Source organism: Micromonospora sp. NPDC007220, from assembly GCF_040634035.1.
GTDB classification, from domain to species: Bacteria; Actinomycetota; Actinomycetes; order Mycobacteriales; family Micromonosporaceae; genus Micromonospora; species Micromonospora reichwaldensis.
Genome location: NZ_JBEYEU010000004.1, coordinates 225392 through 280812, shown reverse-complemented (window position 1 = coordinate 280812; position 55421 = coordinate 225392). Strand labels below are relative to the sequence as shown.

Genomic DNA, 55421 nt, shown 5'->3' with positions numbered 1-55421 from the left:
GTGCCGCCCGCCCCCTGCACGTGCCGGAAGTGCGCCAGCTTCTCCAGGTTCTCGGAGCCCTGGAACATGAGGTGCTCGAAGAGGTGGGCGAAGCCGGTACGCCCCTCGGGTTCGGAGCGGATGCCGACGTCGTAGACGACCGCCACCCCGATCACCGGGGCGCTGCGGTCGGGGGTCAGGACCACCCGCAGGCCGTTGTCGAGCGTGAACCGCTCTACCGGGTACTTCGTCGCTGGAATTCTCGATCTCCGCGCCGCCACGGGATCGACCCTAGCGCGTCGGCACCCCCGCCACCGGCGACCTCTCGCCTGCCGCCCCGACCGGCGCCCGGGGCGTCGCACGCAGCCGCCCCGGCGGCCGGCGACGGCGCCGGGAACACCGGCCGCAAAGCACATCCAATCAGTAGAGATTGCCGCTTTTTCTGGGACGCAGATCCCGGCATGTGGTTGGCCCTTGACGCCAGTTCACCGCCTGCCCCAGTCTTCCTACCAACTAAGTAGGAATACTGCGGATTGGATGGACGATGAGACGGCTCCCCATGCGTCGGTGGGTCTCCCTGGCCACCCTCGCCGTCGTCGGCGTGGCGACCCTGGGCACCGCCGCCGCCTGCGGCGACGACAGCGAGGGCGCAGGCGGCGGCTCCGGCCCGACGACGCTGCGGCTCGGCTACTTCCCCAACATCACCCACGCGCCGGCCGTGGTCGGCGTGGAGAAGGGCATCTTCGCCGAGAAGCTCGGCGGCGACGTCAAGCTGGAGACGAAGACCTTCAACGCCGGCCCCGCCGCCATCGAGGCGATCTTCTCCGGCGCGCTCGACGCGACGTACATCGGCCCGAACCCCACCGTGAACGCCTTCTCGAAGTCGAAGGGCGAGGCCGTCCGGGTCGTCTCCGGCGCGGCCTCCGGCGGCGTCGCGCTCGTGGTCAAGCCCGAGATCACCTCGGTGGAGCAGCTCCGGGGCAAGAAGATCTCCACCCCGCAGCTGGGCAACACCCAGGACGTGGCCATCCGCTACTGGCTCAAGGAGAAGGGCCTCACGACGACCAAGGAGGGCGGCGGCGACGTCAAGATCGTCCCGCAGGAGAACGCCCAGACGGTGGAGACCTTCAACAGCGGGGCCATCGACGGCGCCTGGGTGCCCGAGCCGTTCGTGTCCCGGCTGGTCAACGCGGGCGGCAAGGTGCTCGTCGACGAGCGCGACCTCTGGCCGGACCGGAAGTTCGTGATCACCAACCTGATCGTCAGCACCAAGTTCCTCAAGGAACACCCGGACGTGGTCAAGAAGCTGGTCGAGGGTCAGGTGGCGGCCAACGAGTTCGTCAACACCAAGCCCGACGAGACGCACCAGGCCATCTCCGACCACATCGGAAAGATCAGCGGCAAGCCGCTCGACCTCAAGCTGATCAAGCAGGCCTGGCCGACGCTGGAGTTCACCAACGACCCGATCGCCACGTCGCTGAAGACCGGGCTCGACCACGCCGTCGCGGTCGGGCTGACCCAGCCGGTCAGCCTCGACGGCCTCTACGACCTCACCCACCTGAACGAGGTGCTCAAGGGCCAGGGCAAGCCCGAGGTCGTCCAACCATGACGTCGACCACGACGACGCCACGCAGCGCGACCGGCTCGGTCGCGCTGCACGGCGTCACCAAGGTGTACGGGCGCGGGGCGAACGCCGTCGTCGCCCTGGACGGGGTCTCCCTCGACGTCGCGCCCGGCGAGTTCGTCTGCCTGGTCGGGGCCTCCGGTTGCGGCAAGAGCACCCTGCTCAACCTGGTCGCCGGCCTCGACCGGCCCAGCGGCGGGCGGATCACCCTCGACGAGGGCGTCGACCCGGGACTGATGTTCCAGGAGCCCGCCCTCTTCCCCTGGCTCACCGTCGAGGGCAACGTCGAGGTGCCGCTGAAGTTGCGCGGGCTGCCCCGGGCGGCGCGGCGGGAGCGGGTCGCCGAGCTGCTCGGCACGGTCCACCTGGCCGACTTCGGCCGCAAGCGCCCGCACGAACTGTCCGGCGGCATGCGCCAGCGGGTGGCGCTGGCCCGCACCCTCGCCCTGGACACGCCGGTGCTGCTGATGGACGAGCCGTTCGGCGCGCTCGACGCGATGACCCGGGACATCCTGCACGACGAGCTGGAACGGATCTGGACCGAGCGGCGACTCACCGTGCTCTTCGTGACGCACAACGTCCGCGAGGCGGCCCGGCTCGCCGACCGGATCATCCTGCTCTCCAGCCGGCCCGGCCGGATCATCTGGTCCACCCCGGTCGACGTGCCCCGGCCGCGCCGCATCGACTCCCCCGAGGTCGCCGCGATCGCCGCCGAGGTCACCGGCCGCCTGCGTACGGAGGTGGGCCGCCATGGCCGGTGACACCCTCGCCGCCGTCCCGCGTACCGACGCGGAGATCTCCGGGCTGGACGCCCTGGAGCTGGCCGGTCGGGAGAAGAGCCGCACGCGGGCCAGCCGGTTCTGGGCGGCGACCTGGCCGAAGCTGGCCGCGCTCGTCCTCGCCGTCGGCGCCTGGCAGGTCGTGGTCTGGACCGGCTGGAAGCCCGAGTACTCGTTGCCGGGCCCGGTGGCCGTGGGTCAGGAGCTGCTCCGGCAGGTCAGCGGCGTCCAGCTCTGGGAGGGGCTGGTCACCACCCTGCGCCGGGCGGCCCTCGGCTACGTCTTCTCGGTCGCCGTCGGCCTGCTGCTCGGCCTCGCGGTGGCCCGGTCGCGGATCCTGCGGGCCGCGATCGGCTCGATGATCACCGCGTTGCAGACGATGCCGTCGATCGCCTGGTTCCCGCTGGCGATCCTGCTGTTCGAGCTGAGCGAGAAGGCCATCTTCTTCGTGGTGGTGCTCGGCGCCGCGCCGTCCATCGCCAACGGCGTGATCGCCGGTGTGGACTACGTGCCGCCGCTGCTGCTGCGCGCCGGCCGCAACCTCGGCGCCCGAGGGCTCAACCTGTACCGGTACGTCATCGCGCCCGCCGCGCTGCCGGCCATCGTGGCCGGCCTCAAGCAGGGCTGGGCGTTCTCCTGGCGCAGCCTGATGGCCGGCGAGCTGATCGTGGTCGGCATCTCGCAGACCTCGCTGGGCGCGCAGCTGACCTACTCGCGGGAACTCTCCGACTCGCCCTGGCTGATCTCCACGATGATCGTGATCCTGGTGCTGGGCCTGGCGGTGGACGCCGCGTTCGGGGCGGCGGACAAGGCGATCCGGCGTCGGTGGGGCGTGTTGGACCAGGCGGGTCAGTGACGTGTACGTCTCCGCGCGCAGTGACTACGCGCTCCGGGCCATGCTCGCCGTCGCCGCCGCGGCTCCGGTCGGCGGCGGCGAGCTGGTCAAGGCGGGGACGCTGGCCGACAGCCAGGGCATCCCGCTGAGCTTTCTCCAGGGCATCCTGGTCGACCTGCGCCGGGCCGGCCTGCTGGTGAGCCACCGGGGCACCGAGGGCGGGTACGCCCTGGCCCGTCCCGCGGTGGAGATCAGCGTCGGCGACGTGCTCCGCGCGATCGGCGGCTCCCTGACGACCGTCCGCGGCCTGCCGGCCGAGCGGGCCGGCTACGTGGGTGTGGCGACCGGCCTGCGGGACGTCTGGCTGGCCGTGCACGGCGCGATCGCCCTGGTGGTCGACCGGACCACCCTCGCCGACCTACTGGGGGCGGAACATTCTGCGGCCGGCGCCGGGGAGACCCGCGCCCGCTGACCGCGCACCGGCTCCTCCGGCGACGGGCAGGCGGGCCAGCGACGGTCAGCCGACTGTGGGCACCGGCCGCTCCGTCGGGCTGCGAAGCTCGACCGGAGCGGCTGGCGCGGCCCCGTCCGGGGTGGCGTGCCACGGCGTGAACACCGCGACCACGGCGAGCAGCAGCCCGGCCAGCGCCACCGCGAGCACCAGCAACAGTTCCCGCGCCGCGCCCGAGCCGGCGTCGCCCGCCATGGTCACCCCTCCCATGCCGGGCGGTCCCGCCCGGATCTTCCCCCGCCCCCAGCTTTCACCACCCCCGGCGGCGGAAACAGTCGCCGATCGGACGTAACGTTCGCTGATTCCAGACTCAGCCGTCGGCTCCGGGCACGGGTGCCCGGAGCCGACGGAGAGCGGAACGCGGAGGGGTTGGTCAGGAGGCGTGCGGGGTGCGGGGGCGCCGCGAGCGGCGGGGCCGCCCCGAGGCGCGGTGCGGAGCCCGGCCGCCCTCACCGGCGCGGCCGACCGACCGGCCGCCGGCAGACCCGGCGGAGGCGGCCTGCGGCGCGGGCGGCGCGATCGTCACCGGCACGCCGGACGGCTCCCGGGCGCCGGTCACCCGGGCCAGGGCCTCGTCGCCGGAGCGCACCTGGACGGACTCGGGACGGATGCCGGCGGTCGACATCAGCCGGGACACGTCCCGGCGCTGCTCCGGCAGGACCAGGGTGACGACCGTGCCGGACTCCCCCGCCCGGGCGGTACGCCCACCACGGTGCAGGTAGTCCTTCGCCTCGGCTGGCGGGTCCACGTTGACCACCATGTCGAGCCCGTCGACGTGGATGCCCCGGGCCGCCACGTCGGTGGCGACCAGCGCCGTCACCTGCCCGGTGCGGAACTGCTCCAGGATCCGGGTGCGCTGCGGCTGCGACTTGCCGCCGTGCAGCGCGGCCGCGCGTACCCCCTTGGCCAGCAACTGGCGGGCGAGCCGGTCGGCGCGGTGCTTGGTGCCCATGAACAGGATGGTGCGGCCCTCGCGGGCGGCGATCCAGGTCAGCGCGGTGGGCTTGTCCACCGCGTCGACGTGCAGCACGTGGTGGGTCATCGCGGTCACCGTGGCGGTGCCCGGGTCGACCGAGTGCGAGACCGGGTTGCTGAGGAAGCGGCGCACCAGCTTGTCCACGCCGCCGTCCAGGGTGGCCGAGAAGAGCATCCGCTGCCCGTTCGGGGCGACCTGCTCCAGCAGCTTGGTGACCTGCGGCAGGAAGCCCATGTCGGCCATCTGGTCGGCCTCGTCGAGCACGGTGATGCCGACCTGGTCCAGCCGGGCGTCGCCGCGGTTGATCAGGTCGTGCAGCCGGCCGGGGGTGGCCACGACCAGTTCGGCGCCGGCGCGCAGGGCGTCCGCCTGGCGTTGCAGCGAGAGCCCGCCGACGACGGTGGCGCAGCGCAGCCCGACGGCGCGGGCGTACGGGTCGAGCGCGGTGGTGACCTGCTGGGCCAGCTCGCGGGTGGGCACCAGCACCAGGGCCAGCGGTCGGCCCGGGCGGGCCCGGCGGCCGGCGGTGCGGGACAGCAGGGGAAGCCCGAAGGCGAGCGTCTTGCCGGAGCCGGTGCGGCCCCGACCGAGCACGTCCCGGCCGGCGAGCGAGTCCGGCAGGGTCGCCGACTGGATCGGGAACGGCTCGGTGATGCCCTGGGCGGTCAGCTCGGCGAGCAGCGCCGGGGCCAGCCCGGTGAGGGCGAAAGAGGGTACGACAGTGGTCATGCGGAAGCCTTCCTCGACGCGGCACGTGTCGAGGGAGGGCGCCGGAGGCGGCGCTGTCACCGGCGGACCAGGCCGCGGGTGACTCACAAGCACGAACCGAAAGGGGTACGGGCCCCGGCCCGCCGCCGTTCGCCGCCTGCTCACGCAGGTCGACGGTGCGGCGGGCCGGTCCCGTCACCGCACCCGGAGGGCGCGGTGGGTGTTACTGGAAGATCCGAAGATCAGAGCGGGCGGATGTTCTCCGCCTGCGGGCCCTTCTGGCCCTGGGTCACCTCGAACTCGACCCGCTGGTTCTCGTCCAGGCTCCGGTAGCCGGAGGACTGGATCGCCGAGAAGTGGGCGAAGACGTCGGCGCCGCCGCCGTCCGGGGTGATGAAGCCGAAGCCCTTGTCAGCGTTGAACCACTTGACGGTGCCAATAGCCATTTTTGTTTCGTCTCCTTGACGGAACGTCGAACCCGCACTTGTTGCGGGCTCGAAGAGGAGCGCGCCACGCGGAACTGCCTGGCTCGCTTGTCGCTTCTGGTCGCCCCGCCCGGAGAACTCCGGACACAACAAAGAGCGCCTGGGCCACAATCCTCCAGGCGCACACAGAGTCTCTGGGAACCATAACTGCAACGCGACCAACCTATCATGGATTCGTCCCGGCACCACCGTCTGCCGGAATTTCCGGTACGGAGGCGATCAGCGCGGTCAGCCCGTCCGCGTCGAGCAGGTCCGCCGGCCGGACCGTGACCCCGTCCCGCACGTAGTGGAACGCCGCGCCGACCCGCTCCACCGGCACGCTGGCCAGCTCCGCCCAGGCCAGCCGGTAGACCGCGAGCTGCACGGCGGCCACCTCGGCGGCTACGCCGGCGGGCTGCCGGCCGGTCTTCCAGTCGACCACGTCGAACCGCCCGCCCGGCCGGGCGAAGACGGCGTCCATCCGCCCCCGGACCACCACTGCGGCGATCACTGTGGCGAAGGGCACCTCCACCTCGACCGGCACCCGGTCGGCCCACTCGCTGGCCAGAAAGCGCTCCTGGAGCTCGGCCAACGCCTCGTCCGGCGCCGCGTCCGCGTCCGCCGCACCCGGCAGCTCGTCCAGGTCGAGCAGCCGGTCGGCGCCGAACCGCTGCTCCAGCCAGGTGTGGAAGGCGGTGCCCCGGCGGGCGTACGGATTGGGTTCGGTGGGCACCGGGCGGCGCAGCGCGCGGGCCAGCGCCGCCGGATCCCGGCGCAGCGCCACCAACTGGGTCACCGACAGCTGGCCGGGCAGGGCCACCTCGACGGCACCGGACTGCCGGGTCAGCTCAGCCCGCTCGGCGAGCAGCAGGTCGGCCTCCCGCCGCCACCGCGCCACGTCCGCGTCGTCGGCCGACGGGTCCGCGCCCACCCCGGCGGTGTCGTCGCCGCCGGACGGCGTCCGTTCGGCCGTCTCGCCGCCGGGCAGCGGGCGGGCGGCCGCGTCCCCGTCGGACAGTGGGCGGGCCGCCGGGTCGCCGTCGGCGAGGAAGCGGCGGACCAGGGCTGCCGCCTCGGCCAGCGCCGGCCGGCGGGCGCCCAGCGGGTCGGCCGGCCACTCGGCGCGCAGCACCACCTCGGTCGTCGGGTTGACCGCGTCGCCCGGCGGCTCCGGCGCCCACTCGTCCACCAGGTGCCCGGCGCGGGCGTCCAGGCAGGCGTCGTGCACCTCCCGCAGCAGCACCGACGGGCCGCGCGGCCGTTTGGTGCCCTCCCCCCACCAGTAGCCGGAGCAGAGCAGCAGCCGCCGGGGCCGGGTCACCGCCACGTACGCCAGCCGGCGCTCCTCCCGCTCGTCGTGCGCCCGCCAGGCGTCGGTGAAGTCCTCCAGCGCCCGGGCCACCCCCCGCTGGTCCTCAGCCTCGGCCAGGCCCAGCTCCGGCAGCCCGTCGGCGTCGCCGCGCAACGGGAACGGCAGCACGCCCAGCCCGCCGAGCCAGTGGTCGGAGTTGCGCACCGGACCCGGCCAGACGCCCCGGCTCAGGCCGGCCACCGCGACCACGTCCCACTCCAGGCCCTTCGCGGCGTGCGCGGTGAGGATCTGCACCGCGCCCTCGACCACCTCCACCTCGCCCGGCGTGAGGCCGCGTTCCTCGTCCTCGGCGGCGGCCAGGTAGGCCAGGAACCCCGACAGGGTGGCGCCCGGCGTCTCCCCGCTGAAGCGGGCGGCGACGTCGCCGAGCGCGTCCAGGTGGCCCCGCGCCAGGCCGGCGTCCCCGGCCCCGTCCCGGCCGGCCCGCACCGCCACCTCCACGTCCAGGCCGATCGTCCGCTCGATGTCCGCGATCAGCTCCGGCAGGGACTGGTCCAGCCGGTAGCGCAGCAGGCCCAGCTCCCGGGCGTACGCCCGCAGCCGCGCGTAGCCCTCCGCCGAGTACGCCTGCGCCGGGCCCAGGTCGGCCAGCGCCTCCACCAGGGTCGCCTCGTCGAGCAGGTCCGGGCTGATCTCCGGGGTGCCGTCGTCGGCGAGCCTGCGCCGGGCCGCCGCGATGGACTTCGCCCGGCGGTGCAGGGCCACCAGGTCACGGGGCCCGATCCGCCAGCGCGCGCCGGTCAGCAGCCGCAGCAGCGCGGCGCCGTCCGTCGGGTCGGCCAGCACCCGCAGCGTGCACACCACGTCCCGCACCTCGGGGGTGTCCAGCAGGCCACCCAGGCCCACCACCTCGACCGGCAGGCCGCGCTCGCGCAGCGCCGACTCGATCGCCGGAATCTGGCTGCGCAGCCGCACGAGCACGGCGGTCGTGGGCCGCAGCGGCACCGGGATGTGCTCGGGCAGCACGCCGGGCATCCCGGCCGCGCCGCGCCAGGCGTGCAGCACGCTGTCGGCGATCCAGTCGGCCTCGTCGGCGTACGTCCGCAGCAGCGCGCAGTGGACGGTGCCGCCGGCGGCGCCGCGGGCGCTGCGGTGCGGGACCGGCTCCTTGACGCTCATCGCCGCGCGCAGCTCCGGCACCCGGGCGCCGGCGGCCCGCAGCGGGGTGGCCAACGCGTTGGCGACACCGAGGATCTCGGGCCGGTTACGCCAGCTCGTGGTGAGGCTGAGCACCTCGGCCGGCGCACCGCCTGCGCGGGCGAACTCCGTGGGGAAGCGGTCCAGGGTGCCGGCGCTCGCCCCGCGCCAGCCGTAGATCGACTGGCAGGGGTCGCCGACCGCCGTCACCGGGTGCCCACCGCCGAAGAGCGCGTTGAGCAGCACCACCTGGGCATGGCTGGTGTCCTGGTACTCGTCGAGCAGCACCACCCGGAACCGGTCCCGCTCGATCTCGCCGACGCCCGGGTGGTCGCGGGCGACCCGGGCCGCCCGCGCGAGCTGGTCGGCGAAGTCCATCGCCTCGAAGTCCTCCTTGCGCCGGGCGTACGCGCGCACCAGCGGGAGCAGCTTCAGCCGGATCTGCTGGAGTTGCAGCGCCTTGCGCACGTCGGCGTAGACCCGGCCGGGGCGCACCTGCACCTCGGCGAAGAACCGGCCCGTCCACGCGGCCAGCGCGTCCGGGTCGACCAGGTGCTCGTCGAGCTCGCCGGCCAGCGCCAGCACCGCGTCGGTGATCGTGCTCGGCATCCGGTCCACCCCGGACATGTCGCCGTCGTAGTTGCGCACGAGCAGGTCGACCAGCTGCCAGCGGGACGCCTCGGTGAGCAGCCGGGTGGACGGCTCGTAGCCCGCCCGCAGCCCGTGCTCGGTGACGATCCGGCCCGCGTACGAGTGGTAGGTGGAGACGGTCGGCTCCCCGGCCAGCGGGTCGTCGAGCGGGTCGCGCCCCCGCCGCCCGAGCCGCCGTACCAACTGGTCGAGCCGCGTACGCACCCGGTGCGCCAGCTCCCCGGCGGCCTTGCGGGTGAAGGTGAGCCCGAGCACCTGCTCCGGCCGCACGTACGAGTTGGCGACCAGCCAGACCACCCGGGCGGCCATCGTCTCCGTCTTGCCCGACCCGGCGCCCGCGACCACCAGCAGCGGCTCGACGGGGGCGGCGATGATCGCGGCCTGTTCCCGGGTCGGCGCGGGCAGCCGCAGCAGCTTCGCCAGCTCCACCGGCGTGTAGCGGGGACCGGCGTCGGCGACCCGGGGCGCAGGGGTCGCGCTGCTGAAGAGGGCGGGCTGCGTCAAGGCGTCTCCGGACGACGGGTGGTCGGCGGCTCGACCACCTGGCGGCCCTGCCCGGACACCGGGCAGCTCGTACGCACCGGGCAGACCCGGCACTTGGAGTTGGCGACCGCGGCGAAGGTGGCGGCGGCCATCGTATCCGCGGTACGCCGCACCAGCGCGGTCGCCCAGCCGGCCTCCGGGCCCTCCCCCGCCGGCGCCTGGCTCTGCTCCTTCGCGTCCTTCGCGCCGGTGCCGAGCTGCACCAGGGCCGCGCCGCCGGACTCCTCGCCGAAGTCGGCGAAGGCCCCCGCCTCCACCGCCGCCTGGTAGGCGCCGAGCTGTGGGTGCTCGGCGAGGTCGTTGGCCGTGACGGCGGTGGACTTGCCGGTCTTCAGGTCGATGACGACCAGCCGGCCGTCCTCGTCGACCTCCAGCCGGTCGACCCGGCCGACCAGCTCGACCGGCCGGTGCGGGTCGTCGAGGCGCACCGCGAACTCGTGCTCGATGGCGAGCAGCCGGCGCGGATTCGCGGCCAGCCAGCGGAGCAGCTTGTCCACCATCGCCTCGGCGCGGCTGTGCTCCGGACCGACCATCCAGCGGGCGGCCAGCTCGATGACGTCGAACCGGGCGGCGACGTAGTCCAGCAGCGCCCCCCGGTCGGCGCTGGCGTCCTCGGCGAGCATCGCGGCGGCGTGCACCAGGTTGCCGACGCCCTGGGCGGCGCTGGCCGGCGGGCTGCCGCCGTGCCGCTCCAGCAGCCAGCGCAGACTGCACCGCAGCGCGCTCTCCATCGCCGACGGGGTGACCCGGACCGGCTCCCCCTCGTCGACCAGCGGGCGGTCGTCGGAGAGCTGCCGCAGCCCCCACCAGTCGTCCGGGTGCGCGCCAGCCACCCCGGCGGCGGCGAGCCGGGCCAGCTCGGCAGCCGCCGCCTGCCGCCGGGCGTAGGTCACGGCCGGGTCGCTGACGGCGGTACGCAGCTCCGCCACCAGCGCCGGCAGGGTCAGCGCCCGGGGCGGCCGGCTCACCGGCAACGCCCCCGGCCGGTCCGGCTCCTCCTGGTCGGTGGGATCCGTCGGGCCGGTCGGATCCGGCGGATCGGTGGGATCCGTCGGGGCGGACGGGTCGGTCGGGTCGGTCGGGTCGGTGGGGCCCAGCTCGTAGAGGAAGCGGCTCGGCTGCTCCTCGTGGTCGTCGCCGCCCACCGCGGCGGAGGCGACCGCGCTGACCAGCAGCCGTCGCCGGGCCCGGGTGACCGCGACGTGGAACAGCCGGCGCTCCTCGTCGAGCAGCGCCGAGGTCTGCCCGACCAGGGCCGCCACCACGCCCGCGCCGGCCGTCCGGCCGGCGAGCACGTCGACCAGGCGCTCCGAGCCGAGCAGGCTGCCACGCAGGCGCAGGTCGGGCCAGACGCCCTCCTGCACCCCGGCGACCGCCACGAGATCCCACTCCAGCCCCTTCGCGGCGTGGGCGGTGAGCAGCCGCACCGTCTCCCCCCGGTCGGCGGTCGGGGCGAGGGTGTCGGCCGGCAGGTCCTGACCGAGGACGTGGTCGAGGAAGACCTCCGTACGCGCGCCGGGCAGCCGGTCGGTGAACCGGGCCGCCGCGTCGAAGAGGACCATCACGGCGTCGAGGTCGCGGTCGGCCGCCTCGGCGCGGCGGCGCCGCGCGACGTCGCCCTCGCCGGTCACCGTCTGGCCGCGGCCGGTCGCCGCGGACCACAGCTCGGCGAGCCCGGTGGCCCGCCACACCGCCCAGAGCACGTCCTCCGCCGTGGCGCCGGGCCGCGCGGCGGACTCCCGGGCCACGGCCAGCAGACCGGCCACGGTCTGCGCCGGCTCCGCCCAGTGCCGCTCGATCCCGGCCAACCCGGCCGGGTCGCGCAGCGCCTCCACGATCAGTTCGCCCGAGGGCCGGCGGTCGCCGCCGGCCAGCGCCAGGGCGCGCAGCCCCTGCCGCAGCCGCCGCTCGGCCAGCGGATCGGCGCCGCCGAGCGACGAGTGCAGCAGCGCCACGGCGGCCTCCTCGTCGAGCCGCTCGGGCTCCAGGGCGCAGCGCAGCAGGAGCAGCAGCGGCGCGACCGCCGGTTGCAGGTGCAGCGGCAGGTCCTCGCCGTGCACGACGGTGGGCACCCCGGCGGCGTGCAGGGCACGTTGCAGCGAGGGCAACTGCCGCCCGGTGGAGCGCACCAGCACGGCCATCTCCGACCAGGGCACGCCGCCGAGCAGGTGTGCCTCGCGCAGGGCGTGCGCCAGCCAGGCCGCCTCGCTGGTGGCCGAGCGGAAGGTGCGTACCTCGACCGCGCCGGGCGGCGCGTCGGGCAGCGGGTGCAGCCGGCGGTGCGCAGCCGGACCGCGCAGCCGTCGCGCCAGCCGGCCGGACGCGGCGAGCAGCCGGGCACCGGCCCGGTAGGAGGTGGTGAGCACCACCTGTGCCGCGGGCGCTCCCGAGGCGGTGCGGAAGCGGTGCGGAAACGTGGCCACCCCCGCCGGGTCGGCGCCCCGGAACGCGTACGTGGAGGAATCCGGGTCGGCGAACGCGACCAGGGGCTTGCCGCCTCCGGCCACCGTCGCGAGCAGGTCCTGCTGGGCCGGGTCGGTGTCGGCCAGCTCGTCGACGTAGACGTACGCCAGCCGCCGGCGCTCGGCCGCGAGCAGCTCGGGGTCGTCGAGCAGCATTCCGGTGGCGGCCCGGACCAGCTCGGCCGGGTCGTACGCGACGGAGCCGCGGTTGCTGACGTCGCGCAGGGCGAGCACGGCCACGTACTCCCGCAGGAACCGCGCGGCGGCGGGCCAGTCGGCGCGGCCGAGCTTCTCGCCCAGCCGGGCCAGCTCGACGGGACCGACGCCCCGCTCGGCGGCGCGCATCAGCAGGTCGCGCAGCTGCGCCGCGAAGGCCCGGGTGCGCAACGCGGGGCGCAGGTCCTCCGGCCAGCCGACCGGGTCGTCGTCGGGCGCCTCGCCGACCACGTCGAGCAGCTCGCGGATGATCAGATCCTGCTCCGGCCCGGTGAGCAGCCGGGGGGACGGCTCGCCGCGCTCGGCCGCCGCCCGCCGCAGCAGCCCGAAGGCGTACGCCGGAAGGGTGCGCACCAGCGGCTCGCGCAGCACGCGGTGCCCGCCCTCGGCGACGCGGGCCTCGATCCGCTGGCGCAGCGCGGTGGCGCCCCGGCGGCCGAAGGTGAGCACCAGGATCCGCTCCGGGTCGACGCCCTCGGCCACCCGCGCGGCGACGGCCTCGACCAGCGTGGCGGTCTTGCCCGTGCCGGGACCGCCGAGCACCAGCATCGGCCCGTCGGTGTGCGCCACGATCTCGACCTGGCGCGGATCGGCCAGCCGCGCCGCCCCACGGTGCGCGTCCCCGTCGGCCGGCCCTCCGGACCGCCGCTCACCCTCCGTCGGCCCTCCGGACCGGCGCTCACCCTCGGTCGGCCCTCCGGACCGACCGTCCCCCCGGGCCGGCCCGCCGGGCCGGTGGTCCCCCCGGACCGCCTCCGCAGGCCGGCGCACCAGCCGGTACGCCTGCATCCGTCCATCCCACCACGCCGGTACGACACCCCCACCCCGCCACCCCGCCGGGGACCAACCCGCACTCCCCCGTCAGAGGAGTTGGAGTTCCAGGGTGTCCAGGGCGGCGGGGACCGTGTCGGTCACGGTGAGCAGGCCCAGGCCGGCGGGCTTGAGGAAGGTCTGGTCGGCCAGCGCGCCCAGCCAGTCGAGCACCGGGCGGTAGAAGCCGTCGGTGTCGACCAGCACCATCGGCTTGGCGTGCAGGGCCAGGGTGGCGGTCGTCCACACCTCGAACAGCTCGTCGAGGGTGCCGAGCCCGCCCGGCAGGGTGAGGAACGCGTCCGACTTGTCGATCATGAGGGTCTTGCGGCTGGCCATCGAGTCGGTGACGAGCAATTCGTCCGACGCCAGGTCGGCGACCTCCAGGTCGACCAGCGACTGCGGGATCACCCCGACCGTCCGGCCGCCGGCGGCCCGCGCCCCGTCGGCCAGCGCGCCCATCATGCCGACGCACCCGCCGCCGCTGACGAGGGTGTGCCCGCGCCGGGCGATCTCCGCGCCCGTCTCGGCCGCGAGGTCCAGCCAGCGCTGGTCGAGGGTACGGGAGGAGGCGCAGAACACGCAGATCGCCGCCATGTCAGCGCTTCCGGTTCTCGTCGCCCGCCTCGGCGGCGGCCTGCTGGTCGGCGGCGGTGACGGCGACGGCCTCCTCGCGGACCGCCTCCTGCTCGACGTTGAGGGCGACCTCGGCCTCCACGATGTGCCGGACCGCCGCGTCGACGTCGTCGGTCACGCAGATCAGCTCCAGGTCGACGGGGCCGATCTTGCCGTCGGCGGCCATCGTGTCGCGCAGCCAGTCGAGCAGGCCGCTCCAGTAGTCGGCGCCCATCAGCACCACGGGGAACCGGGTCACCTTGCCGGTCTGCACCAGGGTGAGCGCCTCGAAGAGCTCGTCCATGGTGCCGAACCCGCCGGGCAGCACGACGAACGCCTGGGCGTACTTGACGAACATGGTCTTGCGGGCGAAGAAGTAGCGGAAGTCGATGGCCAGGTCGACCCAGTCGTTGAGCCCCTGTTCGAAGGGGAGCTCGATGCCGAGGCCGACCGACAGCCCACCGGCCTCGCTGGCGCCCCGGTTGGCCGCCTCCATCACGCCCGGCCCGCCGCCGGTGATCACCGCGTAGCCGGCCCGGGCCAGGGCAGCGCCCAGCGCCTCGGCCAGCTGGCACTCGGGGCTATCCGGGTGGCTGCGGGCGGAACCGAACACGCTGACCGCCGAGGGCAGGTCGGCGAGGGTGTCGAAGCCCTCGACGAACTCTGAGAGGATGCGCAGCGCCCGCCAGGCGTCCTTGGTCTTCCAGTCCTCACGCCCCCGCGAATCGAGCAGGCGCTGGTCGGCGGTGCTGCCCGTCATCGCCTGCCGCCGCAGCGTCACGGCCCCCCGGTGCCGTTCCTGTCCCGGCTCGCGGCCGGCCTCCCGCCCGTTGCTCTGACCCATGGGAGCAACCGTAGTGGAGCCGCACCCGCCAGGTGCGCGCACCGTGAGCCGGGCCGCCGCAGGTGACGGGCGAGGCGACAAACGACGCCACCCCCGGGCGACGGGCAACGCGGCCTCGGACGTCGACGGCACGGCCCCCGGCGGCGGACGGCACGGCCTCGGCGGCCACCTCGGGCGACGGGCGGAGACGGGCCGGGCGACGATCGGAAATATTTTTCCGGATCTTGGGCAACTAATTCGGTCGCACGGGCGTCTTACTATTCACATACCGGGTATGCCCCGGCGCGCGCCTTCGGGGGAGGAGTCAGCGTGATCAGCAACAGCGAGATGATCCGGATCCGGCGGCAGATGCAGCGCCGCATCCGCGACGTGGTGGCCGAGCGCCGCCGCGCCCGCCTGATGGAACCGTCCACCGACCAGGGCGGCCAGACCGACGCCCGGCCCGCCGCCGACGCGTCCACCACCGTCTGACCGCACCGACGACACCGTGCACGGAAGGTCCGCGTCCTTCGACGCGGACCTTCCGTCCATCCGGGGCACGCCCCGCGCGGGGAGCTTCAGGAAGACGCGAGCCAGCGGCGCAGGGTGACGGCGCCCTCCCGGATCTTGCTGATCTCCACGTGCTCGTCGGGGTGGTGGGCCAGGTTGGGGTCGCCGGGGCCGAAGTTCAGCGCCGGGATGCCCATCGCGGCGAACCGGGCCACGTCCGTCCAGCCCAGCTTGCCGATCGGCGCGGCACCGACCGCGGCGAGGAACTCCTTGGCGGGTGCCGCCTCCAGCCCGGGCGGGGCGCCGGCGGCCGAATCCGTGACCCGCACGTCGAAGCCGGCGAAGACCTCGCGCAGGTGCGCCTCGGCCTCGGCCGGGGTCCGGTCCGGCGCGAACCGGTAGTTGACCTCGACCTCGCACCGGTCGGGCACCACGTTGCCGGCCACGCCGCCGTGGATGCGGACCGCGTTCATGCCCTCCCGGTAGTCGCAACCGTCGATGGTCACCCGCCGCGCCTCGTAGTTGGTCAGCCGGTCGAGCACCTCGCCGGCCGCGTGGATCGCGTTCACCCCGTGCCAGGAACGGGCCGAGTGGGCGCGTACGCCGGTGGTGGTGACGACCGCGCGCATGGTGCCCTGGCACCCCGCCTCGACGATGCCGTGCGTCGGCTCCAGCAGCAGCGCGAAGTCGGCCTCCAGCCACTCCGGGTACGCGTCGGCGACCAGGAAGAGGCCGTTGTACTTCGACTCGATCTCCTCGGCCTCGTAGAAGAAGTACGTCACGTCGTAGCGCGGGTCCGGCAGGCTCACCGCCAGGTCCAGCGCGAACGCCACCCCGGACTTCATGTCCGAGGTGCCGCAGCCGTACATCAGGTCGCCGCGCGTGGTCGACGGGAAGTTGTTGTTCAGCGGCACCGTGTCCAGGTGACCGGCGAGCACCACCCGCTGGTCACGGCCCAGGTCCGTCCGCGCCATCACCGTGTTGCCGTGCCGGTACGTGGTCAGGTGCGGTACGCCCCTCAGCACCTCCTCCACGCAGTCGGCGATCGCCTTCTCGTTGAGGGACACGGACTCCATGTCGACCAGCGCGCGGGTCAGCGCCACCGGATCGGCCAGGACCTCGGGGGTCAGCGGGTTCTCCATGGTTCGCACGGTACCGTCAGATCCGGCGAGCGCGTGGAGCGAGCGTTCCGGGGCGGCCCGCGCGGGAGGCGGGGCGCGGAGGGCTCGCCGGCCCGCAGCACGAACGAGAGGTGAATCAGTGACGTCCGAATCCGCCTGGGGCATCGGCCTGGCCACCGTTACCGCTGACGACCAGGTGCTCGACACCTGGTATCCGACGGGCAAGCTGGGCCTCGGCGAGCTGCCGCTGGTCGCCGGCGAGGACGAGGCGGACGTGCTGGACCTGCCCCCGGGGGCGGTCGGCGACCGGGCGCTGCCCGGGCTGCGTACCGTCCAGGTGGTCACCGTGATCGGCTCGCTGGACGAGCCGATCAAGGACGCCGCCGACGCGTACCTTCGGCTGCACCTGCTCTCCCACCGCCTGGTGCGACCCAACGAGCTCAACCTCGACGGCATCTTCGGCAAGCTGGCGAACGTGGCCTGGACCTCCGCCGGGCCGTGCCCCCCGGAGCGGGTCGACGAGCTGCGGGTCATCGAGCGGGCCGCCGGCCGCCACCTGGCCGTGTACGGGGTGGACAAGTTCCCCCGCATGACCGACTACGTGGTGCCGTCGGGCGTGCGGATCGCCGACGCCGACCGGGTGCGCCTCGGCGCGCACCTGGCGGCCGGCACCACCGTCATGCACGAGGGCTTCGTCAACTTCAACGCCGGCACCCTGGGCACCTCGATGGTCGAGGGCCGGATCGTGCAGGGCGTGGTGGTCGGCGACGGCTCCGACATCGGCGGCGGCGCCTCGATCATGGGCACCCTCTCCGGCGGCGGCACCGACCGGGTCCGCATCGGCGAGCGCAGCCTGGTCGGCGCGAACGCCGGCGTGGGCATCTCGCTCGGCGACGACTGCGTGGTGGAGGCCGGCTGCTACATCACCGCCGCCTCCAAGATCACCCTGCCGGACGGCCGGGTGGTCAAGGCCCGCGAGCTGTCCGGGGTGGACAACCTGCTGTTCTGGCGCAACTCGGTGACCGGTGCGCTGGAGGCGAAGCAGCGCAGCGGCAGGGGCATCGAGCTGAACGCCGCGCTGCACGCCAACGACTGACGGTCGCCCCGCCGGGCCCGCGGTCGGCCGCGGACCCGGCGGGGGTACGCCTCAGCGCAGGCGGTACGCCTGGATGACGCGCTGGGTGACCGTGTTGCCGGCGGTGTCCCGGGCGGTGGCCCGCAGCGAGACGTGTCCGGTGCCGGCCGGGTGCCGCACGGTGGCCGTCCAGCCGTCCCCGCCGCCACGGATCCGGGCCCGCTGCCAGGTCTTCCCGCCGTCGTAGGAGACGTCGACGGTCAACGCGGCGACCCGGGCCGAGGGCGCGCCCGGCTGCCGCTGCACCGTCACCGGGATCACGAAGCTCCGGCCCGCCGGGGCGGCGTTGTCCCGGTCCAGTCGGGGCGTGAACCGGATCGCCGACGCCGGCAGCGCGGCCGGGTCGTCCCCGGCGACGTGCCGGGACCGGAACGTCCAGGTGGCCGACACCTCGGTCGAGAGGTCGGTGAAGCTCCGCTTCGACGACGTCTCCAGCCGGTAGTTGGCCGCGCCCGGCGGCACGTCGAACCCGCCGTACGCCGGCTCCTCGTTCTCCCCTACCAGCGTCCCGTTGCGGTAGAGGGCGGTGCGGGCGGTGTCGGCGACCGAGCCGCCGGCGTGCCCCTCGGCGTCACTGTGCAGCGGCAGGCCCACCTCGATGCGGTCGCCCCGGCGGACGATCCCCGCCTCCGGGAACGACGGCCCGTACGGCGCGCTGTTCCAGCTCTCCCGGTAGTGCCGCCCGGCGCGCAGGCTCCGCTCCTCGGAGAACAGGATCGCCTTGGTGTCGAGCCAGCCGTCGTCGGTCGGCACCCCGAAGTCCAGCTCGGAGGACCAGCGCACGCCCCGGGTGTTGTAGTGCTCGACCCGTTGCCCGGGAGTGGCGGTGGGCAGCCCGACCGCCCAGCCGCCGAGGTCGGGATCCCGGTGCGGGAAGACCAGGCGCATCGCGGCCAGCCCCGGGCTGCCGCCGTTGAACCGGTGGGTGACGGTGGCCAGGTCGCTCGCCCGGTAGTGCCGGACGAAGCCGGTCGGCATCCGGCCCGGCACGGCCTCGTTGAGGGCGTAGAGGTAGGGGCTGCTCGCTGCCTTCAGGTCGGCCCACTGGCCGCTGACCGTGGCGACGAACCGCTCTGCGGGCACCGGCTTCCCGAGCCCTGCGGTGAAGAGACCGTCGAAGTCGGAGTCCAGCAGGCCGAAGGTGTAGCTGCCGTTCTCGGCGAGGAAGCCGGCCTCGGTGACGGCGAGCGCCGGGGTGGCCGAGCGCTGCGGGACGCTCATCCTGACCGGCTTGCCCCGTCGGGCGTCGAGGGTGATCCGCGTGTCCCCGCCGACCACCAGCTCCGGCTGGACGAGCTGGGTGGCCCCGGTGAGCTCGTCGCCGTCCACCTCGAACACGTAACTGACCAGCCCGTACCGGCCCTTGGGGACCCGCAGCTCGACGGTGCCGTCCGGGTCGTACAGGTCGTACGGGTGCAGCTCGTCCAGGGAGACCAGCGTGGTGCTGTGCTCGCCGGAGAGCGCGCCGGCGCGGTTCAGGTGCCGGGCGGTCACCGTGTAGCTCTCCACCTCCCGGTGCACCGCCAGCGGGATGCCCGCCGGGAAGTTGTCGCCGCGGACCACGATCCGGCCGGTGTAGTGGCCGTCCGGGCCGTCGACACGGGTGTTGGCGGTGACGGTGGTGCTCGCCGTGCCGCCGGCCGGCACGCTGAGCCGGGTCGCGCCGAGAGTGAACATGCCGGCCGGGGCCGGCCTGCCGTCCGGGCCGGTCGCCTCGACGGCCAACTCCAGGTCGGTCGCGGTCCCGCTGTCGTTGCGCCAGGTCACCGTGCGGGTGACCGGGGCGTCGTCGCCGTGCGGCCAGAGCGTCCGCCCGAACGACACGCTCGGCGGGTCGTTGGTCAGCGACTGCCAGGTCGCCTTGGCCAGGTCGACCCGCCCGGCTCCCTGCTCGTACGCGGTCAGCTCGGGATTCGGCTTCGCCGAGGACATCAGGAGTGCCTTGATCTCGCCGGCCTTCGAGCCGGGCCGCATCTGGGCCATCAGCGCCGCCGCGCCGCTGACGTGCGGGGCCGCCATCGAGGTGCCCGACATCGCCACGTACCCGGTCCCGGCCGGGTCGCCGATCACTCCGTCCCGGCTGCGCGCCGCCACGATCCCCACCCCCGGAGCGGTGATGTCCGGCTTCAGCGCGTCGTCACCGGTGCGGGGACCACGGCTGGAGAAGTCGGCGAGGCTGTCGTCCCGGTCGACGGCGCCCACCGAGAGGGCGGCGTCGGCCGTGCTGGGGGAACTGACCGGCGCGAACCGGCCGGAGTTGCCGGCGCTGATCACGAACAGGGCGCCGGTCTGCGCGGTGAGCGTGTTGACGGCCGCCTCCAGCGGGTCGACCTCCGGGGTGTCGAAGCCGCCGAGACTGAGGTTGATCACGTGGGCCCGCTGCTCGACCGCCGCCCACTGCATGCCGGCGAGGATCGCCGATTCCGGGCAGCCGTACGTCTCGCAGACCTTGCCGTCGAGAAGTGTCGCGTCCGGGGCCACGCCCTGCATCCGGCCGCCGGAGGCGGCGCCGCTGCCGGCGATGGTCGAGGCGACGTGGGTGCCGTGCCCGACGACGTCGCCCGGCGCGGACTCCTCGGTGAAGTTGCGCGTCTGCGCCACCCGGCCGGCCAGGTCCGGGTGCGTGGCGTCGATCCCGGTGTCCAGCACGGCGACCCGGATGCCCCGGCCGGTCCAGCCGTTCCGGTGCGCCTCCGGTGCGCCGATCTGCGGCACGCTGCGGTCGAGCGTGAGCTGCCGCCGGCCGTCGAGCCAGATCCGGTCGGCACCCCCTGCCGCGCCGACCCTCGCACCGGCGGCGGTGACCGCCGCCCAGACCTCGGCGGCCCGCCGCTTGCTCGCCGTGGCGGCGAGCCCGCCGGCGGCGGGCAGCTCACGGGTGACCGTCACCCCGGCGGGCACGGCGGAGCGCCGGGCCGCGCCGGCACTGCCGGTGATCAGCAGGGGCAGGTCGTCGCGCCGGGCGTCGTCGTAGCCGGCGGCGACCAGTTCGGTGACGTCGAACAGCCGCCGGTCGATCCGCCCGTCCCGGATGGGCGCCACGGCGTCCTCGGGTACGACGGAGACGTGCCCCCGCTCCCGTCGGGTCAGGAAGCGGACGTCCTCGCGCCCGGGTGCGGGTCGCACACTGGCCTTGGTCCCGCTGACGGTGACCCGGTCGCCGGTGAGCAGGGTGACGGTGACCGGGCGGCTGGCGTCACCCACCCGGGACGGCGGGGTCGCGTCGGGACGGACGGTCGGTTGGGCGGGCTTCTGGGCGACGGCCATGCCGGGGGTGCCGAGCACCATGCCGAGCACCAGACCGAGACCGACCAGTTTTCTTCTTCGCTGCAACGGATCCTCCTCGTCGGGCGTTACTACCTGTAGGGAGAGACGCATTGACAGTCATCAGAGTTGCATACCGAGTATGCAAAGTGAAGACACAAAGATGACGGAGCAGCCAACGAACAGGACCGATCCTCGGAGATGATCGACCGGTGACATCCATGAAGGAACGCATGCTGGCCGGCGAGCCGTACATCGCCGACGATCCGGAGATCGGCGCCGACCTGGACCGGGCCACGCGGCTGATGGAAGCCTTCAACACCAGTCCGGCCGCCGACCCCGAGGCCCGGCTCGCGGCCCTGCGCGCCCTGCTCGGCGAGGTCGGCGAGGGGACCTACGTCCGACCGCCGCTCTACGTCGACTACGGCTGGCAGGTCCGGATCGGGCCGCGCAGCTTCGTCAACTTCAACGCGGTCCTCCTCGACGTCGCCCCGATCACCATCGGCGCCGACGTCCAGATCGGACCGAACGTGCAGCTGCTCACCCCCACCCACCCCGTCGAACCCGGGCCCCGCCGCGACAAGTGGGAGGCGGCCAAGCCGATCACCATCGGCGACAACGTCTGGCTCGGCGGTGGGGCCATCGTGCTCGCCGGCGTCACCGTCGGGGAGAACACGGTCGTCGGCGCAGGCGCCGTGGTGACGAAGGACCTGCCGGCGAACGTGGTCGCCGTGGGCAACCCGGCCCGCGTCGTACGCCAGCTCGACTGACAGCGTCAGTCCGCCGGACAGCCTCCCGAGGGCCGACCCGTCAGAGCGGCGGCGGCTCGGCGAGCCGGACGACCAGGTCGGCGCGGTGCGCGGTGCCGGCCACCAGGGCGGCGTTGGCCTCGTCGCTGCCCGTCGCCCACGCCCGGGCCTGCTCCGCCGACCGCCCGTACGACTCGTGCCGGGCGGTCAGCCGGCGCAGCCGCAGCTCGGCGTCCAGGTCGAGGAACCACGCCTCGTGCAGCAGCGGCCGCACCTCGTCCCAGGGCGTCCCGGTCAGCAGCAGGTAGTTGCCCTCGGTGACCACCAGCCGCACGGACGGCGGCACCTCGATCGAGCCGGCCACCGGCTCCTCCAGGTCCCGGCGGAACGCCGGCGCGTAGACCGCCGTCGGCTCCAGCCGGTGCAGGCGACGCAGCAGCGAGACGTAGCCGTTGGCGTCGAAGGTGTCGACGGCGCCCTTGCGCTCCGCGCGGCCCAACCGGCACAGCTCGGCCTGCGCGAGGTGGAAGCCGTCCATCGGCACCAGCCGGGCGGTGGGGCCGACCGCCTCGACGATCTGCTCCGCCAGCGTCGACTTGCCCGCGCCGGGCGCCCCGGCGATGCCGAGCAGCTGCCGCGGGCCGGCCCCGGCGAGGGCCCGCGCCCGCGCCACCAGCTCGTCGGTGCCGACGACCCGGGCGCCGGCCATCAGCCGAGTACCGGCTCGCTGATCGCGAACCGCGCCTGCACCGCGGCGTGCACGGTCTGCGGCTGCGGGTCGAGTTCCAGCTCCGGCGGGCCGCTCTCCGCGCCGTCGCCCATCGCGTACGCCATCCGGCTCATCATCGGCTGCTCCGCCGCGCCCGCGTCGGCCAGCTCGATCAGGGCGGTCACGCGGGCGCCGAGGGCCTCCGCGTACTCGCGGGCACGCAGCAGGGCGTCGGCGAGCGCGGCGTGCCGGGCCTCACGGTGGGCCGGGCTGTCCGGCCGCAGCGACCACCACGGCCCGGCCACCTCGATCTGGTCCTGGTCGGCGAGGCGCAGCATCAGCTCGCCGAGCGCGGTGAAGTCGCTGACCGTCACGGTGGTGGTCACGCTGCCGCTGTACGCCACCACCCGCTCGCCGGAGCGCCGGGTCTCCGGCCTGACCTGGAGCTCGCCGGTCTCCCGCCGGTCGATGCCGGGGCCCTCGCCGTCGAGCAGCACCCGGACGGCGGCGGCCCGTTCGGCCAGCCGTGTCAGGGTGGCCTCGCGGTCCCGGTCGCGCGCCCTGGCCGTCACCGCGAACCGGGCGATCTCCGGAGCCACCTCCCGGTACGCCTCGCCGCGCACCGCCACCACCGGCCCGTCCACCATGCCCTCACCCTAACCGCGCGCCCGCCGGCCCGCCCGCCGTCCGACCGCACGTCGACCGGGGTGCGGTCGGCGGCCCGGTGCGCACGCCCCGGCCGGTCCGGATCAGGCCGAGTGGGCCGTCGCCGGGAGGTGGCCCGTGTAGGCGACCCGGTCGCCGTCGACCCGGCACTCGGTGAGGTAACCGCCGGCGGCCCCCAGCTCCAGCAGGAACTCCACCTCGGCGCGGTGGTCGCCGTCGGCGGGGAACTCCTGCCGGTGGGCGAGCAGGTCACGGTCGAACAGGACGGTACGCAGGTCCCGCGCCCCCTCGAAGTGACCGACCAGGGCGTCGATGTCCTGCTCGCGCAACGCGGTGGCGAGCCCGTCGAGGAACGCGGCGACCTGGCCGAGCTGTCGCACCACCTGCTCGCGGTTGTCGAAGAGCATGTCGGCCGTACGCCGGGCCGGGGTGCCGGCGACCCGGGTGCCGTCCCGGAAGCTGCCCGCGGCGAGGCCCAGCACGGCGTCCCGGAGGTCCGACTTCGCCACCGCGCCGGCGAGGCTGCCGGCGAGCAGGTGGGGGATGTGCGACGAGAGCGCCACCACCGAGTCGTGCACCGCCGGCGACATCGGCACCACCCGGGCGGCGAAGACGTCCACGATGAGGTTGGACAGCATCCGGAACGGCCGGATCCCCTCGGCCGCCGGGCAGAGCACCCACGCGGCCCCCTCGAACAGCGCCGGCACGGCGGCGGCGAGCCCGGAGCGTTCGGTGCCCGCCATCGGATGGCCCGGTACGAACCGGTCGGTCAACCCGTTGGCCGTGGCGAAGGCGGCCACCGCGCCCTTCGTGCTGCCCACGTCGGTGAGGACGCAGCCGTCCCCGGCGTGCTTGGCGACGGTGAGCAGGGTCTCCGGCAGCCTCGGCAGCGGGCCGCAGAGGAACACGACGTCACGGTCGCGGACGGCCCCGCCCAGGTCGTCGGGGAAGGTCATCCCGCGTGCGCGCCCGTCCGCCCGGGTGGCCCGGTCCGGGTCCCAGCCGGCGACCTCCAGCCCCGCCTCGTGCAGCCGCAGCAGGACCGAACCGCCGATGAGGCCGGTGCCCACCACGGCGACCCGGGGTCGCCCTCGCGAACTCTCCACCATCACGCGCCTCGGCGGTCACTCAGGCGCGCAGCCGGCCGGCAACCGCCGCCACGTGCTCGTCGGACTCGGTCAGCGCCACCCGGACGTGCTGCCGGCCGCCCGGGCCGTAGAAGACGCCGGCAGCCGCGAGGATGCCCCGCCGGGCCAGCCAGTCGACCGTCTCCCAGCAGTCCTCGCCCCGGGTCAGCCAGAGGTAGAGCCCGGCCTCGGAGTGCTCGACGGTGAAGCCGGCGTCGGTGAACGCGGCGTGCAGGGTGTCCCGCCGGGCCCGGTAGCGCTCCCGCTGCTCGTCGGCGTGCCGCTCGTCGCGCAGCGCGGCCACCATCGCCGCCTGCACCGGCGCCGGCACGATCATCCCGGCGTGCTTGCGGACCTTGAGCAGCTCCGCCACCAGTGCCGGGTCGCCCGCCACGAATCCCGCCCGGTAGCCGGCCAGGTTGGACCGCTTGGAGAGCGAGTGCACGGCCAGCACCCCGTCGTACGACCCGCCGCAGACCTCGGGCGAGAGCACCGAGACGGGCTCGGCGGCCCAGCCCAGCGGCAGGTAGCACTCGTCGCTGGCGACCACCGCGCCGCGCTCCCGGGCCCAGTCGACCACCTTGCGCAGGTGGGCCGCCGGCAGCACCCGGCCGGTCGGGTTGCCCGGCGAGTTGACCCAGACCAGGCGCACCCGGGAGGTGGGGCCGACGGCGGTCAGCGAGTCGGCGCGCACGACGGTGGCGCCGGCGAGCCGGACCCCGTCCTCGTACGTCGGGTAGGCGATCGAGGGCACCACGACGACGTCGCCGGGACCGATCCCGAGCAGGGTCGGCAGCCAGGCGACGAGTTCCTTGGAGCCGATCGTCGGCAGCACGCCGAGGCCGTCGACGCCGGCGCCGCAGGCCCGTGCCACCCAGGCCGCGATCGTCTCGCGCAGCACAGGCGTGCCAGCGGTCAGCGGGTAGCCCGGCGCGTTGGACGCGTCGGCCAGCGCCCGCCGGATCACCTCGGGCACCGGGTCGACCGGCGTACCCATGGAGAGGTTGATCAGGCCCTCAGGGTGCGCCGCGGCCAGTGCGGCCGCGGCGTCCAGGGTGTCCCAGGTGAACTCCGGCAGCCGTGACGAGACCGGCGCGGGCCGGTTCAGTGGCCCTCGCCGCGCGGCGGCTGCGCGGCGACGAAGGTCGCGTCCTTCTCCACCTTGCCGATCTTCGAGGCGCCGCCGGGCGAACCCAACTCCTCGAAGAACTCGTAGTTGGCGCCGGTGTAGTCCTTCCACTGCTCCGGGACGTCGTCCTCGTAGAAGATCGCCTCGACCGGGCAGACCGGCTCACAGGCCCCACAGTCGACGCACTCGTCGGGGTGGATGTAGAGCATCCGGTTGCCCTCGTAAATGCAGTCGACCGGGCATTCCTCGATGCAAGCCTTGTCGAGCACATCCACGCACGGCTCGGCGATGATGTAGGTCACCGGTCTTCTCCTCCGCAAGACACGCCGCGATCACCCGCGACGGTTAGAGCCTAGTATCTCGCCGGGGAGGGGGTCGATCGTGCTCCGACAGCAGGATGTGGGACACCGGATCGTGGTTCGCCGAATCGTGGGGATTCGCGAGGGTCGGCCGCTCTTCTCGGACGCCCTCGGCGAGCTGGTCGAGCTGAGCGAAACCCATCTCACACTCGCCACCGCGCAGGGCCGGCTCCGGATCCCCGTGGCCGAGGTGCACCGGGCCAAGCGGGTGCCGCCGGCCCGTCGCCCCACCGCGGCGGCCGTGGTCGAGCTGGAACTGGCCGCCGACGAGGCGTGGCCCGCCGCCGTGCGGGGACGGCTCGGCGACTGGCGGCTGCGCGCGGCCGACGGCTGGACCGGTCGGGCCAACTCGGCGCTGCCCGTGGGCGACCCGGACCGGCCCCTGCCCGCCGCGCTCGACGCGGTGGAGCGCTGGTACGCCGACCTCGGTCAACCGCCGATGGTCAACACCCCGCTGCCGCTCGCCGCCCCGGTGGGCGCGGAGCTGGACGCCCGGGGCTGGGTCGGCAGGCCGCCCGTGCTGGTACAGACCGTGCCGCTGGCGGGGCTGCCGCCGGCCGCGCCGGAGCCCGCCGGAGCGCCGCCGGTCGAGCTGACCGCCGAGCCGTCGGACGACTGGCTCGCCGTCGCCGCCGGCCGCAAGGGCGGCCTGCCGGACGCCGCCCGGCACGTGCTCACCGCCGTGGACCAGGTCCGCTTCGCCCACGTGTACGCCGACGGCACGCTGCTCGCCATCGGCCGGGGCACGGTCACCGGGCAGGGCCGCTGGCTCGGGCTCAGCCTCGTCGAGGTGCTGCCCGAGGCCAGGCGACAGGGCCTGGCCGGCCGGATCATCCGCGCGCTGGCCGACTGGGGCGCCGCGACCGGCGCCTCGCGCGCCTTCCTCCAGGTCGAGCAGCGCAACACCCCGGCGGTGACCCTCTACCGCACCCTGGGCTTCACCACCCACCACACCTACCTGACCCGCACCCCACCCCCCTGACCGCCCCGCCCACCACAGCGTTGATCATGAAAATGTTGCCAGCGGAAAGCGCTTACAGCGGCAATAACTTCATGATCAACGAGGTCAGGGGGTGGAGTGGGGGGGTGGGTGGGGTCGGGGTGGGTTAGCGGCGGACTACTCGGCGGGGCTTGGTGGCCCTCAGTTCGGCGTAGCGCTTGAGGGACTGCGAGCGGTGGTCCAGGCCCAGCGCCGTGAGGAGCAGGTAGCCGAGCAGCACACCCACGCCGGCTGCCGCGAGGTAGAGCCAGATCTGGGCGAAGAAGGTGCCCGCACCCCCGCCGAACGGGTCGTTGCCGACCAGCAGCGGCCCGACCAGCACCGTCAGCAGCAGCGCGATGCCGACCGCGGCGGCCAGGTCCGCGCTCCAGGCCGAGACGGGGCGACGCCTGCCCCACACGAAGGCGACCGCCGCCAGGACCAGCCCGATCACCACGAACATCCCCAGCGACACCCGGTCGGCGGCGGCCGTGTCGTCGCCGTCGAAACCGAACCGGGTGACCAGCCGGGCGACCACGTTGACCGCGAACAGCGCGACCGCGAGAACCCCGATCGCGCGCCACCGCTCACTCATCGCACGCCTCCCGCCGTACCGCCCGCCGAAGCGGCGGGCCTCCTGGCAGGAATGTCTACCACCGGAACCTGTGCTCCGTCAGTCCCCCGACCGGACCGGTGGCGGTGCCAGGATCTGCCGGAAACCCATCACCGCGAAGGTCATCGCGCCGGCCACGATCATCGCCAGGCCGACCCAGTTGTCGCCGGTGACGAGCAGGTCCCCCTCCGCGGTGCGGACCGCCGCCACCGACATCAGGACGAACCAGGGCGTCGCGGGCAGCACCACGGCCCACCGGCGACCGACGGCCTCGTGCGCGAACCAGCTCAGCGCGATGTTCGCGGCGATCGCGACGAGCACCGAGACGCCGATCAGGTGCCCGCCGACCCGGAGCGTGGCCAGCAGCAGCTCCAGCACCGCGGTGAGCGTCCCGGCGAGGACGGCGACCAGTCCGCCGGCCACCCGCAGGGCGAGGTCGAGCAGCCGCCGGGACGGCCCGGACGGCGGCGGGACGGTCTCCTGCGGGGCGGTCGACATCGACGCGACGGGCAGGGTCACCGGTTACCGGCCGCCGAGACCGGGGACCGGTCCGGACCGTCGGCGGCGTCCAGCCCGGCGAAGAGGTCGTCCTCCCAGCCGTACGGGCCGCTGCCGGGTCCCCTCCCGCCCACCGCGAGGGTGTAGTACTCCACGCCCATGAACTCGCTGCCGAAGTTGCCGGCGATCGAGTAGAGCCAGGAGGCGTCGGGAATCTGGGTGGCGTGCGCGCGCATCGCCGCCTCCTTGGCGGCGTGCTGGTCCGTGGCGTCGATCCGGGCGGCGATCTGCGCGTCGGGGGTGCCGAAGGGCAGCTCCGAGATGTCCTGGATGCCGGCGAACGGGTTGTCCGCCGACTCGGCGAAGTGGGTCAGGCCGGCCTCCAGCACGCTGAGCGGCATCGCCGTCCAGTAGACCTTCGCCGGGGCGAAGCCCTCCGCGTCGGCCAGCTCGTACGCGCGCATCGCCACCCGGTGCGCCTGGATGTGGTCCGGGTGCCCGTAGAAGCCGTTGTCGTCGTACGTGACCATGACCTGCGGGCGTACCTCCCGCATGATCTCCACCAGGTGCCCGGCGGCCTCGTCGAGGTCGGCCTGCCAGAAGGCGCGGGGGTGCTCGTTGGTGGCGAGGCCCATCATGCCGGAGTCGCGGTAACGGCCGGCGCCGCCGAGGAAGCGGTGGTCGGTGACGCCGAGCGCGGCGCAGGCGGCGGTCAGCTCGGCGATCCGCCAACCGCCGAGCTGGTCGGCCTCGGCCGCGGCGAGCTGGGCGAGCGCCGGCACGTGGATCTCGCCCTCCTCGCCGAGGGTGCAGGTCACCAGGGTGACGTGAGCGCCGGCGGCGGCGTAGTGCGCCATCGTCGAGCCGGTGCCGATGGACTCGTCGTCGGGGTGCGCGTGGACCAGCAGGAGGCGGCGGTCAGGCAGCGTCGTCACGCCGGTCACTCTATCCGGCGGTTCTCCTCCGCCGACCCCGACGCGTCCGCGCAGGTCGGCCACATCACCCCCGGTCCCCGCTCTACGATCTGGACTGTGGACTTTCCGGAGCTGGCCGCCCGCACCCGCCGGTTCAGCCGCGGAGCGCCGCGGGCGGTCACCGTGGCCGACGACGGCTCCCGGGTGGTCTTCCTGCGCTCGGCCGGCCCGGAGGACCCGGCCGACGCGCTCTGGCAGCTCGACGTGGCGACCGGCGAGGAGCGGCTCGTCGCCGACCCGGCGGCGCTGCTCGGGGCCGACGCCGACGCCGGCGCGCTGAGCCCGGGCGAGCGCGCGCTGCGCGAGCGGCTGCGGCTGAGCGCCTCCGGCATCGGCTCCTACACGCTGGACGGCGCCGGCCGGGTGGCGGTCTTCGCGCTGGCCGGGCGGCTGTTCCGGGCCGACCTGGTGCACGGCGACGTGGTCGAGGTGGCCACCGTCGGCCCGGTGCTCGACCCCCGGCCCGATCCCACGGGGCAGCGCCTGGCGTACGTCACCGACGCCGCTGAGGGGGTCCGACGGGGGCAGCTGCGGGTGGTCGAGCACGACGGCACGGACACCCTGCTGGCCGGCGAGGACTCCGGGGTGACCTGGGGGCTGGCCGAGCACATCGCGGCCGAGGAGTTCGACCGCTACCGCGGCTACTGGTGGGCGCCGGACGGTCGTGCGGTGCTGGCCGCCCGGGTGGACGAGTCCCGCGTGGAGCGCTGGCACCTGCACGACCCGGCCGACCCGGCGAGCCCGCCGACCACCGTCGCGTACCCCCGGGCGGGCACCGCGAACGCCGAGGTCAGCCTGCACCTGCTGGATCTCGACGACGGCTGGGTCGACGTGCACTGGGACCGGGAGACCTACCCGTACCTGACGGCCGTGCACTGGGCCGACGGGGGCCCGCTGATCACCGTGCTGCGCCGCTCCCAGCAGCACGGCCTGGTGCTCGCCGTCGACCCGCGCACCGGCGAGACCCAGGTGCACGCCGAGCTGGCCGACCCGCGCTGGGTGGAGCCGATCCCCGGCACCCCGGCGCACCTGCCGGACGGCCGGGTGCTCGTCGGCGGCGAGCTCGCCCACGACGGGTACGACGCCCGCTGCCTCTTCGCCGACGGCACCCTGCTCACCCCGCCCTCGCTCTACGTGCGGCGGGTGGTGGGGCGGCTGCCCGGCGGCAGCGGCCCGGCCGACCTGCTGGTGGAGGCGAGCGACGGCGAGCCGAGCGAACGGCACCTGTTCCGGGTGCGCACCACCATCGGCGGCGGCGTGGACGCCCGCCGGATCACCACCGACCCGGGCTGGCACACCGCCGCCGTGGGCGGGGACGTGCTGGTGGTGGGGTGCGCCTCGCTCGACCACGCGGGCGTCCGCTGGACGGTGCGGCGGGGCGAGCAGGAGGTGGCCGTGCTGCGCTCGCTCGCCGCCACCCCGCCGTACGCGCCGCTGCCGCTGCTGGAGCGGGTCACCGACCGGCGGCTGCCGACGGCCGTGCTCTACCCGGACAACTACGTCACCGGCCGGCGGCTGCCGGTGCTGCTGGACGTCTACGGCGGGCCGGGGCACCAGGAGGTGCTCGCGGCCCGCGCGGCGTGGCTGGAGCGGCAGTGGTGGGCCGACGCCGGCTTCGCGGTCGTCACCATCGACAACCGGGGTACGCCGGGGGTGGCCCCCTCCTTCGAGAAGGCGATCCACCGCCGGGTGGCCGACGTCGTCCTGCTCGACCAGGTGGACGCGCTCACCGCGTTGGCCGGCAAGCACCCCGACCTGGACCTGGAGCGGGTGGCGGTGCGGGGCTGGTCGTTCGGCGGCTGGCTGGCCGGGCTGGCGGTGCTGCGGCACCCGGAGCTGTTCCGGTGCGGCATCGTCGGAGCGCCGGTCACCGACTGGGCGCTGTACGACACGGCCTACACGGAGCGCTACCTGGGCCTGCCGGACGACGGCACGGACATCTACGCGCACCATTCGTTGGTGGAGCTGGCCGGCGAGCCCGTGCCGGCCGGGGAGGCGGCCCGGCCGCTGCTGCTGGTGCACGGCCTGGTCGACGACAACGTGGTGGCCGCGCACACGCTGCGGCTGTCGGCGGCGCTGCTGGCGACCGGCCGGCCGCACTCCGTGCTCCCGCTGACCGGGGCCACCCACATGGCCGCCGGCGGCATCGCCGAGCGCCTGCTCAGGCTGGAACTCGACTTCGTCCGCCGGCACCTCTAGCCGCGCCCCGGCGCGGCCGTCCCCGCCGCCGCGGGCCGCCCGGGTGGCGGGCCCGCCGAGCAGTCGCGGGTCGGCCGGGCGGTGGCGCCGCCGAGCGGTCGCGGGCAGCCCACCGACACGGCGACCCCCGGCCGACGACGTTGTCGACCGGGGGTCGGTCCGTGCGGTGTCACCGCTGGGGTGTCACCGCCTCACGGGCGTTGTCACTGCTTGACGTACGCGTCCACGAAGCTCGGCCAGCCGAAGATGCTGCCGATGAAGACGCCGCCGGCCTTCTCGCCGTGCGCGACGGAGACCACCTCGACGTAGAGCGGCACCGCCGGCGCCGTCTCCTTCATGAGCCGCTCGTCGATCTTGCTCCACTCGTCGGCCTGCTTGGCCGGGTCGAGCGCGAGGATCCGGTCGAACTCCGTGTTGAGCGCCTCGTTGTTGAGCTGCGAGGTGTTGCTGTTGCCCTCGGCCTTGATGCCACGGCCGTCGAAGAGCACCGGCAGGATCGACGCGCCGCTGGGCCAGTCGGCCGCCCACGAGTCGACCCAGATGTCGTACGGGTTGTCCTTCTTCTTCACCGTGTCGAGGTAGCCGTCCTCGGGGATCGTCTTGATCGTGACGGTGAAGCCGGCCTTCTCCAGCGCGTTCTTGATCTGCGTGGCCCGCTCCTGGGAGCTGGTCACGTCGGAGGTGAGCAGCACCAGGTTCTGCGTCTTGCCGGCGAGCAGTTCCTTGGCCTTCTCCGGGTTGCCGCCGTCGCCGGCCGGGTACGCGTCGAACTGCTTGTAGCCGAGCGTGGTGGGCGGCAGCAGCGTGGTCATCGGCACGGCGCCGTAGGGACCGCCGAGGTTCTTGGTGATGCTGGTGCGGTCGATCGCGTGGTTGATCGCCTGCCGCACCGACAGGTCGGTGACCCGGGCGGTGTTGATGCTCAGGCGGTACGCGTTCGGCGTGGCCGCGACGATCATCCGCTCCTTGAGCTTGGGGTCGCCGGTGACCTTGGCGAGCAGCTCCGACGGGACACCGCCGGTGGCGACCGCCGCGGCGTCGTTGCCGGTGCCGGCGAGCACCCGGTTGGTCTGGGCGGCCTGGTCCGCGCCCAGCGACCAGACGAACTTGTCCGGGTACTGGTGGCGCACGGCGTCGGTGGCCGCGTCCCAGTGCTCGTTGCGCTCGAGCACGATCTCGACGCCCGGGGTGTGCTTGGTGAACTTGTACGGGCCCGAGGAGAACGGCTGGTTGTCCAGGTTGACGCCGGTGTCCTTGTCGGCCGGCAGCGGCGCGGTGGCCGGCAGCGAAACGGCGAACGGCAGGTCACAGCGGGGCTTGTTGAACTCGAAGCGCAGGGTCTTCTCGTCGGGCGTGGTCAGCCCCGGCGGCAGCGAGGTCTTGTTGGCCTTGAAGTCCCACTTGGTGTCGTACTGCGGGCTGTCGACCAGCCACTCCTGGAGGTAGGTCGGGCCGCCGGTGAGGTCCGGGTCGAAGGACCGGGCGATGCCGTACGCGATCTCCTTGCTGGTGATCGGCCGGCCGTCCTCGAACTTCACCCCCTGCTTGACCTTGAACTCCCAGACCTTGCAGTCGTTGTTGACGTTGGTGCCGGGGGTCTCGGCCAGGTCGCCGACCAGGGTGACGTTGCCCTTGCCGTCGTCCTTGAAGGTGGTGAGGAAGCGGGCGTAGAGCTGGCTTCCCATCAGGCCGGCGAACGAGTAGATCCGCTGGGGGTCCATGTGGGAGATCTTGTTCTCCCGCAGGATGTAGAACGTGCCGCCCTTGGCCGCGCCGGGCACCTCCGGCGCCGGGCCGAGAGAGTCCTTGGGGTCGGTCGCGATGGCACCGGTGCGCGGCTTGGTGGTGTCCACCCCGCCGGTGTCGTCACCGGTGTTCTCGCTGCACGCACCGAGGGAAACCATCAGTGCGATCGCACCGCCCAGGGCGGTGACGCGTCTTGCTCGCATACTCACTCCTCCGGATCGCCGATGAAGGAAAGCTTCGCCTAGCCTTCAATGACGGTAAATTTCGAGCAGATAACGGGGCTACAACGATCGGCACCCGGCACGCCTCGGGTCAGCCGAGGCGCACCCGGGGGTCGATGAACGCATAGAGCAGGTCGACGAGCATGTTGGCGACGACCACGAACAGCGCGGCGATCAGCACCGTCCCCATGATGGTCGGCAGGTCCCCCTGGCTGACCGCCTCCACCGCCGTACGCCCCAGCCCCTGGATGCCGAAGGTGGTCTCGGTGATCACCGTGCCGCCGAGCGCCGTGCCCACGTCGAGACCGGCGATGGTGACGATCGGCGTGATCGCCGCCCGCAGCGCGTGTTTGCCGTACACCTGCCGCTTCGGCATGCCCTTGGCCCGGGCGGTACGCACGTAGTCCTCGGAGAGCGTCTCCAGCATCTGGGCCCGGGACAGCCGGGCGTAGATCGCGGAGAAGAGCAGCGCCAGGGTGACCCAGGCCAGCACCAGTCCCCGCGCCCACTCCACGGGATTCTCGAACAGCGACGTGTACCGCGGCGTGGGCAGGATCCGCAGGGTGTAGACGAAGATCAGCAACAGGACCGCGCCGACGAAGTAGAGCTGGAGCGAGGCGAAGGTCAGGGTGAGGCCGATCGAGATCCGGTCCAGCAGCGAGCCGCGCCGCAGGGCCGAGACCATGCCGAGCCCGACCCCGATGGCGAGCCACAGCACCGCCGCGGGCAGGACGATGCTCAACGTCACCGGCAGCACCCGGGCGAAGGTGTCGGTGACCGCCTCGCTGTTGACGTACGAGTAGCCGAGGCAGGGCGCCGCGCACTCGCCGCCCTGGGCGCTGCCCAGGTCACGGCCGACGAAGATGCCCTTCATGTAGTCGGCGTACTGCTGCACCTTCGGCTCGTTGAGCCCCAACTCCGTCCGCACCCGCTCCAGACGCTCGGCGTTGCAGTTCTTCGGGCACATGCCGGTCACCGGGTCGGCGGGCAGCGCGAAGAACAGCAGGAAGCTGACCACACTCACCGCGAACAGCACCGAGATCGCCAGCAGCACCCGCTTCACCAGGAAGCGCACCATGCGCAGTACCCCTTACCGTGACGACTTCGGGTCGAGCGCGTCACGCAACGCGTCGCCGAAGAGGTTGAACGCCAGCACGAGCGCGAAGATCGTGATGCCGGGGAAGAAGACGTAGGCCGGGTCGGTCTGCAGGTAGTCGATGCTCCGGTAGATCATCCGGCCGAAGCTGGGCACCGACTCGGGCAGCCCGACGCCGAGGAAGGACAGCGCCGCCTCGCTGGTCACGTACGACGGCACCAGCAGCGAGAACGACACCAGGATCGGGGCCCAGATGTTCGGCAGCAGCTGCCGGAAGAGCATGTGCCCCAGCCCCGCGCCGCTGGCCTTGGCCGCCTCCACGAACTCGCGTTCGCGCAGCGACACCACCTGGCCGCGTACCAGCCGCGCGGTGCTGGTCCAGCCGAACGCGGTGAAGACCACGATCAGCGTGGTGACCGCGAACCAGGTCGGCACCTCGTCGCGCGGGCCGTAGAAGCGCAGCGAGAACGTCGGGACCACGGCCAGCGCGAAGATCAGGAACGGCATCGCCAGCGCCACGTCGGTGATCCAGCTGATCACCGCGTCCACCACCCCGCCGAGGTAGCCGGCGAGGATCCCGAGGACCACGCCGATCGTGGTGGTGATCAGGGCCGCGCCGAGCGCGATCAGCAACGAGGTGCGGATGCCGTAGATCATCCGCATGAAGATGTCCCGGCCCAGGCCGGGCTCCAGACCGAACCAGTGGTCGCCGCTGATCCCGCCGACGTATCCCAGCGGCATCCCCGTGCTGTCCAGCAGCTCGCCGAACTGCTCGTTCGGGGTCACCCCGTAGAGCCGCTGGACCAGGGGCGCGCCCACCGCCAGCAGCACGAAGAAGACCAGCACCACGCCGCTCACCAGGGCCGTACGGTCGCTGCGCAGCCGGCTGCGGACGAGCTGACCCGGCGAGCGGCCGACCAGCGTCTTCCCCTCGCCGGCGTCGCCGCCGGATTCGATCTCGGCCAGCGCCGTGCCCTCGACCGGGGACAAGCTCACTTCGCCACCTCCTCGGCGGTCGTGCCGACCCCGGCCGACCCGGGGTCCACCGGCCGCGCGTCGTCGCCGGCCGGTCCCGTGGTGGCGCCGACCGGCCCCGTCTCGGGGAAGTGGCAGGCGATGGCCTGGGCGCCGCCGTCGCGCGACACCAGCGCCGGCTCCTCGGTGGCGCACCGCTCCTGCGCCTTCCAGCACCGGGTGCGGAAGCGGCAACCCGACGGCGGGTCCAGCGGCGTCGGGACGTCCCCGGAGAGCCGGATCCGGCCCGCCGCGCCGAGCTGGGTGACGTCGGGGATGGCCGAGAGCAGGGCCCGGGTGTACGGGTGCTGCGGCCGTTCGTAGATGTCGTCCCGGTCGCCGATCTCGACGACCTTGCCGAGGTACATGACGGCGACCCGCTGGCAGAAGTGCCGCACCACGGCCAGGTCGTGGGCGATGAAGACGAACGCCAGACCGAGGTCGCGTTGCAGGTCGCGCAGCAGGTTGACCACCTGCGCCTGGATCGACACGTCCAGGGCGGAAACCGGCTCGTCGGCGACGATCAGCTTGGGTTGCAGGGCGAGCGCGCGGGCGATGCCGATGCGCTGCCGCTGGCCGCCGGAGAACTCGTGCGGGTAGCGGTTGTAGTGCTCCGGGTTCAGCCCGACCAGTTCCAGCAGCTCCTGGACCCGCTTCTTCACCCCGCCCGGCGGGGTGATCCCGTTGACCTGCAACGGCATCGCCACGATCCGGCCCACGGTGTGCCGGGGGTTCAGCGACGCGTACGGGTCCTGGAAGATGATCTGGAGGTCCTGCCGCAGCGCCCGCAGCTCGCGGCGGCCCGCGTGGGTGATGTCCCGCCCGGCGAACTCGATGCTGCCCGCCGTGGGCTCCAGCAGGCGCACCAGCATCCGACCGGTGGTCGTCTTGCCGCAGCCGGACTCGCCCACCAGGCCGAGCGTCTCGCCCGGGCGCACGTCGAAGTCCAGCCCGTCCACGGCCCGGACCAGGCCGCTACGCCGAAGCCCGTTGCGCACCGGGAAGTGCTTGGCCAGCCCGCGCACCCGCAGCAGCGGCTCCACCGGCTCCTTGATCTCCACGTTCATCGGAGCCAACCTCCGTTCGCGACTGCGGGACTCCGCTGCGCTGCGTTCCTCGCGCTCACCGGAGCCCACCTTCCGTTCGCGACTGCGGGACTCCGCTGCGCTGCGTTCCTCGCGCTCACCGGGCCACTCCCACCTGGGCGATGTCCTCCGCGTACAGCCGGGTCCGGTCGTCGGCGGAGAGGTGGCAGGCCACCAGGTGGCCGGGCGCGCCCGCCGGGCGCAGCTCCGGGACCTCGGTGCGGGACCGGTCGCCGTTGCGGTCGGCGTAGCGGCAGCGCGGGTGGAAGGCGCAGCCGGACGGCAGGTTGATCAGGCTCGGCGGGTTGCCCTTGATCGGCACCAGGTCCGCGTCCGCGTCGCCGTGCAGCGAGGGCACGCTGGAGAGCAGACCCCAGGTGTACGGGTGCTGCGGCCGGCGGAGCACCTGCTCGACGCTGCCGTGCTCGACGGCCCGCCCGCCGTACATGACCAGCACCTCGTCCGCGACCTGGCTGACCACGCCCAGGTCGTGGGTGATCAGGATGATCGCGGAGTTGAACTCGGCCTGGAGGTCGGCCAGCAGGTCGAGGATCTGCGCCTGCACCGTCACGTCCAGGGCGGTGGTCGGCTCGTCGGCGATCAGCAGGTCCGGGTCGTTGACCAGCGCCATGGCGATCATCGCCCGCTGCCGCATGCCCCCGGAGAACTCGTGCGGGTACTGGTCGAAGCGGCGGGCCGGCTGCGGGATGCCGACCCGGCCCAGCATGTCCACCGCGCGCTGGCGGGCCTCGCGCCTGCCGGCCTTCGGGTGGTGCACCCGGTACGCCTCGGCGATCTGCCGGCCCACTGTGTAGTACGGGTGCAGCGCGGACAGCGGATCCTGGAAGATCATCGCAATGTCCCGGCCGCGCAGCCGGCGTACCTCCTCGTCCGGCAGGCCGACAAGCTGGCGGCCGCCGACGGAGATCTCGCCGGTGATGCTGGTCCGCTTGGCGCTGTGCAGCCCGAGGATGGCCAGCGAGGTGACGCTCTTGCCCGAGCCGGACTCACCGACGATGCCGAGGGTGCGTCCCCGGGCCACCTCGAACGACACCCCGTCGACGGCGCGCACCACGCCGTCCTCGGTGTCGAACCGGACCCGCAGGTCGCTCACCCGCAGGTAGGGGTCCTGGCCGGAGCGCTGCTCCGGCACGTTGGGGCGGTCCGGTTTCCCGGACGGTGCCGACTCCGGCCTGTCCACGACCGCCTCCCTCAGCGACGAAGAGAACTTACAGGAAAGCACTGAGGGTGAAAATAAGCTACATAACCGGAGCTGTCAGCGGGCCACAGCGTAACGACTCTGCAACGGGCGTGAACAGCCCTCACCTCGGCATTCACCGGCGTTGACCTCACGCCCCCGGACAGCGGGTGCGACGATGGGCGCGGCAGTCCCGCAAGGATGTCCCCCGGCACGAGGTGGAGGTGACGATGACCGCGGCGGTGTTCGACCACGACGGCCCGTGGAGTGAAGAGGAGTACCTCGCCCTCGGCGAGACGCAGCAGCGCGTCGAACTCTTCGACGGGAGCCTTCACGTGACCCCAGCCCCCACGCCCCGCCACCAGCGCCTCTCACGCAGGCTGGGCAACATCCTCGAACCCGCTGCCGAAGCCCTCGGGCTGGAGCTGCTGGAAGCGGTGAACGTCCGGCTCCGGCCGGGGCGCATCCCCATCCCGGACCTCGTCGTCACGGGCCCGATCGACCTCGACGACCCCTGGATCGAGGCGGCCGACGTGAGGCTGGTCTGCGAGATCATCTCGCCGGGCAACGCGGCCACCGACAAGGTGCTCAAGATGCACTACTACGCGGCGGCCGGCATCGAGTGGTATCTCCTGGTGGAGCAGGAGACGCTGAGCGTGCACGTCTACCAGCGGCAGGGCGCCCACTACGTCGAGCGGTCGGTGACCAAGGCCGGCGAGACGCTGGAGCTGACCGAGCCGGTCCGGGCCACGATCCGGCCGGCGGACCTGCTCGCCTGACGGGCCACCGCCGCGGGACGCTTTTCGGGTGAGCCGCTCCGGTACGCCGGACAGGCGCCGGGTGAGGTTCTTAACATCCGGACATCGATCATCGTGCGGGGCTTTCCACCGGCCGGGACACACGGGACACTGCCTTGCGCGGACGGCTCGCGAAGATCGGCGTAACGTGTGTCACTTAGCTGCGCCGTATCACCGGCGCGGTCGTTGGTGTGCGCATGACGTGGCAAGCGGGTGCGGGTCTGCCGGTCCGCGTTGCCGACCGGAACTTGATCCGCCCGTGAGGGTCCTGTCAGGGAGACGACTCTAATGACATCAACGGCAACGAGGCCGCGGGGAGCGCGGGCGCGCGCCGCCATCGCGGCGAAGACGTTGCGAACCGACCGCTGGTGGCTCGCCCCGCTGATCACCGTGATCGGGCTCAGCGCGTGGGTGGCGTACGCGACGGTCCGGGTCTTCATGCACAAGTGGTACTGGGTCGAGGACTTCCACTACCTGACCCCGTTCTACTCGCCCTGCGTGACCGAGCGGTGCGTGGAGGGCGCCTCCCACTTCGGACGGTTCCTGCCCGGCTGGTGGATCATCCCGGACGCGGCGCTGACGCTGCCGTTCCTGCTGCTGTTCCGGCTCACCTGCTACTACTACCGCAAGGCCTACTACCGGTCGTTCTGGCTGTCGCCGCCCGCCTGCGCGGTCCCCGACGGGCACAAGTCCTACGGCGGCGAGACCCGGTTCCCGCTGCTGGGCCAGAACCTGCACCGCTACTTCTTCTACGCCGCCGCGATCATCTCGCTGATCAACACCTGGGACGCGGTCCTGGCCTTCCACTCCCCCAAGGGGTTCGGGTTCGGGCTGGGCAACATCGTCCTGCTCCTGAACGTGGTCATGCTGTGGGCGTACACGATCTCCTGCCACTCGTGCCGGCACATCATCGGCGGGCGGCTCAAGCACTTCTCCAAGCACCCGGTGCGCTACCGGGCCTGGAGCTTCGTCTCCGCCCTGAACGTCCGGCACATGCAGCTCGCCTGGATCACCCTCGGCACGCTGGCCCTGACGGACTTCTACGTCATGGCGGTCGCGGCCGGCTGGTTCAACGACCTGCGGTTCATCAACTAGAGGGCCCCTGACATGACCAACACAACGCGAATCGAACGACACCACTACGACGTCGTCGTGATCGGGGCCGGCGGCGCCGGCCTGCGCGCCGCGATCGAGGCCCGTCTCGCCGGCAAGAAGACCGCGATCATCTCCAAGTCGCTCTTCGGCAAGGCACACACGGTGATGGCCGAGGGCGGCGCCGCCGCCGCGATGGGGAACGTGAACAGCCGGGACAACTGGCAGGTGCACTTCCGCGACACGATGCGCGGCGGCAAGTTCCTCAACAACTTCCGGATGGCCGAGCTGCACGCGAAGGAGTCGCCGCAGCGGATCTGGGAGCTGGAGACGTACGGTGCGCTCTTCGACCGCACCAAGGACGGGAAGATCTCGCAGCGCAACTTCGGTGGCCACGAGTACCCCCGCCTGGCGCACGTCGGCGACCGGACCGGCCTGGAGCTGATCCGCACCCTCCAGCAGAAGATCGTGTCGCTCCAGCAGGAGGACAAGCGCGACCACGGCTCGTACGACGCCCGGATCAAGGTCTTCTCCGAGACCACGATCACCGAGCTGCTGCTCGACGGCGACCGGGTCGCCGGCGCGTTCGGCTACTACCGGGAGTCCGGCGAGTTCGTCCTCTTCGAGGCGCCCGCGGTGGTGCTGGCGACCGGCGGCGTCGGCCGCTCCTACAAGGTCACCTCGAACTCCTGGGAGTACACGGGTGACGGGCACGCGCTCGCGCTGCGGGCCGGCGCGACGCTGATCAACATGGAGTTCCTCCAGTTCCACCCGACCGGCATGGTCTGGCCGCCCTCGGTGAAGGGCATCCTGGTCACCGAGTCGGTGCGCGGCGACGGCGGCGTGCTGAAGAACTCCGACGGCAAGCGGTTCATGTTCGACTACGTCCCCGACGTCTTCCGCAAGCAGTACGCGGAGACCGAGGAGGAGGCGGACCGCTGGTACACCGACCCGGACAACAACCGGCGACCGCCGGAGCTGCTGCCGCGCGACGAGGTGGCCCGGGCGATCAACAGCGAGGTCAAGGCCGGGCGGGGCACGCCGGCGGGCGGCGTCTACCTGGACATCGCCTCCCGCAAGCCGGCGGAGGAGATCCGCCGCCGCCTGCCGTCGATGTACCACCAGTTCAAGGAGCTGGCCGACGTCGACATCACCAAGGAGCCGATGGAGGTCGGGCCGACCTGTCACTACGTGATGGGCGGTGTCGAGGTCGACCCGGACAGCGGGGCCGCGTTCGGCCACGTGCGGGGGCTCTTCGCCGCGGGCGAGGTGTCCGGCGGCATGCACGGCTCCAACCGGCTCGGCGGCAACTCCCTGTCCGACCTGCTGGTGTTCGGCAAGCGCGCGGGCGGCCACGCCGCCACGTACGCCGACAGCCTCCCCGCGCGCCCGAAGGTGGGCGTCGCCGCCGTGGAGGCCGCGGTGGAGACGGCCCTGGCCCCGTTGCAGCGGGACACCGGCGAGAGCCCGTACACCCTCCAGCAGGACCTCCAGGCGGTGATGGGCGACCTGGTCGGCATCATCCGGCGCGAGGGCGAGCTGGTCGACGCGCTGGGCAGGCTGGCGGAGCTGCGGGAGCGGGTGGCGAAGGTCAGCGCGAGCGGCGGCCGGCGCTACAACCCGGGCTGGCACCTGGCGCTCGACCTGCGCAACATGCTGGTGGTCTCGGAGTGCACCGCGAAGGCGGCGCTGGAGCGGCGCGAGTCGCGCGGCGGGCACACCCGGGAGGACCACCCGGCGATGGATCCGGCGTGGCGTCGGGTCAACCTGGTCTGCTCCCTCGACGGCGACGCGGTGCGCCTGGAGCGCAAGCCGCTGCCGAGGATGCGCCCGGAGCTGATCGGCCTCTTCGACCGCGCGGAGCTGGCCAAGTACCTCACGGACGAGGAACTCGCCGAGTTCGACGCCCAGGTCGCCGACGTCGAGACCGAGAAGGAGCGCTGACGCATGGGTAACCAGAACCCCCAGGGGCCCGGGAAGCCGGGCGCGAAGCGCCAGTTCCGCATCTGGCGCGGCGACGAGAACGGCGGCGACCTCCAGGACTACATGGTGGAGGTCAACGAGGGCGAGGTGGTCCTCGACGTCATCCACCGGCTCCAGGCGACCGACGCCCCCGACCTGGCCTGCCGCTGGAACTGCAAGGCCGGCAAGTGCGGCTCCTGCTCGATGGAGATCAACGGCAAGCCGCGGCTGAGCTGCATGACCCGGATGTCCACCTTCACGGAGGACGAGACGGTCACGGTCACCCCGCTGCGCACCTTCCCGGTGATCCGGGACCTGGTCACCGACGTCTCGTTCAACTACGAGAAGGCGCGGGAGACGCCGGCGTTCGCGCCGCCGGCCGACCTGGCGCCCGGCGAGTACCGGATGCAGCAGGTCGACGTGGAGCGCTCGCAGGAGTTCCGCAAGTGCATCGAGTGCTTCCTGTGCCAGAACGTCTGCCACGTGATCCGGGACCACGAGGAGAACAAGCAGGCGTTCTCGGGGCCGCGGTACTTCATCCGGGCGGCCGAGCTGGACATGCACCCGCTGGACGCGAAGAGCGACCGCAAGGAGTACGCGCAGGCCGAGCAGGGTCTCGGATTCTGCAACATCACCAAGTGCTGCACCGAGGTCTGCCCCGAGCACATCAAGATCACCGACAACGGGATCATCCCCATGAAGGAACGGGTCGTCGACCGCAGGTACGATCCCCTCGTGTGGCTTGGTAGCAAGATCTTCCGGAGGGGTCAGGTGCCTCAGACCATCGTGACCAGCGAACACGCCAGCGGCGCGGTCCGCGGCAGCGCCGCCCACGGGGGCGTGCACTCGCACGCGGGCGGCTCCCACGACCCGCGGGCCGAGGTGCAGGCGCAGCGCGGCGTCAACTGGGACCGCGAGGTGCCGAGGCCGACCGCGCCCGCCGTCGACGACCACGGCAGGCTGCCGCTGACGGAGCTCACCTTCGACCGGGCGGCGGCGCCGTCGCCGTTCGGCGACGACGTGACCTTCCCGCTGCCGCCGGAGCACCTGAACTTCGCCCACCCGGAGCAGGACAAGCACTGACGTGCGCTGACGACGACGGGGGCCGCGGCTGATGCCGCCGGCCCCCGTCCTCTTTCGGCTCGGATGTCCGCTTCCGCTCAGGCGGCGGCCAGGATGGGCCGGAGGGCCGCGACGATGGGTGCGTCGGCCGGGAGCCAGGTGACGGTGTCCAACTCGTCGGCGGAGAGCCAGCGCAGCGCCGAGTGTTCGAGGGCCTGCGGCTGGTCGTCGTGCAGCAGGCGGGCCGCGTACACCTTGAGCACCGAGCGGCCGTGGGCCATCCGGACGTTGCGGCCCACCCGGTCGCCGATCTCCACGCGTACGGCCAACTCCTCGGCGCACTCGCGGGCGAGCGCGGCGGTCTCGCTCTCGCCCGGCTCCACCTTGCCGCCGGGAAACTCCCACATGCCCGCCACCTCGGGCGGGGCTGAGCGGGCGCAGGCGAGCACCCGGCCGTCCCTGATGATCGCCGCCCCGACGATCACCCTGAGGTCCCGTCGCTCGGCCTGCCCGCCGCCATTCGCCCGTTCGGTCCGCACGGGCGTCCAGCGTGCCAGATCAATCGGCGGTTTGGGTAGCGTGGCCGACCGTCAGGGCAGGAGAACCCGGAAGTGTGGGCGTGGACACACCCAGCATGCGAGGACAGACTAGAAGGCACCGACAAGACACGGGACGGCGACGATTTGGCCACAAGCCGGCAACGGCGCCTGGGAGGTGCGGTGATGCGCGCGCTGTTCAGCAGTCGATCCAAGCACGACTACCTCGACGACGCTCTCACCCTGCTCCCCGGCTGGATCCGCGAGGGTGAGCAGATCCGACGCACCCTCGTCATCGACGACTCGCAGCACGCCGCCCTCACCGAGCGGGTGAAGGTGGTCGCCGACGCGCTGCACCTGCGTCCGGAGATCAGCCGCCTGGCCGACCAGACCCGCATCCGGGTGGGACACGGCAACGCGCCGCTGACCGAGGGGGAGGTCCTGCTGGCCGCCCGCATCGAGGACGCCTACCGCGCGGTCACCCAGCCCTGACCCCGTTCCGCCCGGAGCCCCGGCCCGGGGCGTCGGCCGCTCAGGCGGCGTCCTGGGGATACCAGCGCAGCTCGACGGAGTTGCCGTCCGGATCCCGCACGTAGAGCGAGGTGGCGCTGCCCCGCGCGCCGAACCGGCCCACCGGCCCCTCGATCACCGCGAAGGCACCCGACGCGACGACCTCCGCCCAGTCCAGCGGCTCCACCACCAGACAGAAGTGGTCGACGTTGGATTCGCCCCGGTCCCGGCGCACGAGGTCGATGATGGTCCCCGCGTCGACCCGTACCGAGGGGAACGGGACCGCGCCGGCCCGCCACTGGTCGACCCGCACCGGGGCCAGGCCGAGCAGCCCGCAGTAGAAGTCCAGCGCGCGCTCCACGTCGGTCACGTTGAGCACCAGGTGGTCGAAGCCCGTGACCCGTACCGCGCTCACCTGACCTCCAGAGCGTGGGCCTGGCGCAGCCAGTCGGTGAACAGGGCGGGGTCGACGTCGGCGAGGGTGCGCAGCTTGACGGAGGCCATCTGCCGGGCGCCGGCGACCAGCCGCCCCGAGGGGTCGGTGACCTCGGCGCCGCGCCACAGCCCGAAGGTGACGTACGAGCCGTACGCCTTCACGAGGCAGACGGGGCGCCGCCCCGGCCGGTCGCCGAGACCCCAGACCGGGTGTGCGTGCCACATCGCCCCGGTCGCGCCCGGCAGGGCCGACTCGATGACGGGGCGCAGCTTCTCGCCGATCTCCCGCAGCGGGGCGTCGAGATCGGCCAGGTAGTCGGTGACTGTCGTCGTTTCCATGCCCCTCACGATCCGCCGGCCGGCGACGTCGACCAAGACGCGATCGCACTACCATCGTTGAGCCGGATTCAACGATGGGGCGGGACGTGCTGGAACGACACGAGCTGGAGACCTTCCTGACCCTCGCCGAGGAGTTGCACTTCGGCCGGACGGCGGAGCGCCTGCGGGTGACCACCGGGCGGATCAGCCAGGTGGTCAAGAAGTTGGAACGCCGCGTCGGCGCCCCGCTCTTCACCCGTACCAGCCGGGTCGTCCAGCTCACCCCGATCGGGCGGCAACTCGCCGAGGACCTGGCGCCGCTGGTCGCCGGCATCGACGACGCCGTACGCCGGGCCGTCGACGCGGGACGGGGCGTGACCGGGCGGCTGCGGGTCGCCTTCCTCGGCGAGTGGACCGCCCCGACGCTGCTCAAGGCCGTCGCCCTGTTCTCGCAGCGCCACCCCGACTGCCAGGTCGAGGTGCGGGAGGTGCAGCTCTTCAACTCCCGGCAGAGCCTGCTCGACGGCTCCGTCGACGTCCTGATGGCCGCGTACCCCTTCGACGGGATGGCCTGCGGTCCGGCGCTGCTGGAGGAGCGACGGTTGCTCGCGGTGACCGCCGGGCACCCGTTGACCCAGGAGGCGTCGGTCTCCCTGGAGACGCTCGGCGACCACCCGGTGGTGCAGTACCCGGCCGTGACCTCGGCGGAGTTCAAGCGCGACCGCACCCCCGAGCGGACCCCGTCGGGGCGGCCGGTGCCGAAGGGGCCGGCGGGCAACACGTTCTCGGAGATGCTGACGCTGGTCGCGATGGGGCGGGGGGTGCTGCCGGTGGGCGAGCACACGCGCCGCTACTACCCGCGCCCCGACGTGGCGTACGTACCGATCCGGGACGCGCCACCGATCCGGCGGGGCCTGGTCTGGCGGGAGAGCAACGGCACGGCCCGGGTCCACGAGTTCGTGCGGGCCGCGACCGACGCGAACACGACCTGACGGGGCCCGCCCGGACTGGCATGATCGACGCCGATGAGGCACGGAGAGTTCCGCCATCCACGGCTGGTCGAGGTCTACGACGCCGAGTGCCCCTGGTCGCGCGACGACGACTGGTTCCTCGCCGTCGTCGGCGAGACGCCCGGCGTACGGGTCATCGACCTGGGCTGCGGCACCGGGCGGCTCACCCTCGCCCTGGCCGAGGCCGGCCACACCGTCACCGGCGTCGACCCGGCCGGCGCGTCGCTGGACGCCGCCCGCGCCAAGCCGGGCGCCGAGCGGGTGACCTGGGTCGAGGGCACCTCGGCCGTACTGCCGGACCGGTCGTCCGACGTGGCGGTGCTGACCAGCCATGTCGCGCAGTTCCTCGTGGACGACGACGAGTGGGCGCGTACGCTCGCCGACCTGGCCCGGGTGCTGGTGCCCGGCGGCCGGCTGGCGTTCGACTCGCGCGACCCGGCGGACCGGCGGTGGGAACGCTGGAACCCGGTCGACTCGCGGCGACGGATCACGCTGCCCGGCGGCGAGGTGGTCCGGGCGTGGACGGAGGTCCACACGGTGGCCGGCGGGCGGGTCGACTTCACCCACCACTACCTCTTCGGCGACGGCGAGGAGTTGCTCAGCTCGGCCACCCTGCGTTTCCGCACGGAGGAGGAGCTGCGCGGTTCGCTGCGGACCGCCGGCTTCGCCGTGGACCGGATCCACGGCGGCTGGGGCGGGGAGCCGGTGGGCCGGGGTGACGGCGAGTTCCTCGTCCTCGCCCGCCGGCAGTGATCTTCGGTTGGCGCGCGCGGCCTACCGTGGGGGCATGGCGAACGCGACGTACGACCGCAAGGAGCAGTTCCAGCAGATCCAGAGCGGCCTGCTCCACGGAGAACAGATCATCGCCGTCTACGACGCCGTCGGCACCGGCACCGGCTTCATCGGCCTGACCGACCGGCGCGTCATCATCCAGGACCGCTCCTTCGTCGGTAAGCGGTACGCCATCACCAGCATCCCGTACTCGAAGATCACCAGCGTCAGCGTGGTCAGCAACAAGTCGTGGGGCGGCTCGTTCTTCTCCACCGGGGCCATCGCGATCCACGTCGGCACGCACACCTACGAGGTGGAGTTCCGGGGCGCCGACAAGAGCCACCACGTGCACAACGTGATCCTGCACCACATCAGCTGAGCTGGTCGGCGCGCTCCAGCAGGGCGCGGCGCTCCGCCCCGCGGTGGGCGTCGGCGGCCCGCCGGAACAGCGCGGCGGCCCGCTCGCGGTCGCCCTGCCGGGCGGTCAGTTCGGCCTCGGCGGCGACGGCGAGCGGGTAGCCGTCCAGCGCCCCGCCGGCCCGGGCGGCGGCCAGCAGCGCCAGCCCCGCCGCCGGCCCGTACGCGTAACCGTGCGCGACGGCGCGGTTCAGCTCGACCACCGGCGACGGCTGCCACTCGGCGAGCCGGTCGTACGCCTCGGCGATCGCGCCCCAGTCGGTGGCCTCGGCGGACGCGGCGGTGGCGTGGCAGGCGGCGATCCGGGCCTGGAGGGCGTACGGGCCGTCCGCCGGGACCCGCGCGAGGATGCCGACGCCCTCGGCGATCGCGGCGTGGTCCCAGCGGGCGCGGTCCTGCCGGTCGAGGGTGAGCAGGTTGCCGTCGCGGTCGCGGCGGGCGGCGCGCCGGGAGTGCTGGAGGAGGAAGAGGGCCAGCAGGGCGGCCACCTCGGGCTGGCCCGGCATCAGCCGGTCGAGCAGCCGGGCCAGGCGGATCGCCTCGTCGGCGAAGGCGGGCTCGCCGTCGGCGTCGTAGCCCCGGGTGAAGAGCAGGTACAGCACGGCGAGGACGCCGGGGAGCCGTTCCGCGAGCGTCGGGCCGGTCGGCACCCGGTACGGGATGCCGGCGGCGGCGATCTTCGCCTTGGCCCGGGTGAGCCGCCGGGTCATGGTCGACTCGGTGACCAGGAAGGCCCGCGCGATGTCGGCGGTCGGCACCCCGCAGACCGTACGCAGCGTCAGGGCGACCCGCGCCTCCAGCGCCAGGGCCGGGTGGCAGCAGGTGAAGACGAGCCGCAGCCGGTCGTCCACGATCTCCCCCTCCCCCGCCGTTCCCGGCTCGGGCTCCGCTCCGGTCAGCGTGAGGACTGCCAGCTCACGCAGCTTGCGCCGCTCGACCGAGGAGCGCCGGAGCACGTCGATCGCGCGGTTGCGGGCCACCGTCATCAGCCAGCCGCCCGGGTTGGCGGGCACGCCCTCCACCGGCCATCGGGCCAGCGCGAGCGCCGACGCCTCCTGGGCGCAGTCCTCGGCCAGGGTCCAGTCGCCGGTGACCCGGATCAGCGTCGCGACGATCCGGGCGTACGACCCGGTGCTCGCGGTGGCGACGGCGTCGGCCACCGCGAGCCGGTCGGTGGGGCCGTCAGCCACCCAGGCTGACGATCGGACGTAGTTCGAGCCGGCCCTCGCGCGCCATCGGGTGGGCGCGCGCCACCTCGATCGCCTCGTCCAGGTCGGCGCACTCCAGCAGGTCGAAGCCCACGATGACCTCCTTCGTCTCGGCGAACGGGCCGTCGGAGACCAGCAACTCCCCGTTGCGGACGCGGACCGTGGTGGCCGCCGTCGTCTCCGCGAGGGCGTCGCCCGTCAGCCGCCGGCCCCGGGCGTCGTTCTCCGCCACCCACGCCTCGATGTCCGGCCAGTCGGCCCGGTCGGTGTCCGGCTCGCTGTCGGTGCAGACGAACATCAGGTATTTCATGTCGCTCCTCGATGTCGGGTACTCACCAGGGTGACGAACGGGCGACCCGGTTCCGGACGACGTGCGACCGGCGGTCTCAGAATCTCGCGGGGCGGCGGGTGCACGGACCGTCGTGGTCGGCCCGCAGCAGGCAGCGCCGGCCCTCGGGCAGCAGCGTGTCACAGAAGACCCGGTGCCGCAGGTGCTGCGCGTCCTCGGCGGAGACCGTGGTCTCACCGGGGTCGGTCTGCGCGAGCACGCTCGCCCACCGCGCCACGACCCGCGCCAGGCGTACGGCGGAGAGCAGGTCCCTCGTGACCTCGTTGCTCCGGTCCGAGGGAGTGGTCAGCACGGTGCGGGGCCACGGCACCCACGTGCGGGAGACGCCAGCGCGCCGGCCGGTCGAAGTGCCTCCCGGCGCAACGGTGGTCGCACGGATGCCCACGGGCGAGGAGCGACGGAGCATGCAACTCGACGAGGGCGTGCCGGTGCTGGAGGTTCGCCACCCGGAGGGCACCACGGAGGTGCTGGCCGGCGACCAGGTCAAACTGACCCGCCCCACCGGCTGACCCACCACCCCCCGACGCGCGGCCGCGCGTCCTGCCACGCCGGCCGGGACGTCCCGCAGCGCCGCGACGCCGAGCAGCGAGTGGAACACCACGTGCGTCAAAGCGCCTGTTTGACACCCATGGCGTTCCACTCGTCCCGGCGGCGTTGGGCTATCGGGGCAGTCGGCAACGTCGTGGGCGTTGGCTCGGGCACCGGCCGAACCCCGACCGGCACCTGGCGCCGCGGAGCGGGTCGGTGGCGGCAGCGGTCACTGCTGGTCTAGCAGGAACGGTGTGTCCGGGCAGATCAGGCACACGAAGATGCGCAGCGCGCCGTGCCGGCCGACGACGACTCCGGTCGGCTCGTGCGGGTCGTGGTCGGGCTGGCCGTCCGTCCGCGTCGGCTGCCACCGGCCGGTGCCCCGCTCCGAGGAGGCGACGACGAGGGCCAGCGTGGTGGGGCCGGCGCAGCGGGGGCACGGCGTCGGGCGCAGGTCGGTGAGGCTCCAGTCGGCGTAGCCGCCGACCTTCCAGCCGGGCGCCATGAGGGTGTCGACGTAGTTGTTGTCGTCGTACTCGCCCTCCTCGTCCTGCTCGTCGACCAGTATCCGCAGGGCCTCCGGCAGTTCCTGCGGGTACGGGTACTCGACGACCTGCTCCGGGTGCAGCCGGCACGGCCGGGGCACGTACTCGTCGTTCCCGATCTCGCCGCGCGGCGGCTGGCCGAGGAGATCGGTCAGGTCCGCCTCCCGCCGCCAGCGCAGCTCCACCGTCGGCCCCCACGGGCCCTCGGCGTGCTCGAACGGGCACCACAACACCTGTAACAGGTCCGCCCCGCCGGGGCGCGGCAGGTCGGGGACGTCCTGCGCGCGCAGTTGCGCCAGTGGGACCATCGGGTTCGGCGCGGGGTGCGGTCGTGGCACGTACCGGTAGCCGACGACCGGGCCGCCATCGCGCGAGCCCCAGCCGGTGAAGCCCGGGCCGACCAGGGTGGCGATCTCCCGGTGCAGCTCGACCTCGCCCTCGGCCAGGACGTGCGACTGCGTGCGCCGACGCTCCGCCGCCCGCATCCGCTCCACCAGCTCGGCCGGGACCGGCACCTCCTCGTGCACCATGTGCGGCGCCTCGCAGGTGGGCCAGGGCTCGTCGGCCGGCCAGAGCAGCGGCCCGCCGACGTGGCTCCCGGCGGCCGTGACCGCCCCGGGGGCGCGGGTGCAGGCGGGTCGCCGTGCGCCCCAACTTCTCCAGGCCGGGATAGCGGGCGAGCACGTCGGGCGGGAGGGGCGGGGTGATCATGGCGAGATCGTAGGCGGTCGACGGTCGACCGATCAGCCGCCGCCGACCACGTCGCAGGGGTGGGTGTCGCCCGGGTCGTACGGCGTGTCCGCCAACTCGACGGCCTGGGAGTGCTCCAGGGCGAAGTAGACGTGGGCGCAGCGCGGCTCCACCGTGACCGCGTCGCCCGCCTCGATCGTCAGCTCGGTCCGCTCGCCGGAGTCCAGGTCGCGGAACACCGCCCGGAGCCGCCCGCTGATCACGTACAGCGTCTCCGTCTTGTGGGCGTGGTAGTGGTTGCCGCGCGGCCGGGCGGCGTCCGGCCGGAACTCCAGGTACGCCAGGAAGCGGTAGGTGCCGCCGTTGACGATCTGGGCCAGCTCGCCGGCCGGCGACTGGATCCGACCGCCACCTTCCGGGATCGGCGGTGACGTCACCGGAAGCCGGCGGAGGCGTACCTTCTGCACCGCCCGATCGTAGGTCCGACCCGGCGCCGCCCGGCCCGCGACGCGCGCAACCACCGGCCGCGTCAGCGGTGCCGCCTGCCCAGCCGCCAGCCCGCCGCCGTCCAGCACGCTCCCCAGAGCAGGAAGAACGGCGACCACAGCAGCAGGTCCCACCACGCCAGGTCGCGGGCCAGGGCGGCGTGCCCGACCGGCGGCGGCCGGACGCCGGTCAGCAGCAGCGCGTCACCGATGAGGCCGTGCCCCAGCACGCCGACCGACCGGGCGATCATCAGGATGCCGAGCGTCCAGGCGACCGCCAGCAGCAGCCTGCGCGGGAGGGCCGCCGGCCAGGGGCGCAGGGTGGCCAGCGCGACCACGACACCGACAACCGCGGCGGCGGCCAGGGCCCAGTGGCTCGCCACGAACAGCGGGTCGCGGGCGAGCAGCCGTTCGCGCAGCTCCGGCGGGAGCGGATCCTTGTCGGCCAGCGCGTTGGCCCCCAGCGCCTGCGCGAGCTTCATCGCCCCGTAGGCCGACGCGCATGCCGCCGCGCCGTACGCGCCCACCCGCGCCCGGTCAGTGCGCGACACGTCTCGTCACCACCACGTAGGACCGGATCATCGCCACGAGCAGCCCGATCATGACGAGCCCGAGGACCCCGTGGTGCCACTGCCAGCCCACGCCGATGCCCACGAACCCGTCCACCACCATGATCGTCGCGCCGGCCCCGACGGCCAGCAGCATGCCCGCCAGCGCCAGCAACATCAGGGGCCTCGGCACCCGGCGCCCCGGCGCCGTGACCGTGGCGAGGGCCAGGCAGGCGCCCGCCACCCCCGACGCGGTCGCCGACCACTGCGCGGTCGCCACGCCCATCACGTCGCGGGCGTAGCGTTCGTGCTCGGCGGCCGGGACGACCGGGCCGCCCGGGAAACCGAGCCGGGATTCGAGGGCGAAGGCGGCCTTGCCCACGGCGTACGCGAGGAAGAGCACCGCCACCGCGTAGGCCGGCCATCGCCGCGCACCGGAAGAAGCATCCATGCTCCCGACGCTAGGCCCGACGGACCCCGCGCCGACTCCCGAGCGCGAGGGGACGCCCTCCCCCGTGGGAGGGAGCGCGGGCGGCCGCGCGGCAGCGGCGGCGGTGGTGGCAGGGGCGGCGGTGACGTGCAGGGGCTGGCCGGTGGCACGTGCGGGCGCGCCCCCACCGGTGATCATCGCGGCGTGGAGGCGCGCCCTACCGACAGCGTCGGCCGTGGAGCGGATCCCGTGCGACCCGCTCCAGTTGCCAATATTCCGTAGTTGCCAAGAGTTTGCAATAAGGCATACTGATCGGAAGATCGTCCACTCGCGAAAGGGTCCCCATGGCCGTCTACAAGCTCCCCGACATGCCCTACGACTACGGAGCGCTGGAACCCGCCATGAGCGGTCAGATCCTGGAGCTGCACCACAGCAAGCACCACGCGGCGTACGTCAAGGGCAGCAACGACGCCCTCGACCAGCTCGCCGAGGCCCGCGACAAGGGCGACTACTCGGCGCTGGTCGGCCTGGAGAAGACCCTGGCCTTCAACCTCTCCGGGCACGTCCTGCACTCGATCTTCTGGAACAACCTCTCCCCCGATGGCGGCGACCGCCCCGACGGCGAGCTGGCCGCCGCCATCGGCGAACACTTCGGCTCGTTCGACGGCTTCGCCGGGCAGCTCTCCGCCGCCACGAAGAGCGTGCAGGGCTCCGGGTGGGGCGTCCTGGCGTGGGAGCCGCTGGCGCAGCGCCTCATCGTCGAACAGGTCTACGACCACCACGGCAACGTCGGGCACGGCTCCACGCCGATCCTGGTCTTCGACGCCTGGGAACACGCCTACTACCTCCAGTACAGGAACGTGCGCCCGGACTACGTCGACCGCCTCTGGGACCTGGTCGACTGGGCCGACGTCACCCGACGCTTCGACGCCGCGCGGGCCGCCGGCAACCCGCTCACCGTGACGCCCTGATCCGGCCGACCGCTGACCGGGTCGTGCTCCCGCTACAGTTCCCACCATGACGGTGGTGCGCTCGATCCTGCTGTTCCTGCTCGCCGCGCTCGCCGAGATCGGCGGGGCCTGGCTCGTGTGGCAGGGCTGGCGCGAGCACCGGGGGCTGCTGTGGGTGGCGGCGGGGGTCGTCGCCCTCGGCCTCTACGGCTTCGTCGCCACCTTCCAGCCCGACCCGAACTTCGGCCGGATCCTGGCCGCCTACGGCGGCGTCTTCGTCGCCGGCTCCCTCGCCTGGGGCATGGTCGTCGACAAGTTCCGCCCCGACCGCTACGACGTCGTCGGCGCGGCCATCTGCCTGGTCGGGGTCGCCATCATCATGTACGCCCCACGCAGCGGCTGACCGGCGACCGGTCGCAGGGATGACGGTGACTGCCACCTTCGGCGACGCGCCCGCAACATGGATGACGGCGGTCGCGGGAACGTCGCGCTCGCCCTCAGGCCGGTGACCGGGTCTCCGGAACCCGGGGAGGGCAGTCGACGGTCACCGGGGTGATCTCGCGGGGCCCGCTCCTCTCCCGAGTGACGTCGAAACGGACGCAGATGTTGTAGTGCGTCTCCTCGCCGAGCCAGGTGTCCGAGGCGGCGCCCACCATCGCCACCTCCACCCTGGCCAGTAGGCCCACGCCATGATCGTCAGGATCGTGGACCGACGAGGCGAGCTGCTCGCCCCCGGTCAGGGCGACGAGCCGGTCGAGCACTGACTCGTTGCTCGCCCAGCCGCTCAGGCTGTGCGAGTCGGTCGCCCACGCCTCGGTCTCGTGGGCGATCTGCCCGGCCCTCTCCAGGACGCGGTCCCGGGCCGCGTCGTGGCCCGAGCGGGCGCAGCCGACGCAGGACAGTGCGACGAGGCAGGCCAGCAGACCACCGCGCCCGACGTTGCCTGTCGCCCGCCGCAGGGCCGAACCGAACGCCTGTCGACCACCGCTGTGCCGTGACATGACGTAAGGAGATCAGCGATCCCGTCGTCAGGCATCCGTCCGGGTACTCAGAAGAAGCAGCGTCCCGCCATGCGCGACCCCACGGTCGGCATCCGGCCCGGCGGCAACGGCGTGCGCGCCCTCAGTACGGCTGGCCGCACACCTTCCAGGCCCCGTCCTCCTTCACCAGCCTGAACGTGTGCTGGTTGGTGAAGCCGCTGCCCAGCGTCAGGGCCATGTTCACCGTCGCCGACGTGCGGCCGTTGACGCTCGACACGTTGACGCCGTTGACCTTGTGACTGTGGATCCTCGGCTGCTGGGCGACACCCTGGGCGAACGCCTCCCTCGTGTACCCGCCGCGCGTGTCGCCGCACAACAGCTCGTACGCCGCATCCGGATCGCCGGCCTCCAGGTGGCTCACGAACGACTCGGCGGCCTGCCGCGCCGGGTCCGTCGCGCCCTTGACACCTTTGAACAGGAAGAAGCCGCCGATGCCGGCGCCGCCGCAGCACAGCACGACGACCACGCCGACGACGATCAGGACGGTGCGCAGCGTGCGCCGCTTCGGCGGTTGGGGCACCTGGTACGGGTGGGTCATGGCTCATGACGGTAGGGGATGCGAGCAATGGAGCACTCGTCTTCATGAGGTCTCCCCGGCGGGTCTGGCACGCCCGGATGGTCACCGCGCTGGTGAACCGACTGACGGATCAGGCACCGCCTGGCATCGAGGTCGACAGGGAGATCACGATTCGACTCGACAGATGGAATCGTCCCGAGCCCGATCTCCTGGCCACGAGGGCGCCTTACGATCCGTCCCGCACCTTCTACACGCCTGAGGAGACTCTTCTGGTCGTGGAGGTGGTCTCTCCGGAGTCGGCCCACCGCGATCGGACGGTCAAGCTGCGCAAGTACGCGGAAGCCGGCATCGCCAACTACTGGCGCATCGAGGAGGAGGATGGACCACCGGTGGTCCACGCCTACGAACTCGACGGTCCCACTCGGTCCTATGTGCCGACCGCAATTCATCGACACGAGCTGCGCACCACGACGCCGTTCACGATCGAGCTCGATCTGAATGGGCTGGTGCCCGGCCGCAAGAGCTGAGCCGGGCCCCGACTCCGTCAGAGGGTGAACCGGATCGTCACTACACGTTGAAGCGGAACTCCACCGCGTCACGTCGTGGAACAACGTCTGCGGCGGCCTCCGAATTCGACCGTATTGCGTCGTCGAGCATTGTCAGGAGGCACTCGGCTGGCGCCGCCGTAGCCAGTCCGGGCCAGGGGGCGGTGGGACCCGCAACGGTCCCCGCCGATCACGGATGTACGTCGGGTAGTCCGAGAAATGTCGACGGCGGCTCAGGTAGTGCGGGTAATGGTCGAAGTGCCAACGGCAGGCGTCGATGAACTCCGAGTGGTCATCGAGCCCGAGGCGGGCGCAGACGAGAGCGAACTCGTCCAAGCCGGCCAGCATCTCGGCGCACTGCGCGGGCGTTGCGCCATCGGCACCCCAGAGCACACCGGCCGGAAGCTCGTGAATCGAGTAATCCAACCATCCGCGGTCATCGCGGTAGCGCTCCCGATCGGCCTCAGCCGAGACGACCACCAGGCTACCCCTGCCTTCGGTCGTTTCCATCCCGTCCGGCAGCGCCACAGTGATCTCATCACCGTCGATGCTTTCGGCTTCCACCTCTATCCAGAGCATGATGGGGAAGCGCGAATCGGCCGTCACATGCAGAGACGTCAGGACGGGGACCTTCTCAATGATCCGGTGATCCTGCCCGCGGACGTCGCGGACAGAAATCTCAACCCAGCCAGGAAAGTCGTCCGAGTGCCAACACACCATCACCGCCCTAAGCTTCACCACATGGCGAAGTTTAGGCGGCAGACGTTGGACCGGAATCAGACATTGAAGCGGAACTCCACGACGTCGCCGTCCTGCATGACGTACTCCTTGCCCTCGATCCGGACCTTGCCGGCGGCCTTGGCCGCCGCCATCGAACCGGCCGCGACCAGGTCGCCGAAGGAGACCACCTCGGCCTTGATGAAGCCGCGCTGGAAGTCGGAGTGGATGACGCCCGCGGCCTCCGGCGCGGTCGCGCCGACCGGGATGGTCCAGGCGCGCGCCTCCTTGGGGCCGGCGGTGAGGTACGTCTGGAGCCCGAGCGTGCGGAACCCGACGCGGACGAGCTGGTCCAGGCCCGGCTCGTTCTGCCCGATCGACTCCAGCAGCTCGCGGGCCTCCTCGTCGGGCAGGTCCACCAGCTCGGACTCGATCTTGGCGTCCATGAAGACGGCCTCGGCCGGGGCGACCAGGGCGCGCAGCTCGTCGAGGAACTCGGCGTTGCCCAGCTCGGCCTCGTCGACGTTGAAGACGTAGAGGAAGGGCTTGGTGGTGAGCAGGTGCAGCTCGCGCAGGTGCTCCAGCTCGATGCCCGCGTCCTTGGCGCCCGAGTAGAGGGTGACGCCGGTGTCGAGCAGCTCGACGGCCTGCTTGGCGGCGGTGACGGCGGCGGCCCGGTCCTTGCGGAGCTTGGCCTCCTTCTCCAGCCGAGGCAGGGCCTTCTCCAGGGTCTGGAGGTCGGCGAGGATCAGCTCGGTGTTGATCGTCTCGATGTCGTCGGCCGGGGAGACCTTGCCGTCGACGTGCACCACGTTCGGGTCGGAGAAGGCCCGGACGACCTGGCAGATCGCCGAGGCGTCGCGGATGTTCGCCAGGAACGCGTTGCCCCGGCCCTGCCCCTTGGAGGCGCCGCGCACCAGGCCGGCGATGTCGACGAACGACACGGGGGCGGGCAGCACCTTCTGCGAGCTGAAGATCTCGGCGAGCGTGTGCAGCCGCTCGTCCGGCAGCCCGACGACGCCGACGTTGGGCTCGATGGTGGCGAACGGGTAGTTCGCCGCG

General features: G+C 73.0%; 57 protein-coding genes (2 of these 57 running past the window's edge). 20 read left to right on the top strand and 37 right to left on the bottom strand.

Translation table 11 applies throughout. The features are described 5' to 3' along the window. Nucleotides 1-260, bottom strand: partial view of a pitrilysin family protein gene (locus ABZ573_RS11860; RefSeq protein ID WP_327029515.1) — the 5' end (the start) only. 1051 nt of this gene lie to the left of the window's left edge; the window shows 260 of its 1311 coding nt (coding positions 1-260); it begins with the start codon at nt 258-260; the stop codon falls past the left edge of the window. A 263-nt stretch (nt 261-523) separates the two neighbouring features. On the opposite strand from ABZ573_RS11860, the gene ABZ573_RS11855 reads away from it, so the two are divergent. Genes ABZ573_RS11855 through ABZ573_RS11840 form a run of 4 tightly spaced genes read left to right on the top strand, consistent with a single transcriptional unit; the run spans nt 524 to nt 3689 of the window. Next, nucleotides 524-1588, top strand: a complete 1065-nt coding sequence (locus tag ABZ573_RS11855) for an ABC transporter substrate-binding protein (protein ID WP_358117703.1) — start codon at nt 524-526, stop codon at nt 1586-1588. Further along, nucleotides 1585-2364 carry an ABC transporter ATP-binding protein gene (locus ABZ573_RS11850; protein ID WP_132231064.1) on the top strand — a complete coding sequence of 260 codons (780 nt, stop codon included), beginning with the start codon at nt 1585-1587 and terminating at the stop codon, nt 2362-2364. The genes ABZ573_RS11855 and ABZ573_RS11850 overlap by 4 nt, the downstream gene beginning before the upstream one ends. After that, complete coding sequence (locus ABZ573_RS11845) at nt 2354-3238, top strand: ABC transporter permease (protein ID WP_151456617.1); 885 nt, start codon at nt 2354-2356, stop codon at nt 3236-3238. Before ABZ573_RS11850 ends, ABZ573_RS11845 begins: the two co-directional genes overlap by 11 nt. A 1-nt stretch (nt 3239) precedes the next feature. Next, nucleotides 3240-3689 (top strand): Rrf2 family transcriptional regulator, encoded by a 450-nt coding sequence (locus ABZ573_RS11840; protein ID WP_151456618.1) that lies wholly within the window; start codon nt 3240-3242, stop codon nt 3687-3689. Between the two features lie 45 nt (nt 3690-3734). Here the strand turns inward: ABZ573_RS11840 and ABZ573_RS11835 are convergent, their stop codons facing one another. The 7 genes from ABZ573_RS11835 to ABZ573_RS11805 form a co-directional block, all read right to left on the bottom strand. Then, nucleotides 3735-3923 (bottom strand): hypothetical protein, encoded by a 189-nt coding sequence (locus ABZ573_RS11835; RefSeq protein ID WP_132231061.1) that lies wholly within the window; start codon nt 3921-3923, stop codon nt 3735-3737. 178 nt (nt 3924-4101) lie between these two features. Further along, the gene (locus ABZ573_RS11830) at nt 4102-5433 is read right to left on the bottom strand and encodes a DEAD/DEAH box helicase (RefSeq protein WP_151456874.1); all 1332 of its coding nucleotides are present in this window, start codon (nt 5431-5433) and stop codon (nt 4102-4104) included. Between the two features lie 221 nt (nt 5434-5654). Continuing rightward, nucleotides 5655-5858, bottom strand: coding sequence for a cold-shock protein (locus tag ABZ573_RS11825; RefSeq protein WP_007464836.1), 204 nt, complete (start codon nt 5856-5858; stop codon nt 5655-5657). 205 nt (nt 5859-6063) lie between these two features. After that, nucleotides 6064-9540, bottom strand: coding sequence for an ATP-dependent DNA helicase (locus tag ABZ573_RS11820; RefSeq protein WP_358117696.1), 3477 nt, complete (start codon nt 9538-9540; stop codon nt 6064-6066). Continuing rightward, entirely contained in the window at nt 9537-12806 is a 3270-nt protein-coding gene (locus ABZ573_RS11815) for an ATP-dependent DNA helicase (protein ID WP_358117872.1), read from the bottom strand. The genes ABZ573_RS11820 and ABZ573_RS11815 overlap by 4 nt, the downstream gene beginning before the upstream one ends. A 312-nt stretch (nt 12807-13118) precedes the next feature. After that, on the bottom strand, nt 13119-13664 hold the full coding sequence (locus ABZ573_RS11810; protein WP_132231057.1) for a TIGR00730 family Rossman fold protein: 546 nt from the start codon (nt 13662-13664) through the stop codon (nt 13119-13121). A gap of 1 nt (nt 13665) precedes the next feature. Then, entirely contained in the window at nt 13666-14526 is an 861-nt protein-coding gene (locus ABZ573_RS11805; protein ID WP_358117693.1) for a TIGR00730 family Rossman fold protein, read from the bottom strand. Nucleotides 14527-14835: 309 nt separating this feature from the next. On the opposite strand from ABZ573_RS11805, the gene ABZ573_RS11800 reads away from it, so the two are divergent. After that, nucleotides 14836-14997, top strand: coding sequence for a hypothetical protein (locus ABZ573_RS11800; RefSeq protein WP_165947700.1), 162 nt, complete (start codon nt 14836-14838; stop codon nt 14995-14997). Nucleotides 14998-15083: 86 nt separating this feature from the next. Here the strand turns inward: ABZ573_RS11800 and dapE are convergent, their stop codons facing one another. Further along, nucleotides 15084-16157: a succinyl-diaminopimelate desuccinylase gene (gene dapE, locus ABZ573_RS11795; RefSeq protein ID WP_358117689.1), complete on the bottom strand. Its 1074-nt coding sequence runs from the start codon at nt 16155-16157 to the stop codon at nt 15084-15086. 118 nt (nt 16158-16275) lie between these two features. On the opposite strand from dapE, the gene dapD reads away from it, so the two are divergent. Then, nucleotides 16276-17232 carry a 2,3,4,5-tetrahydropyridine-2,6-dicarboxylate N-succinyltransferase gene (gene dapD / locus ABZ573_RS11790; RefSeq protein WP_151456225.1) on the top strand — a complete coding sequence of 319 codons (957 nt, stop codon included), beginning with the start codon at nt 16276-16278 and terminating at the stop codon, nt 17230-17232. Between the two features lie 51 nt (nt 17233-17283). Here dapD and ABZ573_RS11785 read toward each other — a convergent pair whose 3' ends face one another. After that, nucleotides 17284-20649 (bottom strand): S8 family serine peptidase, encoded by a 3366-nt coding sequence (locus tag ABZ573_RS11785; protein ID WP_358117685.1) that lies wholly within the window; start codon nt 20647-20649, stop codon nt 17284-17286. Between the two features lie 98 nt (nt 20650-20747). Between ABZ573_RS11785 and ABZ573_RS11780 the strand changes: the two genes are divergently transcribed. Then, the gene (locus ABZ573_RS11780; RefSeq protein ID WP_358117682.1) at nt 20748-21305 is read left to right on the top strand and encodes a sugar O-acetyltransferase; all 558 of its coding nucleotides are present in this window, start codon (nt 20748-20750) and stop codon (nt 21303-21305) included. Between the two features lie 40 nt (nt 21306-21345). Here the strand turns inward: ABZ573_RS11780 and ABZ573_RS11775 are convergent, their stop codons facing one another. The 5 genes from ABZ573_RS11775 to fdxA all read right to left on the bottom strand — a co-directional run bounded on the left by ABZ573_RS11775 (nt 21346) and on the right by fdxA (nt 25217). Continuing rightward, nucleotides 21346-21993: a nucleoside/nucleotide kinase family protein gene (locus ABZ573_RS11775; RefSeq protein ID WP_151456223.1), complete on the bottom strand. Its 648-nt coding sequence runs from the start codon at nt 21991-21993 to the stop codon at nt 21346-21348. Continuing rightward, on the bottom strand, nt 21993-22640 hold the full coding sequence (locus ABZ573_RS11770; protein WP_121399738.1) for an SIMPL domain-containing protein: 648 nt from the start codon (nt 22638-22640) through the stop codon (nt 21993-21995). The genes ABZ573_RS11775 and ABZ573_RS11770 overlap by 1 nt, the downstream gene beginning before the upstream one ends. Before the next feature lie 102 nt (nt 22641-22742). Then, nucleotides 22743-23768, bottom strand: coding sequence for a prephenate dehydrogenase/arogenate dehydrogenase family protein (locus ABZ573_RS11765; protein ID WP_358117678.1), 1026 nt, complete (start codon nt 23766-23768; stop codon nt 22743-22745). A 19-nt stretch (nt 23769-23787) separates the two neighbouring features. Then, nucleotides 23788-24894: a succinyldiaminopimelate transaminase gene (gene dapC, locus ABZ573_RS11760; RefSeq protein WP_357577850.1), complete on the bottom strand. Its 1107-nt coding sequence runs from the start codon at nt 24892-24894 to the stop codon at nt 23788-23790. Further along, nucleotides 24891-25217, bottom strand: coding sequence for a ferredoxin (gene fdxA / locus ABZ573_RS11755; RefSeq protein ID WP_091422126.1), 327 nt, complete (start codon nt 25215-25217; stop codon nt 24891-24893). The genes dapC and fdxA overlap by 4 nt, the downstream gene beginning before the upstream one ends. 79 nt (nt 25218-25296) lie before the next feature. Between fdxA and ABZ573_RS11750 the strand changes: the two genes are divergently transcribed. Further along, nucleotides 25297-26256 (top strand): GNAT family N-acetyltransferase, encoded by a 960-nt coding sequence (locus tag ABZ573_RS11750; RefSeq protein WP_327029522.1) that lies wholly within the window; start codon nt 25297-25299, stop codon nt 26254-26256. A 124-nt stretch (nt 26257-26380) separates the two neighbouring features. Here ABZ573_RS11750 and ABZ573_RS11745 read toward each other — a convergent pair whose 3' ends face one another. From ABZ573_RS11745 to mshB, 3 genes are all read right to left on the bottom strand, one after another. Continuing rightward, nucleotides 26381-26848 carry a hypothetical protein gene (locus ABZ573_RS11745; protein WP_151455016.1) on the bottom strand — a complete coding sequence of 156 codons (468 nt, stop codon included), beginning with the start codon at nt 26846-26848 and terminating at the stop codon, nt 26381-26383. 78 nt (nt 26849-26926) lie between these two features. Continuing rightward, complete coding sequence (locus ABZ573_RS11740; RefSeq protein WP_151455035.1) at nt 26927-27364, bottom strand: hypothetical protein; 438 nt, start codon at nt 27362-27364, stop codon at nt 26927-26929. A 17-nt stretch (nt 27365-27381) separates the two neighbouring features. Further along, complete coding sequence (mshB, locus tag ABZ573_RS11735) at nt 27382-28308, bottom strand: N-acetyl-1-D-myo-inositol-2-amino-2-deoxy-alpha-D-glucopyranoside deacetylase (protein WP_358117674.1); 927 nt, start codon at nt 28306-28308, stop codon at nt 27382-27384. Nucleotides 28309-28395: 87 nt separating this feature from the next. Here mshB and ABZ573_RS11730 point away from each other — a divergent pair, with 87 nt between their 5' ends. Continuing rightward, nucleotides 28396-30537 carry a prolyl oligopeptidase family serine peptidase gene (locus tag ABZ573_RS11730; RefSeq protein WP_358117671.1) on the top strand — a complete coding sequence of 714 codons (2142 nt, stop codon included), beginning with the start codon at nt 28396-28398 and terminating at the stop codon, nt 30535-30537. Between the two features lie 203 nt (nt 30538-30740). Here ABZ573_RS11730 and ABZ573_RS11725 read toward each other — a convergent pair whose 3' ends face one another. The 5 genes from ABZ573_RS11725 to ABZ573_RS11705 form a co-directional block, all read right to left on the bottom strand. Beyond that, nucleotides 30741-32486, bottom strand: coding sequence for an ABC transporter substrate-binding protein (locus tag ABZ573_RS11725; RefSeq protein WP_327029524.1), 1746 nt, complete (start codon nt 32484-32486; stop codon nt 30741-30743). Nucleotides 32487-32595: 109 nt separating this feature from the next. Further along, the gene (locus ABZ573_RS11720) at nt 32596-33582 is read right to left on the bottom strand and encodes an ABC transporter permease (RefSeq protein ID WP_151455020.1); all 987 of its coding nucleotides are present in this window, start codon (nt 33580-33582) and stop codon (nt 32596-32598) included. A 12-nt stretch (nt 33583-33594) separates the two neighbouring features. Then, on the bottom strand, nt 33595-34596 hold the full coding sequence (locus ABZ573_RS11715) for an ABC transporter permease (protein WP_151455021.1): 1002 nt from the start codon (nt 34594-34596) through the stop codon (nt 33595-33597). Next, nucleotides 34593-35681, bottom strand: a complete 1089-nt coding sequence (locus tag ABZ573_RS11710) for a dipeptide ABC transporter ATP-binding protein (protein WP_151455022.1) — start codon at nt 35679-35681, stop codon at nt 34593-34595. The genes ABZ573_RS11715 and ABZ573_RS11710 overlap by 4 nt, the downstream gene beginning before the upstream one ends. A gap of 115 nt (nt 35682-35796) precedes the next feature. Continuing rightward, a complete protein-coding gene (locus ABZ573_RS11705; protein ID WP_327031098.1) occupies nt 35797-36852 on the bottom strand; it encodes an ABC transporter ATP-binding protein in 1056 nt (351 codons plus the stop codon). A 275-nt stretch (nt 36853-37127) separates the two neighbouring features. Between ABZ573_RS11705 and ABZ573_RS11700 the strand changes: the two genes are divergently transcribed. From ABZ573_RS11700 to ABZ573_RS11685, 4 genes are all read left to right on the top strand, one after another. Beyond that, a complete protein-coding gene (locus tag ABZ573_RS11700) occupies nt 37128-37676 on the top strand; it encodes a Uma2 family endonuclease (RefSeq protein WP_358117666.1) in 549 nt (182 codons plus the stop codon). Nucleotides 37677-37982: 306 nt separating this feature from the next. Further along, entirely contained in the window at nt 37983-38789 is an 807-nt protein-coding gene (locus ABZ573_RS11695; protein ID WP_151455025.1) for a hypothetical protein, read from the top strand. 12 nt (nt 38790-38801) lie between these two features. Then, nucleotides 38802-40730: a fumarate reductase/succinate dehydrogenase flavoprotein subunit gene (locus ABZ573_RS11690; RefSeq protein ID WP_151455026.1), complete on the top strand. Its 1929-nt coding sequence runs from the start codon at nt 38802-38804 to the stop codon at nt 40728-40730. A gap of 3 nt (nt 40731-40733) precedes the next feature. Next, complete coding sequence (locus ABZ573_RS11685; protein ID WP_151455027.1) at nt 40734-41831, top strand: succinate dehydrogenase/fumarate reductase iron-sulfur subunit; 1098 nt, start codon at nt 40734-40736, stop codon at nt 41829-41831. A gap of 77 nt (nt 41832-41908) precedes the next feature. Here the strand turns inward: ABZ573_RS11685 and ABZ573_RS11680 are convergent, their stop codons facing one another. Then, nucleotides 41909-42349 carry a (deoxy)nucleoside triphosphate pyrophosphohydrolase gene (locus tag ABZ573_RS11680; RefSeq protein WP_327029526.1) on the bottom strand — a complete coding sequence of 147 codons (441 nt, stop codon included), beginning with the start codon at nt 42347-42349 and terminating at the stop codon, nt 41909-41911. A gap of 183 nt (nt 42350-42532) precedes the next feature. Between ABZ573_RS11680 and ABZ573_RS11675 the strand changes: the two genes are divergently transcribed. After that, on the top strand, nt 42533-42838 hold the full coding sequence (locus ABZ573_RS11675) for a 4a-hydroxytetrahydrobiopterin dehydratase (RefSeq protein WP_151455029.1): 306 nt from the start codon (nt 42533-42535) through the stop codon (nt 42836-42838). 40 nt (nt 42839-42878) lie between these two features. On the opposite strand, the gene ABZ573_RS11670 is transcribed toward ABZ573_RS11675, so the two are convergent. After that, on the bottom strand, nt 42879-43271 hold the full coding sequence (locus ABZ573_RS11670; protein ID WP_327029527.1) for a VOC family protein: 393 nt from the start codon (nt 43269-43271) through the stop codon (nt 42879-42881). Next, on the bottom strand, nt 43268-43630 hold the full coding sequence (locus tag ABZ573_RS11665; RefSeq protein WP_358117661.1) for a DUF1801 domain-containing protein: 363 nt from the start codon (nt 43628-43630) through the stop codon (nt 43268-43270). Before ABZ573_RS11665 ends, ABZ573_RS11670 begins: the two co-directional genes overlap by 4 nt. An 86-nt stretch (nt 43631-43716) precedes the next feature. Between ABZ573_RS11665 and ABZ573_RS11660 the strand changes: the two genes are divergently transcribed. Genes ABZ573_RS11660 through ABZ573_RS11650 form a run of 3 tightly spaced genes read left to right on the top strand, consistent with a single transcriptional unit; the run spans nt 43717 to nt 45769 of the window. After that, on the top strand, nt 43717-44601 hold the full coding sequence (locus ABZ573_RS11660; RefSeq protein ID WP_358117867.1) for a LysR family transcriptional regulator: 885 nt from the start codon (nt 43717-43719) through the stop codon (nt 44599-44601). Nucleotides 44602-44634: 33 nt separating this feature from the next. After that, entirely contained in the window at nt 44635-45372 is a 738-nt protein-coding gene (locus ABZ573_RS11655; RefSeq protein ID WP_358117658.1) for a class I SAM-dependent methyltransferase, read from the top strand. 34 nt (nt 45373-45406) lie between these two features. Then, nucleotides 45407-45769, top strand: a complete 363-nt coding sequence (locus ABZ573_RS11650) for a PH domain-containing protein (protein ID WP_088998502.1) — start codon at nt 45407-45409, stop codon at nt 45767-45769. Here the strand turns inward: ABZ573_RS11650 and ABZ573_RS11645 are convergent. From ABZ573_RS11645 to ABZ573_RS11615, 7 genes are all read right to left on the bottom strand, one after another. Further along, nucleotides 45762-46967, bottom strand: a complete 1206-nt coding sequence (locus ABZ573_RS11645) for a DUF6596 domain-containing protein (RefSeq protein ID WP_358117864.1) — start codon at nt 46965-46967, stop codon at nt 45762-45764. The genes ABZ573_RS11650 and ABZ573_RS11645 overlap by 8 nt on opposite strands. 22 nt (nt 46968-46989) lie before the next feature. Continuing rightward, nucleotides 46990-47325, bottom strand: coding sequence for a YciI family protein (locus ABZ573_RS11640; protein WP_132231031.1), 336 nt, complete (start codon nt 47323-47325; stop codon nt 46990-46992). A 76-nt stretch (nt 47326-47401) separates the two neighbouring features. Beyond that, on the bottom strand, nt 47402-47656 hold the full coding sequence (locus ABZ573_RS11635; protein ID WP_151455034.1) for a hypothetical protein: 255 nt from the start codon (nt 47654-47656) through the stop codon (nt 47402-47404). Between the two features lie 465 nt (nt 47657-48121). After that, nucleotides 48122-48967, bottom strand: a complete 846-nt coding sequence (locus ABZ573_RS11630; protein WP_358117653.1) for a hypothetical protein — start codon at nt 48965-48967, stop codon at nt 48122-48124. Nucleotides 48968-49180: 213 nt separating this feature from the next. After that, nucleotides 49181-49594 (bottom strand): cupin domain-containing protein, encoded by a 414-nt coding sequence (locus ABZ573_RS11625; protein WP_192581540.1) that lies wholly within the window; start codon nt 49592-49594, stop codon nt 49181-49183. Nucleotides 49595-49656: 62 nt separating this feature from the next. Then, nucleotides 49657-50163: a DUF3995 domain-containing protein gene (locus ABZ573_RS11620; protein ID WP_358117649.1), complete on the bottom strand. Its 507-nt coding sequence runs from the start codon at nt 50161-50163 to the stop codon at nt 49657-49659. Beyond that, nucleotides 50150-50611, bottom strand: a complete 462-nt coding sequence (locus ABZ573_RS11615; protein WP_358117646.1) for a hypothetical protein — start codon at nt 50609-50611, stop codon at nt 50150-50152. The genes ABZ573_RS11620 and ABZ573_RS11615 overlap by 14 nt, the downstream gene beginning before the upstream one ends. A gap of 323 nt (nt 50612-50934) precedes the next feature. Between ABZ573_RS11615 and ABZ573_RS11610 the strand changes: the two genes are divergently transcribed. Together ABZ573_RS11610 and ABZ573_RS11605 are read left to right on the top strand one after the other, a co-directional pair. Then, nucleotides 50935-51561, top strand: coding sequence for a superoxide dismutase (locus ABZ573_RS11610; protein ID WP_151456643.1), 627 nt, complete (start codon nt 50935-50937; stop codon nt 51559-51561). Nucleotides 51562-51607: 46 nt separating this feature from the next. Next, nucleotides 51608-51943, top strand: a complete 336-nt coding sequence (locus ABZ573_RS11605; RefSeq protein WP_151456642.1) for a YnfA family protein — start codon at nt 51608-51610, stop codon at nt 51941-51943. A 94-nt stretch (nt 51944-52037) separates the two neighbouring features. Here ABZ573_RS11605 and ABZ573_RS11600 read toward each other — a convergent pair whose 3' ends face one another. Next, the gene (locus tag ABZ573_RS11600) at nt 52038-52541 is read right to left on the bottom strand and encodes a hypothetical protein (protein WP_358117643.1); all 504 of its coding nucleotides are present in this window, start codon (nt 52539-52541) and stop codon (nt 52038-52040) included. Between the two features lie 121 nt (nt 52542-52662). Next, nucleotides 52663-53118 (bottom strand): hypothetical protein, encoded by a 456-nt coding sequence (locus tag ABZ573_RS11595; protein ID WP_358117640.1) that lies wholly within the window; start codon nt 53116-53118, stop codon nt 52663-52665. A gap of 5 nt (nt 53119-53123) precedes the next feature. Here ABZ573_RS11595 and ABZ573_RS11590 point away from each other — a divergent pair, with 5 nt between their 5' ends. Then, entirely contained in the window at nt 53124-53624 is a 501-nt protein-coding gene (locus ABZ573_RS11590; protein WP_358117637.1) for a Uma2 family endonuclease, read from the top strand. 132 nt (nt 53625-53756) lie between these two features. Here ABZ573_RS11590 and ABZ573_RS11585 read toward each other — a convergent pair whose 3' ends face one another. Next, a complete protein-coding gene (locus ABZ573_RS11585) occupies nt 53757-54383 on the bottom strand; it encodes a hypothetical protein (RefSeq protein WP_151456639.1) in 627 nt (208 codons plus the stop codon). 35 nt (nt 54384-54418) lie between these two features. Beyond that, a protein-coding gene (gene ychF / locus ABZ573_RS11580; protein WP_132231020.1) for a redox-regulated ATPase YchF crosses the window boundary here: on the bottom strand, nt 54419-55421 show its 3' portion. 83 nt of this gene lie beyond the right edge of the window; 1003 of the gene's 1086 nt are visible here — the last part of the coding sequence; its start codon lies off the right edge, out of view; the stop codon is at nt 54419-54421.

Bases quoted from the DNA above. Each gene is read 5' to 3' on its own strand.
- ABZ573_RS11720 (WP_151455020.1), bottom strand. From the start codon at position 33,582: ATGGTGCGCTTCCTGGTGAAGCGGGTGCTGCTGGCGATCTCGGTGCTG.
- ABZ573_RS11855 (WP_358117703.1), top strand. From the start codon at position 524: ATGAGACGGCTCCCCATGCGTCGGTGGGTCTCCCTGGCCACCCTCGCC.
- ABZ573_RS11710 (WP_151455022.1), bottom strand. From the start codon at position 35,681: ATGAACGTGGAGATCAAGGAGCCGGTGGAGCCGCTGCTGCGGGTGCGC.
- ABZ573_RS11665 (WP_358117661.1), bottom strand. From the start codon at position 43,630: ATGGAAACGACGACAGTCACCGACTACCTGGCCGATCTCGACGCCCCG.
- ABZ573_RS11725 (WP_327029524.1), bottom strand. From the start codon at position 32,486: ATGCGAGCAAGACGCGTCACCGCCCTGGGCGGTGCGATCGCACTGATG.
- ABZ573_RS11745 (WP_151455016.1), bottom strand. From the start codon at position 26,848: ATGAGTGAGCGGTGGCGCGCGATCGGGGTTCTCGCGGTCGCGCTGTTC.
- ABZ573_RS11590 (WP_358117637.1), top strand. From the start codon at position 53,124: ATGACGGTAGGGGATGCGAGCAATGGAGCACTCGTCTTCATGAGGTCT.
- ABZ573_RS11835 (WP_132231061.1), bottom strand. From the start codon at position 3,923: ATGGCGGGCGACGCCGGCTCGGGCGCGGCGCGGGAACTGTTGCTGGTG.
- ABZ573_RS11845 (WP_151456617.1), top strand. From the start codon at position 2,354: ATGGCCGGTGACACCCTCGCCGCCGTCCCGCGTACCGACGCGGAGATC.
- dapE (WP_358117689.1), bottom strand. From the start codon at position 16,157: ATGGAGAACCCGCTGACCCCCGAGGTCCTGGCCGATCCGGTGGCGCTG.
- ABZ573_RS11850 (WP_132231064.1), top strand. From the start codon at position 1,585: ATGACGTCGACCACGACGACGCCACGCAGCGCGACCGGCTCGGTCGCG.
- ABZ573_RS11605 (WP_151456642.1), top strand. From the start codon at position 51,608: ATGACGGTGGTGCGCTCGATCCTGCTGTTCCTGCTCGCCGCGCTCGCC.
- ABZ573_RS11765 (WP_358117678.1), bottom strand. From the start codon at position 23,768: ATGGTGGAGAGTTCGCGAGGGCGACCCCGGGTCGCCGTGGTGGGCACC.
- ABZ573_RS11770 (WP_121399738.1), bottom strand. From the start codon at position 22,640: ATGGTGGACGGGCCGGTGGTGGCGGTGCGCGGCGAGGCGTACCGGGAG.
- ABZ573_RS11675 (WP_151455029.1), top strand. From the start codon at position 42,533: ATGCGCGCGCTGTTCAGCAGTCGATCCAAGCACGACTACCTCGACGAC.
- ABZ573_RS11695 (WP_151455025.1), top strand. From the start codon at position 37,983: ATGACATCAACGGCAACGAGGCCGCGGGGAGCGCGGGCGCGCGCCGCC.
- ABZ573_RS11690 (WP_151455026.1), top strand. From the start codon at position 38,802: ATGACCAACACAACGCGAATCGAACGACACCACTACGACGTCGTCGTG.
- ABZ573_RS11775 (WP_151456223.1), bottom strand. From the start codon at position 21,993: ATGGCCGGCGCCCGGGTCGTCGGCACCGACGAGCTGGTGGCGCGGGCG.
- ABZ573_RS11740 (WP_151455035.1), bottom strand. From the start codon at position 27,364: ATGTCGACCGCCCCGCAGGAGACCGTCCCGCCGCCGTCCGGGCCGTCC.
- ABZ573_RS11700 (WP_358117666.1), top strand. From the start codon at position 37,128: ATGACCGCGGCGGTGTTCGACCACGACGGCCCGTGGAGTGAAGAGGAG.
- ABZ573_RS11815 (WP_358117872.1), bottom strand. From the start codon at position 12,806: ATGCTGGTGCTCGGCGGTCCCGGCACGGGCAAGACCGCCACGCTGGTC.
- ABZ573_RS11595 (WP_358117640.1), bottom strand. From the start codon at position 53,118: ATGACCCACCCGTACCAGGTGCCCCAACCGCCGAAGCGGCGCACGCTG.
- ABZ573_RS11600 (WP_358117643.1), bottom strand. From the start codon at position 52,541: ATGTCACGGCACAGCGGTGGTCGACAGGCGTTCGGTTCGGCCCTGCGG.
- ABZ573_RS11610 (WP_151456643.1), top strand. From the start codon at position 50,935: ATGGCCGTCTACAAGCTCCCCGACATGCCCTACGACTACGGAGCGCTG.
- ABZ573_RS11655 (WP_358117658.1), top strand. From the start codon at position 44,635: ATGAGGCACGGAGAGTTCCGCCATCCACGGCTGGTCGAGGTCTACGAC.
- ABZ573_RS11810 (WP_132231057.1), bottom strand. From the start codon at position 13,664: ATGGCGGCGATCTGCGTGTTCTGCGCCTCCTCCCGTACCCTCGACCAG.
- ABZ573_RS11825 (WP_007464836.1), bottom strand. From the start codon at position 5,858: ATGGCTATTGGCACCGTCAAGTGGTTCAACGCTGACAAGGGCTTCGGC.
- ABZ573_RS11615 (WP_358117646.1), bottom strand. From the start codon at position 50,611: ATGGATGCTTCTTCCGGTGCGCGGCGATGGCCGGCCTACGCGGTGGCG.
- ABZ573_RS11805 (WP_358117693.1), bottom strand. From the start codon at position 14,526: ATGGGTCAGAGCAACGGGCGGGAGGCCGGCCGCGAGCCGGGACAGGAA.
- ABZ573_RS11785 (WP_358117685.1), bottom strand. From the start codon at position 20,649: ATGCGTCTCTCCCTACAGGTAGTAACGCCCGACGAGGAGGATCCGTTG.
- ABZ573_RS11640 (WP_132231031.1), bottom strand. From the start codon at position 47,325: ATGAAATACCTGATGTTCGTCTGCACCGACAGCGAGCCGGACACCGAC.
- ABZ573_RS11630 (WP_358117653.1), bottom strand. From the start codon at position 48,967: ATGGTGCACGAGGAGGTGCCGGTCCCGGCCGAGCTGGTGGAGCGGATG.
- ABZ573_RS11830 (WP_151456874.1), bottom strand. From the start codon at position 5,433: ATGACCACTGTCGTACCCTCTTTCGCCCTCACCGGGCTGGCCCCGGCG.
- ABZ573_RS11650 (WP_088998502.1), top strand. From the start codon at position 45,407: ATGGCGAACGCGACGTACGACCGCAAGGAGCAGTTCCAGCAGATCCAG.
- ABZ573_RS11685 (WP_151455027.1), top strand. From the start codon at position 40,734: ATGGGTAACCAGAACCCCCAGGGGCCCGGGAAGCCGGGCGCGAAGCGC.